Annotated in this window: 62 protein-coding genes and 1 tRNA gene (2 of these 63 running past the window's edge); 28 read left to right on the top strand and 35 right to left on the bottom strand. The window is 65.7% G+C overall.

Annotated features, from left to right (window positions below):
- The 7 genes in view from P9A17_RS13055 to P9A17_RS13025 are tightly spaced (at most 51 nt apart) and all read right to left on the bottom strand, a layout consistent with a single transcriptional unit that may run on beyond the window.
- Window positions 1-76 carry the start of a hypothetical protein gene (locus P9A17_RS13055; RefSeq protein ID WP_278039067.1) on the bottom strand. Its footprint begins 1,235 nt before the window's first position, so the window shows 76 of its 1,311 coding nt (coding positions 1-76); it begins with the start codon at window positions 74-76; its stop codon lies off the left edge, out of view.
- Window positions 77-83: 7 nt separating this feature from the next.
- On the bottom strand, window positions 84-758 hold the full coding sequence (locus P9A17_RS13050; RefSeq protein ID WP_278039066.1) for a hypothetical protein: 675 nt from the start codon (window positions 756-758) through the stop codon (window positions 84-86).
- A 50-nt stretch (window positions 759-808) separates the two neighbouring features.
- Window positions 809-2,104 (bottom strand): hypothetical protein, encoded by a 1,296-nt coding sequence (locus tag P9A17_RS13045; RefSeq protein WP_278039065.1) that lies wholly within the window; start codon window positions 2,102-2,104, stop codon window positions 809-811.
- A gap of 48 nt (window positions 2,105-2,152) precedes the next feature.
- Complete coding sequence (locus P9A17_RS13040) at window positions 2,153-2,437, bottom strand: type VII secretion target (protein WP_278039064.1); 285 nt, start codon at window positions 2,435-2,437, stop codon at window positions 2,153-2,155.
- Window positions 2,438-2,488: 51 nt separating this feature from the next.
- The gene (purQ, locus tag P9A17_RS13035) at window positions 2,489-3,163 is read right to left on the bottom strand and encodes a phosphoribosylformylglycinamidine synthase subunit PurQ (protein ID WP_278039063.1); all 675 of its coding nucleotides are present in this window, start codon (window positions 3,161-3,163) and stop codon (window positions 2,489-2,491) included.
- Window positions 3,160-3,399 (bottom strand): phosphoribosylformylglycinamidine synthase subunit PurS, encoded by a 240-nt coding sequence (gene purS, locus P9A17_RS13030; RefSeq protein ID WP_278039062.1) that lies wholly within the window; start codon window positions 3,397-3,399, stop codon window positions 3,160-3,162. Before purS ends, purQ begins: the two co-directional genes overlap by 4 nt.
- Window positions 3,400-3,409: 10 nt before the next feature.
- The gene (locus P9A17_RS13025; RefSeq protein WP_347403840.1) at window positions 3,410-4,084 is read right to left on the bottom strand and encodes an ATPase; all 675 of its coding nucleotides are present in this window, start codon (window positions 4,082-4,084) and stop codon (window positions 3,410-3,412) included.
- 39 nt (window positions 4,085-4,123) lie between these two features.
- On the opposite strand from P9A17_RS13025, the gene P9A17_RS13020 reads away from it, so the two are divergent.
- On the top strand, window positions 4,124-4,777 hold the full coding sequence (locus P9A17_RS13020; RefSeq protein WP_278039061.1) for an MBL fold metallo-hydrolase: 654 nt from the start codon (window positions 4,124-4,126) through the stop codon (window positions 4,775-4,777).
- Entirely contained in the window at window positions 4,778-5,380 is a 603-nt protein-coding gene (locus P9A17_RS13015; protein ID WP_278039060.1) for a hypothetical protein, read from the top strand.
- Here the strand turns inward: P9A17_RS13015 and P9A17_RS13010 are convergent.
- From P9A17_RS13010 to P9A17_RS12985, 6 genes are all read right to left on the bottom strand, one after another.
- Entirely contained in the window at window positions 5,377-7,014 is a 1,638-nt protein-coding gene (locus tag P9A17_RS13010; RefSeq protein WP_278039059.1) for an FAD-binding dehydrogenase, read from the bottom strand. The genes P9A17_RS13015 and P9A17_RS13010 overlap by 4 nt on opposite strands.
- 26 nt (window positions 7,015-7,040) lie before the next feature.
- Entirely contained in the window at window positions 7,041-7,745 is a 705-nt protein-coding gene (locus P9A17_RS13005) for a DUF2334 domain-containing protein (RefSeq protein WP_278039058.1), read from the bottom strand.
- Window positions 7,746-7,812: 67 nt separating this feature from the next.
- Window positions 7,813-8,304: a glutathione peroxidase gene (locus tag P9A17_RS13000; RefSeq protein WP_278039056.1), complete on the bottom strand. Its 492-nt coding sequence runs from the start codon at window positions 8,302-8,304 to the stop codon at window positions 7,813-7,815.
- Between the two features lie 22 nt (window positions 8,305-8,326).
- A complete protein-coding gene (locus tag P9A17_RS12995; protein WP_278039055.1) occupies window positions 8,327-8,881 on the bottom strand; it encodes a TetR/AcrR family transcriptional regulator in 555 nt (184 codons plus the stop codon).
- A gap of 16 nt (window positions 8,882-8,897) precedes the next feature.
- Window positions 8,898-11,018: a S9 family peptidase gene (locus tag P9A17_RS12990; protein WP_278039054.1), complete on the bottom strand. Its 2,121-nt coding sequence runs from the start codon at window positions 11,016-11,018 to the stop codon at window positions 8,898-8,900.
- Complete coding sequence (locus tag P9A17_RS12985) at window positions 11,015-11,908, bottom strand: phosphoribosylaminoimidazolesuccinocarboxamide synthase (protein WP_278039053.1); 894 nt, start codon at window positions 11,906-11,908, stop codon at window positions 11,015-11,017. The genes P9A17_RS12990 and P9A17_RS12985 overlap by 4 nt, the downstream gene beginning before the upstream one ends.
- A gap of 71 nt (window positions 11,909-11,979) precedes the next feature.
- Here P9A17_RS12985 and P9A17_RS12980 point away from each other — a divergent pair, with 71 nt between their 5' ends.
- A complete protein-coding gene (locus P9A17_RS12980; protein ID WP_278039052.1) occupies window positions 11,980-12,615 on the top strand; it encodes a hypothetical protein in 636 nt (211 codons plus the stop codon).
- A gap of 73 nt (window positions 12,616-12,688) precedes the next feature.
- On the opposite strand, the gene P9A17_RS12975 is transcribed toward P9A17_RS12980, so the two are convergent.
- Entirely contained in the window at window positions 12,689-13,264 is a 576-nt protein-coding gene (locus P9A17_RS12975) for a DUF1707 domain-containing protein (protein ID WP_278039051.1), read from the bottom strand.
- 81 nt (window positions 13,265-13,345) lie between these two features.
- On the bottom strand, window positions 13,346-14,764 hold the full coding sequence (gene purB, locus P9A17_RS12970; RefSeq protein ID WP_278039050.1) for an adenylosuccinate lyase: 1,419 nt from the start codon (window positions 14,762-14,764) through the stop codon (window positions 13,346-13,348).
- 33 nt (window positions 14,765-14,797) lie between these two features.
- Here purB and relZ point away from each other — a divergent pair, with 33 nt between their 5' ends.
- Both relZ and P9A17_RS12960 read left to right on the top strand, forming a co-directional pair.
- Complete coding sequence (relZ, locus tag P9A17_RS12965) at window positions 14,798-16,522, top strand: bifunctional ribonuclease/(p)ppGpp synthase (protein WP_278039049.1); 1,725 nt, start codon at window positions 14,798-14,800, stop codon at window positions 16,520-16,522.
- Between the two features lie 153 nt (window positions 16,523-16,675).
- The gene (locus P9A17_RS12960) at window positions 16,676-18,088 is read left to right on the top strand and encodes a carotenoid oxygenase family protein (protein ID WP_278039048.1); all 1,413 of its coding nucleotides are present in this window, start codon (window positions 16,676-16,678) and stop codon (window positions 18,086-18,088) included.
- Here the strand turns inward: P9A17_RS12960 and P9A17_RS12955 are convergent.
- Together P9A17_RS12955 and P9A17_RS12950 are read right to left on the bottom strand one after the other, a co-directional pair.
- The gene (locus P9A17_RS12955) at window positions 18,077-19,036 is read right to left on the bottom strand and encodes a LysR family transcriptional regulator (protein ID WP_278039047.1); all 960 of its coding nucleotides are present in this window, start codon (window positions 19,034-19,036) and stop codon (window positions 18,077-18,079) included. The two genes, P9A17_RS12960 and P9A17_RS12955, sit on opposite strands and share 12 nt — an antisense overlap.
- A gap of 88 nt (window positions 19,037-19,124) precedes the next feature.
- Window positions 19,125-19,928: an alpha/beta hydrolase gene (locus P9A17_RS12950; protein ID WP_278039046.1), complete on the bottom strand. Its 804-nt coding sequence runs from the start codon at window positions 19,926-19,928 to the stop codon at window positions 19,125-19,127.
- A gap of 411 nt (window positions 19,929-20,339) precedes the next feature.
- Between P9A17_RS12950 and P9A17_RS12945 the strand changes: the two genes are divergently transcribed.
- The gene (locus tag P9A17_RS12945; protein WP_278039045.1) at window positions 20,340-20,861 is read left to right on the top strand and encodes a cupin domain-containing protein; all 522 of its coding nucleotides are present in this window, start codon (window positions 20,340-20,342) and stop codon (window positions 20,859-20,861) included.
- Between the two features lie 32 nt (window positions 20,862-20,893).
- Here the strand turns inward: P9A17_RS12945 and P9A17_RS12940 are convergent, their stop codons facing one another.
- The 8 genes from P9A17_RS12940 to P9A17_RS12905 form a co-directional block, all read right to left on the bottom strand.
- Entirely contained in the window at window positions 20,894-21,289 is a 396-nt protein-coding gene (locus P9A17_RS12940) for a RidA family protein (RefSeq protein ID WP_278039044.1), read from the bottom strand.
- 29 nt (window positions 21,290-21,318) lie between these two features.
- On the bottom strand, window positions 21,319-21,936 hold the full coding sequence (locus P9A17_RS12935) for a nitroreductase family protein (protein ID WP_278039043.1): 618 nt from the start codon (window positions 21,934-21,936) through the stop codon (window positions 21,319-21,321).
- 33 nt (window positions 21,937-21,969) lie between these two features.
- Window positions 21,970-22,755 carry an SDR family oxidoreductase gene (locus P9A17_RS12930; protein ID WP_278039042.1) on the bottom strand — a complete coding sequence of 262 codons (786 nt, stop codon included), beginning with the start codon at window positions 22,753-22,755 and terminating at the stop codon, window positions 21,970-21,972.
- A gap of 405 nt (window positions 22,756-23,160) precedes the next feature.
- On the bottom strand, window positions 23,161-23,334 hold the full coding sequence (locus P9A17_RS12925; RefSeq protein WP_278039041.1) for a hypothetical protein: 174 nt from the start codon (window positions 23,332-23,334) through the stop codon (window positions 23,161-23,163).
- A gap of 99 nt (window positions 23,335-23,433) precedes the next feature.
- Window positions 23,434-24,027, bottom strand: coding sequence for a PadR family transcriptional regulator (locus tag P9A17_RS12920; RefSeq protein WP_278039040.1), 594 nt, complete (start codon window positions 24,025-24,027; stop codon window positions 23,434-23,436).
- Window positions 24,028-24,143: 116 nt separating this feature from the next.
- Window positions 24,144-25,583, bottom strand: a complete 1,440-nt coding sequence (locus tag P9A17_RS12915; protein ID WP_278039039.1) for an APC family permease — start codon at window positions 25,581-25,583, stop codon at window positions 24,144-24,146.
- A gap of 64 nt (window positions 25,584-25,647) precedes the next feature.
- The gene (locus P9A17_RS12910) at window positions 25,648-26,637 is read right to left on the bottom strand and encodes an SDR family NAD(P)-dependent oxidoreductase (protein ID WP_278039038.1); all 990 of its coding nucleotides are present in this window, start codon (window positions 26,635-26,637) and stop codon (window positions 25,648-25,650) included.
- A gap of 54 nt (window positions 26,638-26,691) precedes the next feature.
- Window positions 26,692-27,300 (bottom strand): TetR family transcriptional regulator, encoded by a 609-nt coding sequence (locus P9A17_RS12905; RefSeq protein ID WP_278039037.1) that lies wholly within the window; start codon window positions 27,298-27,300, stop codon window positions 26,692-26,694.
- Window positions 27,301-27,397: 97 nt separating this feature from the next.
- On the opposite strand from P9A17_RS12905, the gene P9A17_RS12900 reads away from it, so the two are divergent.
- Window positions 27,398-28,246 carry an alpha/beta hydrolase gene (locus tag P9A17_RS12900; protein WP_278039036.1) on the top strand — a complete coding sequence of 283 codons (849 nt, stop codon included), beginning with the start codon at window positions 27,398-27,400 and terminating at the stop codon, window positions 28,244-28,246.
- A 3-nt stretch (window positions 28,247-28,249) separates the two neighbouring features.
- On the opposite strand, the gene purD is transcribed toward P9A17_RS12900, so the two are convergent.
- A complete protein-coding gene (gene purD / locus P9A17_RS12895; RefSeq protein WP_278039035.1) occupies window positions 28,250-29,518 on the bottom strand; it encodes a phosphoribosylamine--glycine ligase in 1,269 nt (422 codons plus the stop codon).
- Window positions 29,519-29,633: 115 nt separating this feature from the next.
- On the opposite strand from purD, the gene P9A17_RS12890 reads away from it, so the two are divergent.
- The 4 genes from P9A17_RS12890 to P9A17_RS12875 are packed head-to-tail and all read left to right on the top strand — an operon-like array spanning window position 29,634 to window position 33,154.
- Window positions 29,634-30,866, top strand: a complete 1,233-nt coding sequence (locus P9A17_RS12890; RefSeq protein ID WP_278039034.1) for a cytochrome P450 — start codon at window positions 29,634-29,636, stop codon at window positions 30,864-30,866.
- Between the two features lie 29 nt (window positions 30,867-30,895).
- Window positions 30,896-31,489 (top strand): TetR/AcrR family transcriptional regulator, encoded by a 594-nt coding sequence (locus P9A17_RS12885; protein ID WP_278039033.1) that lies wholly within the window; start codon window positions 30,896-30,898, stop codon window positions 31,487-31,489.
- A 43-nt stretch (window positions 31,490-31,532) separates the two neighbouring features.
- Window positions 31,533-32,726: an EspA/EspE family type VII secretion system effector gene (locus P9A17_RS12880; RefSeq protein ID WP_278039032.1), complete on the top strand. Its 1,194-nt coding sequence runs from the start codon at window positions 31,533-31,535 to the stop codon at window positions 32,724-32,726.
- 2 nt (window positions 32,727-32,728) lie between these two features.
- A complete protein-coding gene (locus P9A17_RS12875) occupies window positions 32,729-33,154 on the top strand; it encodes a hypothetical protein (protein ID WP_278039031.1) in 426 nt (141 codons plus the stop codon).
- Between the two features lie 78 nt (window positions 33,155-33,232).
- Here the strand turns inward: P9A17_RS12875 and P9A17_RS12870 are convergent, their stop codons facing one another.
- The 5 genes from P9A17_RS12870 to P9A17_RS12850 are packed head-to-tail and all read right to left on the bottom strand — an operon-like array spanning window position 33,233 to window position 38,029.
- Window positions 33,233-34,459, bottom strand: coding sequence for a hypothetical protein (locus tag P9A17_RS12870; protein WP_278039030.1), 1,227 nt, complete (start codon window positions 34,457-34,459; stop codon window positions 33,233-33,235).
- The gene (locus P9A17_RS12865) at window positions 34,456-34,890 is read right to left on the bottom strand and encodes a carboxymuconolactone decarboxylase family protein (RefSeq protein WP_278039029.1); all 435 of its coding nucleotides are present in this window, start codon (window positions 34,888-34,890) and stop codon (window positions 34,456-34,458) included. Before P9A17_RS12865 ends, P9A17_RS12870 begins: the two co-directional genes overlap by 4 nt.
- 5 nt (window positions 34,891-34,895) lie before the next feature.
- A complete protein-coding gene (locus P9A17_RS12860) occupies window positions 34,896-35,759 on the bottom strand; it encodes an NAD(P)-dependent oxidoreductase (RefSeq protein WP_278039028.1) in 864 nt (287 codons plus the stop codon).
- Window positions 35,760-35,787: 28 nt separating this feature from the next.
- Window positions 35,788-36,549, bottom strand: coding sequence for an SDR family oxidoreductase (locus P9A17_RS12855; RefSeq protein ID WP_278039027.1), 762 nt, complete (start codon window positions 36,547-36,549; stop codon window positions 35,788-35,790).
- A gap of 10 nt (window positions 36,550-36,559) precedes the next feature.
- Window positions 36,560-38,029 carry an aldehyde dehydrogenase gene (locus P9A17_RS12850; protein WP_278039026.1) on the bottom strand — a complete coding sequence of 490 codons (1,470 nt, stop codon included), beginning with the start codon at window positions 38,027-38,029 and terminating at the stop codon, window positions 36,560-36,562.
- 173 nt (window positions 38,030-38,202) lie between these two features.
- On the opposite strand from P9A17_RS12850, the gene P9A17_RS12845 reads away from it, so the two are divergent.
- From P9A17_RS12845 to P9A17_RS12805, 9 genes are all read left to right on the top strand, one after another.
- On the top strand, window positions 38,203-38,799 hold the full coding sequence (locus P9A17_RS12845; protein WP_278039025.1) for a TetR/AcrR family transcriptional regulator: 597 nt from the start codon (window positions 38,203-38,205) through the stop codon (window positions 38,797-38,799).
- Window positions 38,796-40,001, top strand: coding sequence for a cytochrome P450 (locus tag P9A17_RS12840; protein WP_278039024.1), 1,206 nt, complete (start codon window positions 38,796-38,798; stop codon window positions 39,999-40,001). Before P9A17_RS12845 ends, P9A17_RS12840 begins: the two co-directional genes overlap by 4 nt.
- 10 nt (window positions 40,002-40,011) lie before the next feature.
- A complete protein-coding gene (locus tag P9A17_RS12835) occupies window positions 40,012-40,836 on the top strand; it encodes an SDR family oxidoreductase (protein ID WP_278039023.1) in 825 nt (274 codons plus the stop codon).
- Window positions 40,833-42,191 carry a cytochrome P450 gene (locus P9A17_RS12830; RefSeq protein WP_278039022.1) on the top strand — a complete coding sequence of 453 codons (1,359 nt, stop codon included), beginning with the start codon at window positions 40,833-40,835 and terminating at the stop codon, window positions 42,189-42,191. Before P9A17_RS12835 ends, P9A17_RS12830 begins: the two co-directional genes overlap by 4 nt.
- Window positions 42,192-42,196: 5 nt before the next feature.
- Entirely contained in the window at window positions 42,197-42,400 is a 204-nt protein-coding gene (locus P9A17_RS12825; protein ID WP_278039021.1) for a ferredoxin, read from the top strand.
- A 9-nt stretch (window positions 42,401-42,409) separates the two neighbouring features.
- On the top strand, window positions 42,410-42,949 hold the full coding sequence (locus P9A17_RS12820) for a nuclear transport factor 2 family protein (protein WP_278039020.1): 540 nt from the start codon (window positions 42,410-42,412) through the stop codon (window positions 42,947-42,949).
- Between the two features lie 93 nt (window positions 42,950-43,042).
- Window positions 43,043-44,176: an NDMA-dependent alcohol dehydrogenase gene (locus tag P9A17_RS12815; RefSeq protein ID WP_278039019.1), complete on the top strand. Its 1,134-nt coding sequence runs from the start codon at window positions 43,043-43,045 to the stop codon at window positions 44,174-44,176.
- Window positions 44,177-44,611, top strand: coding sequence for a nuclear transport factor 2 family protein (locus P9A17_RS12810; RefSeq protein ID WP_278039836.1), 435 nt, complete (start codon window positions 44,177-44,179; stop codon window positions 44,609-44,611).
- A complete protein-coding gene (locus P9A17_RS12805) occupies window positions 44,607-45,461 on the top strand; it encodes an SDR family oxidoreductase (protein WP_278039835.1) in 855 nt (284 codons plus the stop codon). Before P9A17_RS12810 ends, P9A17_RS12805 begins: the two co-directional genes overlap by 5 nt.
- On the opposite strand, the gene P9A17_RS12800 is transcribed toward P9A17_RS12805, so the two are convergent.
- Window positions 45,454-47,100, bottom strand: coding sequence for a long-chain-fatty-acid--CoA ligase (locus P9A17_RS12800; RefSeq protein WP_278039018.1), 1,647 nt, complete (start codon window positions 47,098-47,100; stop codon window positions 45,454-45,456). The genes P9A17_RS12805 and P9A17_RS12800 overlap by 8 nt on opposite strands.
- A 40-nt stretch (window positions 47,101-47,140) precedes the next feature.
- Between P9A17_RS12800 and P9A17_RS12795 the strand changes: the two genes are divergently transcribed.
- Together P9A17_RS12795 and P9A17_RS12790 are read left to right on the top strand one after the other, a co-directional pair.
- Window positions 47,141-47,440 carry a hypothetical protein gene (locus P9A17_RS12795; protein ID WP_278039017.1) on the top strand — a complete coding sequence of 100 codons (300 nt, stop codon included), beginning with the start codon at window positions 47,141-47,143 and terminating at the stop codon, window positions 47,438-47,440.
- A gap of 13 nt (window positions 47,441-47,453) precedes the next feature.
- Window positions 47,454-47,858 (top strand): HIT family protein, encoded by a 405-nt coding sequence (locus P9A17_RS12790; protein WP_278039016.1) that lies wholly within the window; start codon window positions 47,454-47,456, stop codon window positions 47,856-47,858.
- On the opposite strand, the gene P9A17_RS12785 is transcribed toward P9A17_RS12790, so the two are convergent.
- Both P9A17_RS12785 and P9A17_RS12780 read right to left on the bottom strand, forming a co-directional pair.
- Window positions 47,830-49,395, bottom strand: coding sequence for a HAMP domain-containing sensor histidine kinase (locus P9A17_RS12785; RefSeq protein ID WP_278039015.1), 1,566 nt, complete (start codon window positions 49,393-49,395; stop codon window positions 47,830-47,832). The two genes, P9A17_RS12790 and P9A17_RS12785, sit on opposite strands and share 29 nt — an antisense overlap.
- Window positions 49,373-50,089 (bottom strand): response regulator transcription factor, encoded by a 717-nt coding sequence (locus P9A17_RS12780; protein WP_278039014.1) that lies wholly within the window; start codon window positions 50,087-50,089, stop codon window positions 49,373-49,375. The genes P9A17_RS12785 and P9A17_RS12780 overlap by 23 nt, the downstream gene beginning before the upstream one ends.
- 95 nt (window positions 50,090-50,184) lie before the next feature.
- Between P9A17_RS12780 and P9A17_RS12775 the strand changes: the two genes are divergently transcribed.
- Window positions 50,185-50,919 carry a hypothetical protein gene (locus P9A17_RS12775; protein WP_278039013.1) on the top strand — a complete coding sequence of 245 codons (735 nt, stop codon included), beginning with the start codon at window positions 50,185-50,187 and terminating at the stop codon, window positions 50,917-50,919.
- Here P9A17_RS12775 and P9A17_RS12770 read toward each other — a convergent pair.
- Window positions 50,916-51,326, bottom strand: coding sequence for an HNH endonuclease (locus P9A17_RS12770; RefSeq protein ID WP_278039834.1), 411 nt, complete (start codon window positions 51,324-51,326; stop codon window positions 50,916-50,918). The genes P9A17_RS12775 and P9A17_RS12770 overlap by 4 nt on opposite strands.
- A 77-nt stretch (window positions 51,327-51,403) precedes the next feature.
- On the opposite strand from P9A17_RS12770, the gene P9A17_RS12765 reads away from it, so the two are divergent.
- The 5 genes from P9A17_RS12765 to P9A17_RS12745 form a co-directional block, all read left to right on the top strand.
- Window positions 51,404-51,478 (top strand) — tRNA-Thr (locus tag P9A17_RS12765).
- Window positions 51,479-51,728: 250 nt separating this feature from the next.
- Complete coding sequence (gene treS / locus P9A17_RS12760) at window positions 51,729-53,990, top strand: maltose alpha-D-glucosyltransferase (protein ID WP_278039012.1); 2,262 nt, start codon at window positions 51,729-51,731, stop codon at window positions 53,988-53,990.
- A gap of 130 nt (window positions 53,991-54,120) precedes the next feature.
- Complete coding sequence (locus tag P9A17_RS12755; RefSeq protein WP_278039011.1) at window positions 54,121-55,329, top strand: Ig-like domain-containing protein; 1,209 nt, start codon at window positions 54,121-54,123, stop codon at window positions 55,327-55,329.
- A 13-nt stretch (window positions 55,330-55,342) separates the two neighbouring features.
- Window positions 55,343-55,750, top strand: a complete 408-nt coding sequence (locus P9A17_RS12750; RefSeq protein WP_278039010.1) for a BlaI/MecI/CopY family transcriptional regulator — start codon at window positions 55,343-55,345, stop codon at window positions 55,748-55,750.
- Window positions 55,747-56,306, top strand: partial view of a M56 family metallopeptidase gene (locus tag P9A17_RS12745; RefSeq protein WP_278039009.1) — the 5' portion only. It continues 358 nt past the right edge of the window; the window shows 560 of its 918 coding nt (coding positions 1-560); the start codon lies at window positions 55,747-55,749; its stop codon lies beyond the right edge, outside the window. Before P9A17_RS12750 ends, P9A17_RS12745 begins: the two co-directional genes overlap by 4 nt.

The raw sequence follows: 56,306 nt of genomic DNA, 5'->3' as shown, positions 1-56,306 counted from the left end.
CCCCTTCGGTGCGACAACCGACGGCGACGAGGAAGACAGCAGCTAACACGATGTGCAACAACGATTTTTGCATCATGTGCCCCTCAAAGTAAGTTGCCGAGCCGCGCGACGGTCCGCCTGTCGGTGAGTTCATCCCGATTCTCGGGATGCTGCCAGTAGAAGCGGAGCAGTTTGCGCAGTTCACTCCCGCCGGGCGTGTACCAGTCAGAAGGTAATGTGCGCGTACGTCCACTGAGCATGGTGAGATACGTCGTGCCGGTACTGATCGGCCGCGCCCGACCGGTCGGAGTGTCGGACACGTCGGCGAGTTCGCCCCATGCGTATGCCGTCGACCCAACTGTGCTTCCCAGTTCAAAGCCTTTGGGCGACAACAGGACATAGCTCATCCCGCGCTTGACGAAGATTTGTTTGAGACTGGGCAGTCCGATCAATACTCCCGCAACGGCGATCCACACGGAGAACGCGCGATCCCCGTATGGCAGCGAAACTTCAACCAAACCCAGCGGAGCGCAGATCGCGTAGAGCGCCATCGCTCCCCACAATCCTGCCGTGGCAAGCATCAGGCTGACATCGACCCTGCGATCGGGCCGGAGCATTACGCCGTCCCTGACGTTGACCCGTATCGACACCCTTTTGGCCGCGACCCGAAGCAGAAGCGACACCATTCCGAAACTGAACACTGCACCGCCCGCGACGACTGCGGCGGTCAGGATTTCGCCACGACTGACCGAGACGACCAGCCACACGACCGACAGCACTCCAGCAGACCCCAGCACCAGGCAGAGGAAGGTGACCGCGACGGTGCCCCTCACGGCGGACACATGATGTTGCCGACCAACTTGCCGACGTAGCCGAAGACGAAACCGCCCGCGACGTTGGCGCCCATCGCGGCGAAGGGGCCAACTCCGGGGACGGCTGCCACAGCGACCGACGTGGCCAGCCCGCCGACGAAGCCTGTCCCGCCCGACCAGGCGGCGATGCACCGCTCTCGCATGGTGTCCGCCGAGACAAGGTCATAGACCATCGTCGCGACGCCAAGTGCGGGCCCACCAAACTTCGCACCGATCCTTACCTTGTCCAGTTCCGCCGCGCTCACACCGAACATTCCCCGCTCGGCTCCCGTCTCGATACCGGAGTACAGGCCGCCGGCCAGGGTCGGGATCGGGTCGTTGAAAAACGAGTCCGGCAGGATCGCCTCGTCACCGCTCGCAGTAATACAGCTACCGGTACGCACGCCGTCGGCTGTCTCGGAGATCGTCATTTTCGTCCCGTCGGCCCAGGAGATGTCAGTCTTCATCCCGCCACCCTCCTGCGGCGTGCTCATCGTGTCCGACACCCACCTGCCGTTCTTGTCGGTGTGCAGCACCCGCGTGGTGCCCGCCGGATACACCTGCTGGCTCGGCAGACCCTGGTCTACGTACTCAGTCACCTCATGCGTACTGCCATCGAGCATCGTGTAGGTGGTGATTCGGTCACCGTTGTGGTCGGTGTGCTCCTCGATGTCGCGAACCGTCGACGCCATGTCCTGGGCTCGTGCGATCTCCTGAAACTGCCTGCCTTGCTCCGCCCCTGGACTCGGCACCTCGTCGCCCGGCGGCCGCGTCAACGGGATAGGTGGACTGCCAGGAAGTTTCGTAGATATCCCTTCCGTAGCCTGAGTTGCGAGCAGACTGGTCGCCGTGGTCGAGTCGGCTTCGTCCAAGGAGATCAACAGCGGATTCAGCTCCGCCTGAGCTGCTTTCGCCTTAGCCTCGAGCTCGGCTGCCCTCTCCGCAGACATCCCTGCCGGATCGATGAACACGACCCATTGATCGGAAACATTCAGCGGACCCGCATCGATCTCGGCGGCCTTCGACTGCAGCTGATTTCGGTAGTGGGCGATCGAGGAGCCGCCCCGCTGCAGATTGGACGCAACTCGTTCGGTGTAGTCCTTGAACGCGGATGCCCTGTCGGTAGCCCTGGAGAACATGCCGTTGGCCGCATTGTGTGCGGCTCCCCGCCACGTCTGAGCCTCGTCCATCCGGTCGATTCCGTCATGCAGTTCGCGAACAGTCTGATAGAACTCGGCACCGGAAGACCGGATCGACGATGCGGCCGTGGCCACGGACTCTGGGTTCCAGCTTTGCAGCCTCGAACGAGTAGGAAGCACGATCTAGAAGAGCTTGGTGAAGTTGCCCGCCAGCGCTTCGTCGGTGACTTCGTAGCTGTCGCCCATACCCCGGACTGCTTCTCCCATAGCGGCGATATCGTTGGCGATATCTTCGGCGATCAGTCGCAGATGCACACCGACCTGGCGCGCGGCCCACTGGGTCTCAGACCCGGGAAGCCCGTCTCCCGCCGTCTCTGCGGTCGTTCCGATGTTCGTCGCAGCGATCGCTGAGGCCGCCGTATTTACCTGCTCCGCGAACGCGCGCAACAAGCTCGGATTTACCAGCACCTTGCCCCCAAATCGGTTCCGAACTTGAACCTAGCACCGGCTCAGAAGGGGTCAGGACACCAAAACCGCATCCAGCGCGGAGTAGAACAGGCCGAGACCGTCGTCGGAGGGGCCGGTCAGCGCCTCGGTGGCGTGCTCGGGGTGCGGCATCAGGCCGACGACGCGGCCGTTGGCCGAGCTGATGCCCGCGATACCGCGCATCGAGCCGTTGAGGTTCTCGCGGTACCGGAACACGACGCGGCCTTCGCCTTCGAGCTCATCGAGCACCTCTTCACTCGCGACGTAGCGACCCTCACCGGATTTGAGCGGCACCAGCAGGTCGGCGCCCTGCTCGTAGCGGGTCGTCCACGCCGTCGCATTCGAGGCGACTTCCAGCCATACGTCGCGGCAGATGAAGTGCAGTCCGGCGTTACGGGTCAGCGCGCCGGGCAGCAGGCCCGCCTCGCACAGGACCTGAAAGCCGTTGCAGATCCCCAGAACTGGCATGCCGCGACCCGCAGCGTCGACGACGGAGCCCATGACCGGGGCGAACCGCGCGATGGCACCGCACCGCAGGTAGTCCCCGTAAGAGAACCCGCCGGGGACGACGACGGCGTCGACGCCTTTGAGGTCGGCGTCGGCGTGCCACAGGCTTACGGGCTCGGCACCCGCGAGCCGCACGGCGCGGGCCGCGTCGATGTCGTCGAGCGTCCCGGGGAACGTGATGACTCCGACCCGGGCGGTCATGCCTGCTCCCGGCTGATCGTCCAGTCCTCGATCACGGTGTTGGCGAGCAGGGATTCGGCGATCTCGGCGAGCTTCTCGTCGTCGATGTCGCCATCGACGTCCAGTTCGAATCGCTTGCCCTGCCGCACATCTGCGATTCCGTCGAAGCCCAGCCGGCCGAGAGCTCCGACGATGGCCTGGCCCTGAGGGTCCAGGATCTCGGTCTTCGGCATGACGTTCACCACCACTTTTGCCACGGCGATCACTTTACCTGCGACATGACCCCAGGTATGCCTCGCACAGCGGGAACGCCATCGCTTCGAAGACTTGTGCGTCGGGCGCGACCCCGCGCCACTCGACAGCGGGCGGCACCGTCGTCCACAGTGCCATCTCGACGAGCGAGCTGCTGGCGGGGTCCACGACCAGGTAGGAGTGCATGACGCGGCGGCCGCCGTCGCTGATCACGGCCGCGAGGTCCATCGCCGTGCTGGTCGTCACGGACGGTGACACCTCGGCTGCCGTCATCTGGCACGACGCCAGCGCCATCCGGGCCCACTCCAGCGTCTCCAGCGCGTCGCGGCCGCCTGTGACGGTGTCGCCGCGCCAGTGCACGACCTGGACGTGCAGGTTCCACTGCCCAGGCGGGTTGGCGACGTCGGCGTGGGCTGCGACGGCGAAGTCCCTGGGGTCGCCTTCGCGCTCGGGGCTGGCACACCACGACTCGAACTCGAACCGCGGCGTGCTCACCGGGATCGCGATGCTTCCCAAACTGGGCCACCGGTAGGCGGACGACAACGGGACCGAGCCGGACTCGATCCAGGCCGACTCGGGGATGGTGTCGCACATCGGCGGGCAGACCCCCGGCGCTGCCAGCGCCCCAACCGGTGTGATCGCTACCCCGGACACCGCCATGGCCAGCACGAACAACAGACGGATGAACACCTAGCCCCCTACATGCCCCGTGCCCGTAACAATATAGGGATGCAGCTCACACATTTCGGCCATTCATGCCTCATGGCGAGCTTCGACAACGGCTCGGGCGACGCGACGACGGTGCTCTTCGATCCGGGCACGTTCTCGCACGGATTCGAAGGCATCACGGGTCTCTCCGCGATCCTGATCACCCATCAGCACCCCGATCATGCCGACACCGCGCGGCTTCCCGCCCTCGTCGAGGCCAACCCCCAAGCCGCACTGTATGCGGATCCGCAGACCGCCGCTCAACTCGGCGGGGGGTGGCAGGCGGTCAACGTCGGCGACGAGTTCTCCGTCGGGCATCTGAGTGTGCGTGGCGCGGGCGGCACCCACGCGGTCATTCATCCGGAAATCCCGGTGATCGACAACATTTCGTATCTGGTCGGCGACGGCGAGCATGCGGCGAAGCTGATGCATCCCGGTGATGCTCTGTTCGTCCCCGGCGAGCCGGTGGACGTTCTCGCTACGCCCGCGGCCGCCCCGTGGATGAAGATCGCCGAGGCCGTGGACTATCTGCGCGCGGTGGCTCCGACCCACGCGGTACCGATCCATCAGGGGATCATCTCCGACGCGGGAAGGCCTATTTTCTACGGCCGCCTGACGGAGATGACGGATACCGATTTCCAGGTGCTCGAGCAGGAGAGCTCGCGGGGGTTCTAGATGTCCCGCATGGTCTTCATGGGCCGCATCGCGGGGTTCGGTACCGGGGCCGGTATCCGGATGGCCGTCGGCTCGTGGCAGGACTCGCCCTTCGGCGGCTTTGCCGACGTCATGGTCGAGGACATCGACGGCCTGCGCACGTTGCTGGCACCCACCGCCGAGATCGCCGAATTCGTCTCGCAGACATACTCTTTCGACCGTATCCAGATCGGCCCGGTCTCTGTCGACCATAGCCGCGACGCCTTCACTGTGACAGCGCCCGGACTCGAGGTGACCGGCGAACTGGGCGGGCCGGCACCGTTCGACTGGCTGCTGAGGATGGTACCGACGCCGCTTTCGCGTGCTCCCTGGTGGTTGCGTGCGATCAACCCTGTCGCGTCGCGGCTCGTTGCGGGTGTGCAGACCGCGGGCAGCGCCGGCAACGGCCGGCGGGAGTATTACGGCGTGCGCCGCACGCGGCGCATCGCCGCTCTGCGGGGCACGTTCAACGACGTCGACCTCGCAGGGGTGGCCGACCTCGATCCGCCTGTGCGGTTCGGCTTCTCGTCGGCCCCGCCGACACCCCAGCAGGTCGAGGTGACGACGACGATCGATCTTCCTTAGCCGACGGCCCCGGCTGCGTGACGGCCCGCGGCACGGCCCGAGAACACGCAGCCGCCGAGGAACGTCCCCTCCAGCGATCGGTAGCCGTGCACTCCGCCGCCGCCGAATCCGGCGGCCTCGCCGGCGGCATACAGCCCCGGCAGCACCGTGCCGTCGCCACGGAGGGCGCGCGCGTCGAGGTCGGTTTCCAAGCCGCCCAATGACTTTCGCGTCAAAATGTGTAGCTTCACCGCGATCATCGGACCAGCTTTGGGGTCGGTCAGCCGGTGCGGCGCGACGACCCGGCTGAACCGGTCGCCCAGATATTCGCGCGCCGCCCTGATGGCGGTGACCTGCCCGTCCTTGGTGAACTTGTTGGCGACTTCGCGGTCGCGCGCCGTCACTTCGTTCTCGACGACGTCGAAGTCCAGCGGTTCGACGCCGGGGACAGCGTTCATCTTGGTCACGAGTTCGCGCAGCGTGGTCGCGCTGACGAAGTCGACGCCCTTGTCGACGAAGGCGTGCACGGGCGCGGGTCCTTTCCTGCCGCGCTCGATGACGGCCTTGATGCTGCGTCCCGTCAGGTCGGGGTTCTGTTCCTGGCCGGACAGCCCGAACTCCTTGGCGACGATGCGGGAGTTCAACACGAACCACGTGTAGTCCTGGCCGGTCCGCGTGATGTATTCCAGTGTGCCGAGCGTGTCGAAACCCGGATAGAGCGGCACCGGCAGTCGCTTGCCGTGTGCGTCGAGCCATAGCGACGACGGACCGGGCAGGATCCGGATGCCGTGGCGCGCCCAGATGGGGTCGTAGTTGGTGATGCCCTCGGTGTAGTGCCACATGCGGTCGCGGTTGATGAGGCTGGCACCGGCTACTTCCGAGATCTCCAGCATGCGGCCGTCCACGTGTTCGGGCACCCCGCTGAGCATCTGTTCGGGCACCCGGCCCATACGCTGGGGCCAATATTTGCGGACGAGGTCGTGGTTGCCGCCGATGCCGCCGCTGGCGACGATGACCGCCTGGGCGCGGAATTCGAAATCTCCCACCACATTTCGTGACGAAGCCGCACCGCGGTCTGCGACCGACGGCTCCAACACGGCGCCGCGCACACCGGTCACGGCACCGTCTTCGACGATCAGTTCGTCGACGCGATGGCGGTGCGCGAACCGTACCCGCGCGTTGCCGACCAGGCGACGCGCGAAGATGTCGACGAGGGCGGGTCCGGTCCCCCAGGTGATGTGGAAGCGGGGCACCGAGTTGCCGTGCCCGTTGGCGTCGTAACCGCCGCGTTCGGCCCAGCCGACGAGCGCGAAGGTCTGCAGGCCGCGGTCGCGCAGCCAGCTGCGCTTCTCCCCCGCGGCGAAATCGACGTAGGCGTGCGCCCACTGACGCGGCCAGTGGTCCTCGGGCCGGTCGAAGCCGGCCGACCCCAGCCAGTCCTGCAGGGCGAGTTCGTGGCTGTCGCGGATGCCGAATCGGCGCTGCTCGGGACTGTCGACGAAGAACAGCCCGCCGAACGACCAGAACGCCTGGCCACCGATGTTGGCTTCGTTCTCCTGGTCGACGATCAGGACGCGGCGGCCGCGTTCGACGAGCTCGCACGCCGCGACCAAACCCGCCAGTCCAGCACCCACCACGACAACATCAGCGTCCATCACGCCAATGTAGCGAGACGAACCCGCTATGCAGCGTCAGTCAGCGCGGGAGGCGGCGACCACTCGTACACGGTCGGCACGCAGGAGTGCATCAGCGCGAGGTCCACCGCGTCGAGAATCGCCTGGCGCGGACCCGGCCGCCGCAGATGCCGCGCGGATACGGCCACCCGGACGATGCCGTCGCGCCGGGCGGTGCGTTCGGCCGACAGCACCAGCGTGCGGCACCACCAGGGCTCGGACAGGAATCCCTCGCCGATACCGAGGACGCGGGCCCGCACCGTCTCCTGGCGGACGAGGTCGGTGATGCCGGTGAGACCTGCCACGAGCCGAAAGCCGTTGCGGGGCAGCGCTGTGAGGGTGCCCTGCGAGACGTTCCAGCCGGGCGCGGCGAAAAGCCTGGTGCGCAGGCCCAGGTGTTCGAGGGTGCGGTCGGCCGCCATCAGCCGCAGGTTGGCCTCGTGGGCGGGCAGAGTCGCGAACTCGCCGCGGCGCGTCTTCGTGGCGGCCTCGTCGAACCCGTGCAGCACGATGGCGTCACCGTCGACACGCTGGTCGACGAGCCAGCCGATGGTCTGAGCGTCGCTTTCGAGCCGGTACCCGTCCTTGAGCCGCGGTGCGACCAGGAACGATGCGGGAACACCGCGGTCCTCCAGTCGGGTGCGGAACGCGACGACATCGGCGAGCGTGCGGTCGCTGATCCCGGAAATGGAGACGATCAGTTGTCCTGCCACGTCCGCAGTGTTGCAACGTCAGGTGTCCTGACGGTGGATGACACTCCGCGGGCAGGTGTCTTTTCGGCTATCGCGGCAAGACGGCCTCGATCGCCGAGATCACTTCGGGCGCGTCGGGCTCGGTGCGCGGCCGGAACCGTTTGACGACGGTCCCACCGGGTTCGAGCAGGAATTTCTCGAAGTTCCACTGCACGTCGCCCGCCTCACCGGCGTCGTCGGCGGTCTTCGTCAGCTCGGCGTAGAGCGGGTGTCTGTCCGAGCCGTTGACGTCGGTCTTCTCCAGCAGCGGGAACGTGATGCCGTAGGTGGCCGAACAGAACGTCTGGATCTCCTCGGCGCTGCCCGGTTCCTGTCCCATGAACTGGTTGCAGGGCACGCCGACCACGGTCAGACCGCGGGCCGCGTAGTTCTGCGCGAGTTGTTCGAGGGCGGCGTACTGCGGGGTCAGGCCACATTTGGACGCGACGTTGACGACGAGCACGGCGCCGTCGGTGAGTTCGGCGAGCGTGGTGGCCTTGCCGTCCAGTGTGGTGACGGGGATTCCGGTGAGTTCCGACATGGATCCGAAAGTACCCAGCACATCACTTCGTGAAAAGCATCCGGGCCACTCGCTGCGCAGTGGCGACCGCGTCGGTGTCGGTGTCGATCGCCTCGTTGAGCCACAGCATCGCGAACCCGTGTACCAGCGACCATGCGGCGAGCCCGGCGGCCTGCGGATCCTCCTTCGCGCGGGCGTCGCTGAGCGTGCCGACACCTGATGCCAGTTCGGCCCCGGCTTCGTCCCGCGCCGCGGCGAGGTCTGGATCGTCAGGGTTGACCAGGGACCGGTCGAACATGACCTCGTAGTGCCCGGGGTTTCCGACCGCGAACTCCACGTAAGCCAGTGCGGCGTCGAGGAATTCGGGCCGCGCCTGCGCCAGCGATGCGGCGAGCATCCGCCACCCCTGCGCGGCGAGCGCGGTGAACAGTCCGCGACGGTCGGTGAAATGGTGCGCCGGAGCAGCATGGGAAACCCCCGCGGCACGGGCCAATTCGCGCAGCGACACCCCGTCGGCGCCGCGTTCGGCCACCAGGGTGGCCGCCTGCGCCAGGATGACGGCCTTGAGGTCGCCGTGGTGGTATGAGCCCCTGGTCATCCGATGTTCCTGTGGCTCAGCCGGAGTGGTCGACCTTCGCGGTGTCGAGAAGCCACGCGTATTGGAACGCGGTCTCTTTCCACCGCTCGTAGCGCCCGCTGATGCCGCCGTGCCCTGCGTTCATCTCGGTCTTCAGGAGCACCTTCGCCGAGTCGGCGGCCGGGTCTGGTTGGGCGTAGCGCAGTGCGGCAACCCATTTCGCCGGCTCGACGTAGTAGACCCTGGTGTCGTTGAGCGATGTCATCGCCAGGATGGCCGGGTAGTTCTTGGTTTCGACGTTCTCGTAGGGCGAGTACGACTTCATGTAGCGGTAGACCTCGGGATCCTCCAGCGGGTTGCCCCATTCGTCCCATTCGGTGACGGTCAGCGGCAGCGACGGATCCAGGATCGTGGTCAGCGGGTCGACGAACGGCACCGCCGCCAGGATTCCGGCGAACAGGTCGGGCGCCATGTTGGCCACTGCGCCCATCAGCAGCCCGCCCGCACTTCCGCCGTAGGCCACCAGGTTCTCCGGCTTCGTGACGTCGGTGCCGACGAGATGGGCGCCTGCGGCGATGAAGTCGGTGAACGTGTTGCGCTTCTCCAGCATCTTGCCGTGCTCGTACCACGGCCGGCCGAGCTCCCCACCGCCCCGCACGTGCGCGACGGCGAAGACCATCCCGCGGTCGAGCAGCGACAGTCGAGCAATGGAGAAGCGGGGGTCTTCGCAGGACTCGTACGCCCCGTAGCCGTACAGCAGAACCGGCGCCGGATATTGCAGTCCTACCCGATGGATGACCGAGATCGGTACCCGCGCACCGTCGGACGCGACGGCCCAGTCGCGGCGCTCGACGTAGTCCTCAGGGCGGTAGTCGCCCAACACCGGCTGTTCACGCAGCAACGTGCGCTCTCCGGTGGTCAGGTCGAGATCGTAGATGCGGACCGGGGTGACGAACGACGTCGCGCCGATCCGCATCTTCGGCGCGCTCCAGTTCGGATTGGCGGACAGCCCGACCGACATCAGCTCCGAATCGAACGTGATGTCTTGCGCCACACCGTATCCGGTGTCGTCCAGCGGCCACAGCTGGATCTTGGGCAGCGCGTCCTTGCGATAGCTGAGGACGAGGTGGCCGTCGAATGCGTCGACGGCGTCGAGCCGGACGTCCTCGCGGTGTTCGATCAGGGTACGGGTGTTCGTCGGATCGCTGACTGGCGCCTCGACGAGGGTGAAGTTCTCGGCCCCGTCGTTGTGCAGGATGAGGAACCGGTCCTCACCTTCCACGACCGCGTGCTCGATCGAGTACTCGACGGAATCGCGGCGCGGCCAGACGACCACGAATTCGGTCTGGCCGTCGGAGGCGTCGCCGTAGCGCAGTTCAGATGTCACCGCGCTTCCGGCGGCGATGACGATGTACTTGTTGCTGCGAGTGCGGCCGACGCCGATCCAATACCGTTCGTCGGCTTCGTGATACACGCGCTCGGCAGGCTGCCCGGACCCGAGGCGATGCCGCCAGACCGTGTCCGGCCGCCAGGCGTCATCGACGGTGACGTAGTAGACGGTGTGATTGTCGGCGGCCCACGTGGCTCCCGCCCCGATACCGACGATCTCGTCGTCGTAGCGCTCTCCGGTCCGCAAGTCCTTGAACCGCAACGTGTACCGCTCGTCGCCCTTGACGTCGACCGAGTAGGCCAGGATGTTCCCGTCGACGCTGACGCTCGCCGCGCCCAGGGAGAAGAAGTCGTGGCCCTCGGCTTCGACGTTCTCGTCGAGCAGCACCTGCTCGCCGGGGATCTCCGTGTTCTCGTCGAGCTGCGGCGGTGTCCAGTCGTCGGGATCGGCAACGGGACAACGGCATTGGACGCCGTACTGCTTACCCTGGAAGCTGCGGCCGTAGTACCACCAGTCGCCGCGGCGGGTGGGAACCGACAGGTCGGTCTCCTTGGTGCGGGCCTTGATCTCGTCGAAGATCTTCTGCCGCAACGGCCCCAGACCTTCGGTCACGTGCTCGGTGAAGCTGTTCTCCGCCTCGAGATAGTCGACGACGTCCTTGCTCTCCTTGTCGCGGAGCCACTCGTAGGGGTCGACGAAGACATCGCCGTGGTGTTCACGACGGGTGTCGACCCGCTTCGCGATGGGTGCCAACACGTCGCCGCTCACGCGGTTCCTCCGATCCAGTCGGCGAATTTCAATCCTGAAATCCGTTCGTATGCCTCGATGTAGCGCGCCCGGGTGGCGGTGACGATCTCGTCGGGCAGCGGGGGTGGTGCCTGGTCGCCGTGCCGGTCCCAACCGGATTCGGGCCCGGTCAGCCAGTTGCGGACGAACTGCTTGTCGAAGCTGTTCTGCACCTGGCCCTCGACGTAGTCGTCGGCGTTCCAGTAGCGCGACGAGTCGGGCGTGAACACTTCGTCGGCGAGGGTGAGTTCGCCGTCGGCGTCGACTCCGAACTCGAATTTGGTGTCGGCGACGATGATGCCTTTGGTCAGCGCGTGGTCGGCGCCCTGGGCGTAGGTCGCCAGGGTGCGGTCCCGCAGCTGGGCTGCGCGTTGCGGCCCGATCAGCTCGACGACGTCGTCGAAGCTGATGTTGACGTCGTGCTCGCCGAGGTCGGCCTTGGTCGCCGGCGTGAACAGCGGCTCGTCGAACTTGCTGGCCTCCACCAGGCCGGACGGCAGCGCGATCCCGCACACCGCGCCGGTCTTCTGGTAGTCGATCAGACCGGATCCGGTGAGGTAGCCGCGAGCGACCGCCTCGACGGGCAGCATCTCCAGCTGCTTCACGACCAGGGCCCGGCCCAGCACGTCTTCGGGAATCCGCGCGTCGTCCGGGGGGCCCGCCAGATGGTTCGGCGCGTCGAGGTGACCGAAATAGAAGACACTCATCGCCGTCAGCACGCGACCCTTGTCGGGGATCAGCGAATCCAGGATGTAGTCGTAGGCCGAGATGCGGTCCGACGCGACGAACAGCAGGTGCCCGTCGTCGATGCGGTAGAGCTCTCGAACCTTGCCGCTGGCCAGATGCTGGTAGTCGGACAGAGCGGGACGCATCGGGCCAGCCTATCGGTCCTCCGACACGCACCCGTGTACAAGGGGCGAGGCGAGATGTTGTGATCGATCGCATGAAATCTCGGTGGATCCCGTACGCCTCGACGCCTGCGCGGCTGCTGTGGCAACTGGTCAGCGACATCGTGGTGGTCACCTGGACGGCGATCTGGATCTGGATCGGCACCGCGGTGTATGCGGCGGTGGCCACGATCGCGGAGTTCGGCTATCAGGTGGAAAGCGGCGCGAACGGCGTCGCGGGCAACCTCGACAACGCCGGACAGAGCGCCGATGACGTTCCGTTGATCGGCGATACGCTTGCCGGACCGCTGCGGGGTGCCGGTGATGCGGCCCGCGAGATCGCGGGAGCCGGACAGTCGCTGGGCGTGACGGCGGGATGGCTCGCGTGGCTGCTGGCGTTGGCCGTCGCGGCGCCGCCGATCCTGGCGCTGATGATGCCGTGGCTGTTTCTCCGGATTCGCTTCTTCCGGCGTAAGTGGACCGCCGTGACGCTGGCCTCGACGGTGGCTGGGGAGCAACTGCTCGCGCTACGGGCGTTGGCCAATCGACCGCTGCCGAAGCTCGCCGCGATCAGCGCAGATCCGGTGGGCGCGTGGCGCGATCAAGATCTGGTCGCGATCCGCGGGCTGGCCGCACTGGAACTGCGGGCGTCGGGAATTCGCGCGGCGAACCTCAAACGCTCACCTCACTAGCGCCGAAACGGAATCCTCGCAGGTCCTCTCTCGCACTTTCCCTGCCCATATTCAGTTTCGGCAACCGCGTCGGTCATTTGAGCAGCCGCCGCAGCGCCGTGCCGAACGGGTGTCGCACCGTCAGCGAGCCGAACCGCACCTTGCCGGTGACGACGACGTGCAGGGTGCGCGACGGCGGGGTGGTCGTCGCCTTCATCGTCGTCGACGACCCGACATTGGTGACACCGTTGACGTCGGCGGTGGCGCCGTCGGGCAGGATCAGATCAGTGGAGCTGCAGTAGTCGTCGATGTCGATGTGGACGACGGGGCTTCGCAGCGCCGCCGACGTGAAATCCAAGGTGGTCGAACACATTCGGGTGACGACCCGGAGTCGCTCCGGGACCGTCCACGGCCCCTTGCGGGAAATGCTGGACATCCAGCTGCTCAGGATCTCCGGTGCAGTGGGGGCGGGTTGCCGCCGCACGTGGGGAAGGTCGGCGATGACGGTGTCGAGTTCGCGGCGGGTGCGTGCGGCGATGACGACGTCGACCCGCTCGGTGTACTCGTCGAGGGTCAGCATCCCCTGCCCTACCGCGTGCTCGAGAATCTGCGTCACGGCAGCGCGATCGGCGTCCGATGCCCTGAAGTCTGGATATCCGGAGGGGTCCACCGAATCCAGCTTATGCGGATGCGTTGATCTCGGCCATCGGGTGTCGAAAACCGTTGTCCCGCAGACCTTTCCTTGCAATCATCACAGAATCGACCCCGAGGTGTACTTTGCTGCTTCCGGGTAGCGGCTGACCAGTTCGTCGACCGCACCGACCACCCGGTCGACCTGGTCGCCCGCCGCACCGCTGAACACCTGCTTGTCGGCGAGCGCCGAGTCGAGGGCCACGCGATCCAACGGCAGGCGCGGGTCGGCGGCCAGGCGGTCCAGCAGATCCGGCTCGGCGCCCTTCTCGCGCATCGCCAGCGCGACTGCGACCGCGTGCTCCTTGATGACCTCGTGGGCGGTCTCCCGTCCGACGCCGGCGCGCACCGCGGCGATCAGCATGCGTGTCGTCGCCAGGAACGGCAGGTAGCGGTCGAGCTCGCGCTGGATCACCGCCGGGTACGCGCCGAACTCGTCGAGCACGGTCAGGAACGTCTCGGTCTGTCCGTCGAGGGCGAAGAACGCATCCGGCAGCGCGACGCGGCGCACCACCGAGCAGAACACGTCGCCCTCGTTCCATTGCGCTCCGGCGAGTTCGGCGGCCATCGAGCCGTAGCCGCGCAGGATCACCTGCAGGCCGTTGACGCGCTCGCACGACCGGGTGTTCATCTTGTGCGGCATCGCCGACGATCCGACCTGTCCGGGCGCGAAGCCTTCGGTCACGAGTTCGTGGCCCGCCATCAGCCGGATCGTGTGCGCCAGCGATGACGGGCCGGCACCGAGTTGCACCAGCGCCGAGACGACGTCGTGGTCCAGAGATCGCGGATAGACCTGACCGACGCTGGTCAACACCTCGGTGAAGCCGAGAAACTGGGCGACGCGCGTCTCCAGCGAAGCCAGCCGCTCGGTGTCGCCGTCGAACAGGTCGAGCATGTCCTGCGCGGTGCCCATCGGGCCTTTGATCCCGCGCAACGGGTAGCGCGTGATGAGCTGCTCGACCCGCGCCAGCGCGACGAGCATCTCCTCGGCAGCGGAGGCGAAACGCTTGCCGAGGGTGGTGGCCTGCGCGGCGACGTTGTGGGAACGGCCGGCCATCACCAGGTCGCGGTAGAGCGCCGCGCGCTCGGCCAGCCGGGCGACGACGGCGACGCCGTGCGCGTGGACGAGTTCCAGCGATCGTCTGATCTGCAGTTGCTCGACGTTCTCGGTCAGGTCACGACTCGTCATGCCCTTGTGGACGTGCTCGTGGCCGGCCAGCGCATTGAACTCCTCGATGCGCGCCTTCACGTCGTGGCGCAGCACGCGTTCGCGCGCGGCGATCGAGGCGAGGTCGACGTTGTCCAGCACCCGCTCGTAGTCGGCGACGACGCCGTCGGGAACCTCGACTCCCAGCTCTGATTGGGCCCGCAGCACCGCGAGCCACAGCCGCCGCTCGGCGACGATCTTCGCTTCCGGTGACCAGATCGCCACCATGTCCTCGCTGGCGTACCGATTGGCCAACACGTTCGGGATACTCACGGAAACACAGCGTAATCGTGGACAGTGGAGGCCATGCATTTCGTCGGGCTGGACCTCGCGTGGGGAGAGAAGAACCAGACGGGCGTCGCGGTCGTCGACTCCGACGGCCGGCTCCTCCACGTCGGCGCCGCCACCGACGACGACAGCATCGCGGCGGCGGTCGAGCCGTTCACCAAGGACGAATGCCTGGTGGCGATCGATGCACCGTTGATCGTCAAGAACGAGACCGGGCACCGGCCCGCGGAGACCCGGTTCAACCGGGACTTCCAGCGCTTCGAGGCGGGTGCCCGGCCGGCGTTTCGCGAGCGTCCCGAGTTCAAGCACCCGCGGGCGGCGCGGATCGCCGAACGGCTCGGCCTCGACATGGATCCGGCGTCGAGTTCGCCGCGCCGCGCGATCGAGGTGTATCCGCACCCGGCGACGGTCGTCCTGTTCGAGCTGGACAGGACGCTGAAATACAAGCGTGGGCCGTTCGAGGAACGTCAGCGTGAGCTGCTGCGGTTGATGACGTTCATCGAGGGACTCGACGATGCGACGCCGCGATTGCGGGCCAACCGCAGTGTCGGATGGGTCGAGTTGCGCAAACGCGTGGAGGCGGCGACGAAGCCGAGCCATCTGGACCGCGACGAGGATCCGGTGGACGCCGTCATCTGCGCCTACATCGGCCTGTACTGGTACCACCGTCCCGAGGACGTGACGATCTACGGGGATTTCGCGACCGGCTACATCGTCACGCCGTCGCTACCCGAGGGGCGGCGCGCGAAAGAGCCGCGGCCGATCAAGGCGCCGCCGCCGCCCGCGGCTCCGTCGGCCGCCGTCGCCGAGTACGCGGAACGCCGCCCTGCCCTGGTGACGGCGACCGATCACTACCTCGAGCTCGTCACTGGACTTCTCGACGATGCGGGCATCAACTATCTGTCCGTCACGGCGCGCACCAAGACCGTCGAGTCGTTCGCCGCGAAGACGGCTCGGCGCGCGCCCGACGGAACGCCGCTCTACAGCGAACCGCTCGTGGAGATCACCGACCTCATCGGTCTGCGCGTCATCACTTATCTGCGCGAAGACGTCGTCACCGTCGCGAATCTACTCACCGAGGAGTTGAAGCTGCTCGACGATCGGGATATGGGCCAAGAGACGGCCCGTGAGGGACGGTGGGGCTACGCCAGCAGGCACCTGCTCGTCGGGGTGGAAGGTGTGCAGCAGCCGGCGTCGATCCAGGTGCGCACCGTGCTGCAGCATGCGTGGGCCGAGTTCGAGCACGAAATCCGTTACAAGGGTTCGATTCCCGCCGCACACGCTCCCGACCTGGACCGGCGTTTCACGCTGGCCGCCGGCCTGCTCGAGCTCGCCGACCGGGAGTTCTCCGCGGTCCGGGAGCGGCTGCGCACCTCGACCCCCGACACCAGCACCACCGAGATCACCAGCGACCCAAGGATTCCGACGGCGGTGCTGGCCACCTATCTCGGCAATCGGTTCCCCGACGCGGGCTGGTCACGCACCGACCATTACGCGTGGATCGCGGGTCTGCTGCTCGAGTTGGGTATCGACTCCATCGACGAGGTCGACGACGTGCTCGACGACGTCGACACCGACGCCGTCAACGCCGCGATGGACTACCGCTATCCGGCGGGCGCCGTGCGCAGGCTCGACGATGCCCTGCTGGCGGTTTTCGGCCACCGTTATCTTGACCTGCAAGGGAATTCGCACCGCATCAAGTTGCTGGAGACCAGACTCGCCCGCCTGCAGCCGAATTCGTAGCGGTCGGACTCAACCGACGCACGCGATCGTGCCCAAGGCCGCGGGCAGCCTCGCCTGGGCCTGCGGTGACAGAGCAGTACCGCGATCGCACCGTCGCGCTGATCGCACATGTCAGTATTGACATGTCACTATTGGACTATTAACTTGGTTGGCATGCTGAACAGCAAAGATCACGCCATCCCGCTCCACGTTCAAGGCCATTTGGCCCCTGTCCCCGACGAGATCGATGCCTTTGATCTCGCCGTGGAGGGTTCATTGCCGCCGGAACTGACCGGCAGGTTGTTACGTAACGGCCCCAATCCGCTTCCGGGCGAACCGTCGGGGCATTGGTTCGACGGCCATGGCATGGTGCATGGCATCCGCCTCGACCGTGGGCGCGCGAGGTGGTATCGCAACCGCTGGGTGCGCACCAAGGCGCTGGCCGGGCAGTCGCCTTTCCTACCGGAGGGATCGATGGATCTGAGCGTGGAGAAGGCCAACACTCACGTCATCGCCCACGGCGGCAAGATCTTGGCGCTTGTCGAGAGCGGCTTTCCACACGTGCTCACCCCGGAGTTGGAGACGATCGGAACCACCGATTTCGCCGGCCGGCTGACGACCGCAATGACCGCACATCCCAAGACCGACCCGGTCACCGGAGAGCTGCACTTCTTCGGATACGGAGTGACGCCGCCGTTCGTCACCTACCACAAGCTCTCTGCCGCAGGGGAATTGGTCACCAGTGCTCCCATCGAGGTGCCCGGCCCCACCATGATGCATGATTTTGCCATCACCGATCAGCACGCGGTCTTCCTCGACCTGCCGCTGACGTTTTCCCCCGAGCGCGTCGCGGACAGCCCGCTGCCCTTCGATTGGGACGACGATTATGGTGCCCGAATCGGCATCATGGCACTTGATGCGCCCGGCCAGGTTCGGTGGTTCGACGTCGACCCTGCCTATGTGTTCCATGTCGGCAACGCCTACACCGATGGCAGAGGCCGAGTGGTGCTGGACGCGGCCCGCTATGCCGGTGTCGACGCGGCCTGGGCGTGGCAGAACTTGGGAAATCCTTTGGCCTCCACTGGCATTCCTGCTCGCGGTGACGTGGCCGGGTCGGCGGCTGTTCATGGTTCCGGGCTGGCGCGTCTGCACCGCTGGGTGTTCGACCTCTCATCAGGGATAGTCGAGGAGACCACGCTCGACGAGCGTGGAATCGAGTTTCCGACCGTCGATGATGCGCGTGTCGGTCGGGAGTCCCGCTACCGGTACGCGGTGTCCGGCGGCGGGCCCGACGTTGCGGCCATCGTCAAGTTCGACACCGCCTCAGGCGTGGTGGCTGAACACCCGCTGGGCTCGGAGGTGGTGGCTGGTGAGGCCGTGTTCGTCGCCAGCGAGGCGCCCAACCGCTCCGAGGATGACGGGTGGCTACTCAGCGTCGCCAGCCGCCGCGACGGTGGCGGATCGAAGCTGCTCATCCTCGACGCCACCGATGTCGGTGGCCCACCGGTGGCCACGGTGACCCTGCCACGGCGGGTCCCCGCCGGTTTCCACGGATCGTGGATCACCGACGACGAGCTAAACCTGTGACGACCTGGGCTTAACGCCAACTTCGAGATCATGCGCGGTGGCCGCCGCGGCCTCACGGACTCGGGCCCGCAACCACCGGTATTCAGGGTCAGTATGGCTGCGGTGATGCCAAGCCTGCTCGATGACCAGCTCGGGCAAGACCGCCGGAGTCGGCCAGGTCGCCAGTAGCCCGCCCCGCATCGGGCCGGTCAATCGCAGTGGTGCCAAGCAGACGTAGTCGCTGCGCCGGACCAGCGCGAACGCCGCAGCGAATCCCGGGGTGGTGGCAACGACACGCCGCGTGAGCCCAGCCGCAGCGAGCTGCCTGTCTAAGACGTCGTGCCACACGGAGCGCGGCGAACGGTTCACGTGCGGCAGATCGGCCAGTTCATCGAGGGTTGGCGCCCGATCACCACACCGCCGAGCCAATTCTCCGTCGCGGCGGGCGACCACGACCACGACATCGGTGACCAGGATTTCCCTGTGGAGCGTCTCGTTCCCGGCATCGATCGGCGGTCCGCCGACGACGAGATCGACCGATCCGTCACGCAGAGCTGCCACGGGGTCGTCGCAATCACCGCTGAACTCGATGCGCACTCCCGGTGCGCGCTGCTGTATGAGCTCGACCAGGGCGGGCCCGAAGCCACTGGCATTGTCGGGGCCGGCGCGAACCGTGAATTCGCGGACCAATCCGGCCTCGAGTTCCTCATCAGGCGGGTCTCCTGCCGCCTTGAGAACCTCATAGACGCCTGCCAGCACGTCGTGGACGGGGTCACGGAGACGCTGCGCCACGGGGGTGGGAACCAGGTGCCGACCGGCCCGAACCAGCAAGGGATCGCCGATCTGGTGACGCAGACGATTCAAACTGCGGCTGACGGCGGGTGCAGTGAGATTGAGGCGTCGCGCGGCGCCGGTAACACTTTCCTCCTGCAGCAGGGCATCCAGCACCCGTACCAGGTTCAAGTCCACCGATTGCACGACAAACAATAGCAAGTCCGTCTGCCTTAACGCTGAATAAAGTCCCCCGCTCACGTCACCAAGCGGGGTGAGGCGAGCGTCAGATGTGGAGGCGTCCCTCAGTTAGCGCCAGAATCGGGGCGATGAGGTCAGCACCTGGCTCGGTCAGTGCCAGTAGTTCGTCGTAGTGATTGCGGTCGCGGCGTTTCCAGGCAGCAGACGGCAAACCGGCGCCCTCCCAGGCGGCGTGGAAGTCGACCGATTGGCGGATGAACTCGTCCGTTTGGAGTGTTCCGTAGGTGATCAGTAGCGGCGGTGCGGCGCCGGGCGGCATCAAGAGGGGGCTGTTGGCGAGCACCGTGTCGGCGGTGAGCCGCAGCTGGGTCTGCACGCTGGTGTAGACCAGCGGCCGCAGATCGAACAACCCGCTGATCGCGCAGACGCCTTTGATGACGTCGGCGGGCAGTGCGTAGTTATGCGCCCATCGGGTGAGCAGCATCATCGCCGCGCCATGCCCGCCAGCAGAATGCCCGACGACGGCGATGCGGCGGCGGTCCCCACCGAAAGACGCGATGTGGTGGTAGGTCCAGGCGATGGCGGCACGATGTTGGCGGACGATCTCGTCGATCGTCACGGTCGGGCACAACGCATAGTTGGTGATGACGACGGTGGCCCCGGCAGCGGTCAATCCTGTTGCGACACAGCTGAAGTCTTCGGCAGCCAGCGATCGCCAGTATCCTCCGTGCACGAACACCACGACCGGCCCGCCAGGCTCTCCGGGGAAGACGTCGAGACGTTCATGGACGGTGGGCCCGTATTTGAGTCCGAAGGAAGCTTGCAGCGTCGTGCGGGCCCGCTGGGTGCGAGCGGCGAACTCTCCGAGAAGGGTGACCAGATCGGGCACCGAAGCGTCGATGTCGTACTGCTGCTCAAGATCGTCGACGGCGGTGAACCTGGCACCTGAGGGGGCCCGGTAAAGGGTCTCCCCAGTCCAGTCAGCGCCCCCAGCGCCGGGCTCGTGTTTGGGACTCGCTCAGCCATCGCCTTCGACCCTAGGTACCACCGGATGCGTTGCACCAGTGCCTTGTTGGCATCTCAGGGTTGCGTCCGGTGCAATCGTGCGGCCCGCACTGAGTGGGGTGCGCGCTCGTGGGCCAGCGGTCGCGGCGGGGCCGTTCAGGCAGGGAAGCGGAGGTCGTTGCCCGATTGCGCCGCGCGCACGCCTGAGTTGCCTAAACGGCATTGGCGCGGCCTGCTCGTCGTCAATAGCGTGGCAGCATAAGGCAGTTCGTAAGCGTAGAGATCGGAGAAAAAGATGTCGTTCATCTCATCGGATGTGTCGTCGGAGTACGGCGCCTACAAGTACTTTGGCGATGAGGGTCGGATCGACTACAAGTTCCGTGCCGCCAGCCAGCCGCCGGACTCAGTGAACCCCATGACATCGTTGACACACTTTGTCACCGGCCGCGACACCGGCGGGGCGTACGGCTTGTTTCGGTGTGACTTCGGCGCCGGCAGAGGTGGCACCGGCAACCACTTCCACCGAACATTTCAGGAAGACATCTTGGTGTTGAGCGGATCCATGGCGCTCTACGACGGCGAGAAATGGACCGACGCCGGCCCCCAGGACTTCTTGCATATTCCCCCGGGTGGCTTGCACGCCTTCGAGAACCGTTCCGGTGAGCCGGCCTCGATGTTGATGATCTTCTCCCCCGGTGGCCCGCGGGAACGCTACTTCGAAGAACTTGGGCAGATCGGTGATCTCAGCGACGAGCAGCGCCGCGCGTTTCTTCTCAGCCACGACAACTGGTTCGTCGACGAGGGCCCCAACATGTGAGCGGGATGTTCATCGGCGCTGCGGCTGCCCAGTTAGTGTCGCGACGCAATGATGTCGACCTCGACCAGGAAGCCGGGGATAGCCAGTGCTGCCACACCGACGATGGTCTGCGCCGGCGGCGGCCACGTTGCATCTCCCCGCAGCGCACCGGCGACGGCTTCGACGCTTTCCGGGGTGCAATCGACGATATAGATCGTCTCCCGAACGACGTGGCGGCGGTGCGTTTCCGCCGCCGCCAAGGCGATGTCGATGTTGTGCGAGATTTTTGCCGCCTGCGCGGCGTAGTCGCCCGCCCCGACGAGTTGCCCTTCAGTGTCCCAGGCGATTTGGCCGGACAGGTACACCAGACCAGCACCCTCGACGACGACAGCGTGGCTGAGGATCGGCACCGAGGGAAGCTGGTCGTGGTTGAGATGACGAACCGTCACCGTCGAGTCCTATCCCTTTGCATCGTTTTTCAGACCAGCTCGGTAATCTCTGCGACGGGGCGCCGCGGCTTTTGTGGCCAGTTGCCGTCGGCAGGCAACCCGACCGACAGCAGCAGCACTGGTATCTCGTTGACCGCCAACCCGAACTCTCTACTCACGGGTTCGTCATCGAAGCCAATCATGGGACCCGCGCCAAGACCCTTCGCATGTGCGGCGAGGATGAGGAACCCGGCTGCGAACGTCGCCGATCGCACTGCTTCGTCTCGGGCACGCCACTGCTGCTCGAAGTACAACCTCTTGGCCGCGCCCTGCCACCCTTCGGCGATCTGCGCGCTCATGATGCCGTACTGCACGGCAGGGGTGAGACGGGCCGGCATCGTCTCATGGTCGGCGAGCACACCCACGACGATGAACGTCACCGCCGCGGCGGTGATTTTTTCCTGGTCCCAGGCGATCGGACGCAGCCGCGCCTTCGCCTCGGGACTTCGCACGGCGATGAACCGCCAGTTCTGCAGATTGAACGACGACGGGGCACGGGTCGCCAGTTCCACCAACTCGCGGATGTCGCCGTCGGACATTTCGTGGTCGCTGCGGAAGTGGGTTACGGTGCGACGCTCTTTGATCGCGGCAAGGATCGAGTCAGACATTTTCATCCTCAGAATGGTTGTGGCAGTTGGCTTCTATGCAATGGTGTCGACGACACCGCCGTCGACGCGTAGCGCTGCACCGGTGGTCGCCGATGCCTGTTCGGAGGCGACGTAGACGATCATGTTCGCCACCTCCTCCACCGTCGCGGGACGACGGAGGATCGACGAACTTCGGTTCTCGGCGACGAAGTCCGCCACGATGTCATCGACATTGCGTCCGGTGCGCTCGACATCATCAGCGAACATTGCCTTGACACCCTCGGACAGGGTGGGGCCGGGCAGGACGGCGTTGACCGTGACACCCGTTCCCGCTAGACGCTTCGCCAGTCCACGCGAGATCGACAGCTGAGCGGTCTTGGTGAAGCCGTAGTGGATCATGTCGGACGGAATGTTGAGCGCCGATTCCGATGACACGAAAATGACACGGCCCCAACCTCGTTCGACCATCCCCGGGACGTAGGATCGTGCCAGCCGCACGCCAGACATCACGTTTGTCTGGAAGAAGCGATCCCACTCGGCATCGGCAACGTCGAAGAAGTCTTGGGGTCCGAACACCCCGACGTTGTTGACCAAGACGTCGACAGCGGGGTGCTGGGCGGCCAACGCTTCGCAGGCCGCGCCCTCGGCGAGGTCGCCGACAAACCCCTCCACCCGTTGGGACTCGCCCAGCTCGTCGATCGCCTTGTCTACTGACTGCTCGCTGCGTCCGTTGACGATCGCCTCCGCCCCCGCTGCCAGGAAGCCACGCGCCGCGGCGAGGCCGATCCCGCTCGTCGAGCCCGTCACCAACACCCGGCGTCCACCGAAGTCAATCCGCATCTCCTACTCCTTTATCTACCCACCGTGTCACCGCCAGCGCCACAAACGACGTCGGCGCAGCGACGGAACACACAAGACCTCACGGACGATCGACATCTCGTCGATCACCCTGCTGCACAGTCATTTCAGCCGCCCGGCGTACTGCGGCGATCGCAACGGCCCGCGCAGGTCACCCAACACACGGACATTCAGGCATTCCAGCGATGCCCCATCGGCGACGGCGATGCCCATCGCGGGTTACCCACATCAGGCTAGACATGGCGCGTGGTTCCGGAAAGTGATTGTTGGGCAACGCAGGATTGCGCGCAGCGCAAGCCGTTGCGAGTGTGTACAGGGGTTCGGCCTTCGTGGACGGGACCCGTGCACGGCCCGCGGAAACCCGGTCGGCGTCTCGGCGCCAGGCGCCTACGATCCTGACGTGCATCGCGACGCGCCGGTGTGTTTGAAGTCTGATTGATGCTTGGCGACCATCGGAAAGGTGTTCCAGTTGCCGATGTCGTGAGACACCAGATCGATCTGACCCGACGGACTCTGTGACTTCGCGAACTTGTACAGCAGTTCCGCGACATTGTCCGACATAGGATTTCGGCGGATCTGACTGGCCGAGAAGCCTGACCTCGACCAGCTAGGAATTCGAACGGCGGCGAAAGCTTGGTCTCAATGGTGTACGCGCAGCTGTCAATCGATTGCAGTCGCTCTCGAAGGTTGGCCCTGCCGGTGACCGTGCTCTGACGAGGCAGGCACCGAAACCTTCGCGCGCTCATCGATTTGGGCGATGAGCCAACGCGCCCACTCCTCCGCCATCGCTGCATCTCGTAATCCGAATTCGAGCGCGGCCCGGCCGTAGAAGTCTGGATCGTCGGCATCCCATTGCAGCGAATCGCGCAGGCCTTGCAGTCGTTGAAGTTCCGACGCAGCGTTTTCGGCGAAACCCATCGCGTAGTCGCGTGCCGCGGCGGGAGGAAGCTGACCGAGCAGAAAGACCCGTAGCAGGTCAGGCCGACGAAGCGGCGGGTCGCCCGAGGGATCTGTGACCCAGCGCGCCAGTTCGGCCCGCCCTGCCTCCGTAATTCGGTACTCCTTGCGGCCTCGCGGCCCCGCGTCGCTGGCCTCGATCAGCGCGGCATCAGACAACCGGCTCAACTCTCCGTACAGCTGACTCTGGGTGGCGGGCCACACATTTGCCATTGACAGCGCAAACCGTTGCAGGAGGTCGTAACCGCTGCCCGGATTCTGGGCCAGCAACCCCAGCGTGGCGTATCGAAGGCTCACCCGAGGCACGATACTACAGCGACATGTCACCTGTGACTGGTGACATGTCGACCCGCTTGGCGAGGGTACGCAGGACTGCACAACGTTTGGACACCAACAACATTAAGAGAGAAGCTCTAGTCGGGTGACGATCCCAGGTGCGTCGGATCGGTGATGTGGCCGTCCTTGATGCCGAGCTGTTTGTTGATCATCTGCGTGACGAAGAACAGCACGATGCCGATGACGACCAGCGCCCCTGCCACGATGTACTGCTGAGCGGGCCTGCCGGAGAACGGCAGAACGAGGTAAAGCGATGTCACGAAGCCGATCACCGGCAGCGCGGTCGGTGTCTTGAAGTGTCCGCCCGTCTCCCGCACGTCCCGGCGCAGCACCAGCACGGCGACGTTGACGACCGCGAACACCGTCAGCAGCAACAGGCTTGTGGTGCCGCCGAGGATGGAGATGGCGTTGCTGCTGGCCGCCGTCGATACGTATGTGATGAGTCCGAACGCGAGCAGCGTGGTGAAGACGATGGCGACCCACGGTGAACGCCGGGTCGGGTGCACCGTCCCCAGCACCGGCGGGAGCACGTGCTGCTTGGCCATGCCGTAGATCAGTCGGCTGGCCATCAGCATGTTGATCAGCGCTGTGTTCGACACGGCGAACATCGTCATGAAGGGCAGGATGTCGTCGATGGGCAGGCCGGGAGCACCGGCCTTGACGACCTCGACGAGCGGGGTGTCGCTGGCTTCGAGGTCACCGACCGGAACGAGGGCGACGGCCACGATGGACACGAGGATGTAGACGATGCCTGCGATGGAGAGACCGGTCAGCAGGATCTTGGGGAACGTCTTGACCGGGTCTTTGGTCTCCTCGGCCATGTTCACCGAGTCCTCGAAGCCGACCATGGCGAAGAACGCCAGCGATGTCGCCGCTGTGACGGCAAGGAAGGTGTTCTTGTCCTCCGCGGTCTCGAACGCGACCACTCGGCTGAAGTCGACATCACCGCCACCGGTGAAGGCCCACAGGCCGACGAGGATCACGATGACGAGGCCGGTGATCTCGACGATGGTCAAGACGACGTTGAGCTTGACGCTCTCCCCGACGCCACGGAAGTTGATCGCCGCCAGGGCCGCCATGAACACCAGCGCCAGCAGCAGCACTCCGGCCTTGGGTGCGTCCTCGACGCCCACGCCGGTGAAGAAGTTGGCCGCAAATGCCCTCGAAGCTGTTGAGGCGGAGGTGATTCCAGAGCACATCACGATGAAGGCGACGAGGAACGTGACGAAGTGGATACCAAAGGCCTTGTGTGCGTACAACGCAGCACCTGCGGCCTGTGGATACTTGGTGACCAGCTCCAGGTAGCTGAAGGCGGTGATGGTCGCGACGACGAACGCGACGAGGAACGGAAGCCACGCCGCGCCACCCACTTCGGCGGCGACGTCGCCGACGAGGGCGTAGACACCGGTACCTAGGATGTCGCCGACGACGAACAACAGCAGGAGGCCGGGGCCCATCACCCGCTTGAGCTCTGGCTGCTTTTCGACGCTGCCCGGACTGGCCGCGGTTTCTGACATCACGCCCTCCTCACTGGTTCGTTCGGATCACTCATCATCGACCCGCCAGTCGAGATGTGCAGTATCAACGGGACAATCCGACCCAATTCCGTGCTGTTCCCGTGATATCGGAGATCTCGTCGAGGAACGCGGACACCGCCTGTGGGTCCTCGTGCCGTTGCCAGCCGAACGTCGTCGGCCGCTGCGCCCTGTCGTGCCAGAAGTTTCCTTGCGACGATTCGGGACGGGCAGCCACCAGCCACACGGCGGTGTCGGCCCCGTCCGCAGCGTCGCGCAGCAGCGGTCCGGTGAGCCGACGGAATCCGGGCAACGCATCGGCGACTCCGGGGGTTTCGACCCAACCCGGGTGAGTGGAGTAGACGTGCACTCCGCCGCCCGTGAGTCGCTGGGCCCACGCGTCGGCAAGCACGACCTGCATTCTCTTGGTGCGGGCGTAGACCCTGATACCGCTGTAATCACCGTCGCGCGACTCCAATTCGTCTGCGCTCCAACGCTTCAGCGGTGCGCTGTACATTCCGCCGGACGACATGAACACCACGGCGGAGTCGCCGGCATTGCGCAACAACGCGAGGAGATTCTCGGTCATCAGGTGCGGCCCCAGCACGTGGGTGGCGAGCTGAATCTCGTGCCCCTGCTTGGTTTCCGAACGCTCCTTCGGCATCACCCCGGCGTTGTGCACGACACCGTGCAGCGCGTCGATCCGACTACCCAGATCGTCGGTCCAGGCGCGAACGGCGTCGAGGTCGGAGACATCGCAGATCTCGTCGATGACCTGTGCCCCGGACACCGCCCGTCGAATCTCGCCGGCACAACGCCGAACCTTGATCTCGTCACGTCCGAGCAGATGGACCGTGGCACCCAGCCCGGCGAAGGACTGCGCAATGGCTGTCCCGATGCCTGCGGTGGCACCGGTGACCACGACCCGCTTGCCTGCGAGCGACGACGGTGACGGATCGGACGGCCACCACACCCTGCGAATCCGCGAGCCGAGTTTTGTGTAGCCCAGCACCACCGAGCGATCGAGGGCAGCATCCAAGGCCCCGGCGAATTTCACGCAGACGGTTTAACCAGACGCGGCTGATTGCAAACGCATCGTTGAGCTGGCGGATCAGTTGAACGGAGCCAGGACGTCGATCACATCGATGAGCGTCGCCCGGGCCGTCGCGCGCGGCCCGTCGCCGTCACCGACGAGGGCAGCGACCACCGCGCCGTCGACCGCACACACCAGCGCGGTGACCAGTTCGGCGCGCACGGACCGTCCGGAGCGTTCGACGACCTCGACGACGGCATCGCTGCGCTGGCGCAGGATGCGCCGCTGGATGTCGCGGAGCCCCGGCTGCCGCGCGCACGCGATGTAGCGCTCGTAGCGCGAGATCATCTGCTCGGTCACCCGTTCAGGGTTGTCACCGACAAGGAGGTCGACGAGGATGTCGGCGGTGGATTCGGCGCCGCGCCGCCGGCGTGAGAGCGCTTCGACGCGGTCGTGGAGCTGTTCGCTCTCGCGGCTGCCCACGTGCTCGACCGCCTTGGCGATCAGGTCATCCAGCGAAGAAAAGTAGTAGGTCGTCGACGCGAGCGGCAGTCCGGCTCGGCGCGCGACGGCTCGATGCCGGACCGCGTCGAAGCCTCCTTCGCACAGCAGGTCGGCGGCCGCGCTGACCAGCGCGGACCTCCGACGTTCTCCCTTGGGAGTGACCGCTGCCGTCACGCCTTGCATGCTGCCAGCCACGGGGTTTCGGCATCGGGCTTTCGGCGAATCACCAGGCTTTGTTCAGCCCGGTGCGGGCGGCACGCCCCCAGGATTCGATGCGATGATGACGCGCATGCCGACGCTCAACCGTAGGGAGATCTTGTCGCTCGGTCTGCGTGCGGGGCTCGCGACGGCGGCCGGAGCCGCCGGTGTATCCGCGTTGACCGCCGCACAGGCCTCAGCGGAACCACCCGCACCGCTGGCATCGACATACGAGTCCGGAGCGTTCGCCTCGGCGGCCCGCGCGGGTGCGGTGACCAACTGGGCGCTGGCGCGTCCGCCGGGCCAGACCACGCCGTTGCGCGCAGTGATCCTGCTGCACGGCAAGGACTCGTCGGCGAACACCGTCATGTCGATGGGTGTCGAGCAGTTTCTGGCCGACGCCGTCGGCGCCGGGCTGCCGCCGTTCGCGATCGCCGCGGTGGACGGCGGCAACGGCTACTGGCACCGTCGCGCGTCCGGTGACGATTCGGGCGCGATGGTGCTCGACGAGTTCCTTCCGCTGCTCGCCCAGCACAACATCGACACGTCGCGGGTGGCGTTTCTGGGCTGGTCGATGGGCGGTTACGGCGCCATGTTGCTCGGATCCCGTCTGGGCGCGGCCCGCACGGCGGCGATCTGTGCCGTCAGCCCCGCGCTGTGGACGTCACCGGGCGCCGCGGCTCCCGGCGCGTTCGACGGCGCAGAGGATTACGAGGCCAACAGCGTGTGGGGGCTGGCGGGGCTCAACGGCATTCCATTGCGCATCGACTGCGGGTTCGACGATCCCTTCGCCTCGGCCACCGAACAGTTCATCGCGCAGCTCCCGGCACCGCCTGCGGGCGGCTTCTCACCCGGCGGACACAACGCGTCGTACTGGTCGTCGCAACTGAGCTCGGAGCTGAGCTGGATGGCCCCGATCCTGACGACTTAACCGTCAGAGCGAGATCCGCCCCTCCGCTGCCGCCTGCCCGATGTCATGACGAAAGTGACTGCCGGGCAACCGGATCGAGCCCATGATGGCGTACGCGTCCTCGCGTGCGGCAGCGAGATCATCGCCGACACCGACGACGGACAGCACCCGGCCACCGGACGAGACGACGCTTCCGTCGTCGCGGCGGGTGGTGCCGGCGTGCAGGACGTTCGCGGCGTCGGCGCCGTGGATGACGTCGCCGACGCGTGGCCGGCCGGGATAGTTCTCGGCCGCCAGCACGACCGTGACGGCGGAGCCGTCGCGCCACTGCAGCGCGGGCTGGGCGGCGAGCTCTCCAGTGGCGGCGGCGCGGAGTAGCTGGCCCAGCGGCGACTCCAGGAGCGCGAGCACCGCCTGGGTCTCGGGATCGCCGAAGCGGCAGTTGAATTCGACGACGGCCGGGCCGTTGGAGGTGATCGCCAGGCCCGCATACAGCAGACCGGAGAAGGAGCTGCCGCGTCGGACGAGTTCGGCGGCAACGGGTTTCACGACCTCGTCGACGATGCGCTGCGTCACCGCATGGGACAGCCACGGCAGCGGCGTGTAGGCGCCCATGCCGCCGGTGTTCGGCCCGGTGTCGCCGTCGCCGACCCGCTTGAAGTCCTGCGCCGGCAGCAACGGCACGACGGTCTCGCCGTCGACGACGCAGAACAGTGACACCTCGGGCCCGTCGAGGAACGACTCGAGCAGAACGGGGTGGCCCGCGTCGAGCAGGCCGGCTGCGTGAGCGCGGGCGGTGTCGCGGTCGGTGGTGACGACGACGCCTTTGCCTGCGGCCAGGCCGTCGTCCTTGACCACCCACGCAGCTTGGTCGGCGGGTGGGCCGAAGCGGTCCAGAGCGGCGTCGAGGTGAGCGGGGTTGTCGACGATCTCGCTGCCCGCGGTGCGGACGCCGGCCTCGGTCATGACGTCTTTGGCGAACGATTTGGAGCCCTCGATGCGGGCCGCGTCCTTGGTGGGGCCGAAGCAGTCGATGCCCGCGGCGCGCACGGCGTCGGCGACGCCGAGTACGAGCGGAACCTCGGGTCCGATGACGACGAGGTCGGCACCGAGTCGTTTCGCCAGCGCGACGACGGCGTCACCGGAGGTCACGTCGACGTCGTATTGGTCGGCGACCGAGGATGTGCCTGCGTTGCCGGGCGCCACGGACAGCGCGTCGACCTCCGGGTCTCGGCGCAGCGCGAGCAGCAGCGCGTGTTCACGGGCTCCGGATCCAACTACCAGGACGTGCACAGGCGTCAACCCTAGTGGGTGCACCATGCACGGCCACACTTTGTCGGCCATACATCTTGACGCACACGTGTATGGTCAGTGAGGAGTGCCGTACGTCACAGAGGAGGGAATCTCGATGACCCAGACCGCCGCCTGTCCGTTTCTTCCCGAGGGTTATGACTTCACCGACCCCGACGTGCTGCTCAAAGGCATCCCTGTCACCGAGTTCGCCGAACTGCGCAAGACGGCGCCGGTGTGGTGGAACGCGCAGGAGGAGTCGATCTTCAGCGACGGCGGCTACTGGGTGATCTCCCGGCACGAGGACATCAAATCGATCTCCCGCAACAACGCACTGTGGTCCACCAACGCCAAGGGCGCGGTGATGCGACTGCCCGACGGCGTCACGGCCGAGCAGTTGGACTTGACCAAGGCGCTGCTGATCAACCACGACGCCCCCGAACACACCCGCCTGCGCAAGATCGTGTCGCGACTGTTCACCCCGCGCGCCATCGGCGGCATGGAGGACAAGCTCGCCACGGCCGCGCGTGAGATCGTGCGCACCGCCGCCGAGAAGGACAGCGGCAACTTCGTGGACGACGTCGCGATGACGCTGCCGCTGCTGGCCATCGCCGATCTGATCGGCGTGCCGGAGGACGACCGGGAAAAGCTCTTTCACTGGACCAACGCCATCATGAACACCGACGACCCGGACTTCGACTCCGATCCGACGACGGCGAACGCGGAGCTGATGGGTTACGCCTACACCATGGCCGAGGACCGGCGCCGCTGTCCGGCCGACGACATCGTCACCAAGCTCATCCAGGCGGACATCGACGGAGAAGCGATGGGCGAGGTCGAGTTCGCGTTCTTCGTGATCCTGCTCGCGGTGGCCGGCAACGAGACCACCCGCAACGCGATGACCCACGGCATGAACGCGTTCTTCGAGAACCCCGACCAATGGGAGCTGTTCAAGCGGGAACGCCCCGAGACCGCGATCGACGAGATCATCCGGTGGGCCACGCCGGTGCACTGCTTCCAGCGCACGGCCCTGGAGGACGTCGAGGTCGGCGGGGTGACGGTGCGGAAGGGCCAGCGCGTCGGCTTGTTCTACAGTTCGGCGAACTTCGACGAGGACGTCTTCGACGACCCGTTCACCTTCGACATCCTGCGAAACCCCAATCCACACTTGGCTTTCGGCGGCAACGGCGCGCACTTCTGCATCGGCGCAAACCTGGCCCGCATGGAGATCAAGTTGATGTTCAACGAGATCGCCGACCAGATCCCCGACATCTCGAAGCTCGCCGAACCGCAGCGGCTCCGATCGGGCTGGATCAACGGCGTGAAAGACCTGCAGGTCTCCTACAAGTAGCCCCGGCCTGGGTGGCCTATGGTTCCTTCGTGCGCACCCACGGTTGGTCCGGGGCCAAACCGGCCTCCGACGAGGAGGCTGTCGCTCGCATCCTCGAGGCTGCGGGCAAGGCCATCGAGGAACGCGGCGCCGACTTCAGCATTTCCGACGTGGCGCGAACGGTGGGCGTCACCCGTCAGACGGTGTACCGGTACTTCTCCAGCACCGAGGCTCTACTGGTCGCGGCGGCGGTGCACGCCGTGGATGGTTTTCTCGAGCGGCTCACCGCACGCATGGCGGGCATCACCGACCCCACGGACGCGGTGACCGAGGCGGTCGCCACCGCGCTGGAGTGGCTACCCCGTGAGAAGTACATCGGCCTGATCATGGTCCCCGGCGGGTCGACGCACGTGCAGTCGGTGACATCGGACATCGCGCTGCGCTTCGCGCGGGACATGGTGGGCCGCCTCGATGTCGACTGGGCGGCAATCGGGTTCGACGACGCCGATCTCGCGCAGCTCTCCGAGCATCTTCTGCGCACCATCCAGTCATTCGTGATCGATCCCGGCCGTCCGCCGCGGCACGGCCCCGCGTTGCGTGAGTATCTGCGCCGATGGGTCGGTAACGCGGTTCTGCCGCGCTGAATTGCCGCGCAGGGGTCCACCCGCCCGGATTTAAGCTGGACGAGTGAGTGCACTGGGGGGATTCCTGTCGACGTGGTCGCAGGCCCGCACCACATTCGGGGAGGGCATACCCGAGTCGGGGTCGGCGTTCGACAACAGTTCTGCGCTACGCCAACTGGAGGCTGACACGCGGTCCGCGGCCGCCGGGCAACTGTGGAGTGGCGCCGCGGCGGACGCCTACGGCGACAAAAATGCGCGGCATGCACGCAGTCTCGGCCAGCTGGCTGAGCTCGACGTACGCATCGGTGTGGAAGTGGATCGTTCTGCCGCCGTGGTCGCCCAGGGGCGCCGCCAGCTCGATTCGGTAAAGGATTGGGTGGTGGCCGCCGCTGCCTCGGTACCGGATTGCACTGGCCGAGAACAGATGTTGCTGCCGATAGTCGCGAAGGGCAGCATTGAGGTCGCCGACATCGTGACCTCGTCCAATGGTGAACTCGCCACGATCGCGGAGCGCATTCGCACGCTCGGCACCGAGTACTCCGCGCTGGGCGGGGCAGGCGAACCGATGCAGGGCAATCCGCCGCCCGTGGACCCGCTCGACGAGATACTGCGCAAGTACCAGGTTTCTGAAGACCCTGACGGGACCCGCGAGTGGGAACCGCCCTGGCCGTTCAACATGATGACCGACCCCAAACACGTCACCGCCGCCGAGGCCCGCATCCTCGACGACCTCTCTCCGCTGGAGATGCGGGACATGGACCAGATCAAGGAAGCCGCCGAGGTCGAGGCGAAGGTGCGGTTCCCACCACAGAACGGTGCCGACGACACCGCCGACAATCACACCGACGCATTTCGCCACACCTACTGGAATGCGTTGATGACGCAGCGATTCGGCGAGCAGTGGACACGGGAGTTCGCGACGGCCCACGAGCGGCTGCCGAAGAATCCGGCCACCGCGGAGGCGATGGATCTCTACAACAACGAGCTAGGCCGCCAGATCGCGGTGAACAATCCCGACTCCACCCCAGCAGAACTCGCCGATCTCGTCGAGCAATCGGTCAACGAAGGCGACACGGTCGTCATCGCACCCGGCGGTGAGCGGCTCGCCTGGAGCGACACCATCGCCCTCGGCGATGCCGGAACAACCACGGCTGCAACGGTTCCGGGGCTCGCGCCGATGCCGGCGGGCGCAGGTCCGGGCGGGATCTACGATCCCGGCCAGCCGGGTGGCTACGGCACGTCGGCGGGAGGCTACTGAACATGGCTCGGCACCTACTCTGCGTGCTACTGATCATTCTTGCTGTGACGGGCTGCTCGATGCTGAGGGGATCGATGGACATCGACTACAACGACCAGCGCCTCAACGCAGGACTGGAGCGCGTGCTCAGCACGGGTGAGCCGGCCCGGCTGCGCGACCTGACGTCTTGGGAATGGGACGAGGTACACCTGTTTCACGAGTTCAGCGACCGGGAGTTCATCGAAGAAACCGTCGGCGCGCCCGTCATCAAAGCCGACATCTACAACTCGAAGGCCAGCCTGCTCGTCTTCGAGAAGGACGGATCTCCGGTCAAGGCCGCGGGCATCAGCGGTGACTACCTGCGTGGGGCCGGCCACGAAGTCACGTGGAATGCCGAGGTCGTCGCCCGACCCCTGGGCAAGGGGTTCGTGGAGCTCTCGCCCGCATAGTAAGAAGACCCCGCGAGTGCACGAATTCTGATAGGAATCAGCAGATTTCCATCAGAAACCGTGCATTCGCGATCAAACTCAAACCACGGTCAGCGGCAGTGACTTCCTATCCTCGAACACCCAGGATGCGCCGCCGCTGAACTCCGTCACCTCGACCTCCGAGAGCTTCTTCGCGGCGGTGTCGGTCTCGATGAACCGCACAGTCCAATCCGTTTCCGTGCCCGAGACTTCCGCACGCAGATGCGGATCCACTGCCTGCGCGATGGCCTGCAGCGGTGCGTCCGAGACCGGGGAGATCAGTGAGATCCACGACTCGTCCTCGTAGGCCGGTGACCGGCGAACATGCACGAATCCAGGATCGACATCGGCGAAGACATACGCCGCCGGATTCAGCAGCGGGTGCAATTCGAGGACCCGCAGCGCACCCTTGGTGTCGCTCGACAGCTTGAGCGCCTTGTGAATTCGCCCGGCAGCGACGCCCGCGATACCGATCAGCTGCTTGGTCCGGATGGACCGGGCCAGCGCGGCATCGTCCTTGGCCCGCTTCTCGACAGCGATCTGGAACGACTTGACCAGCAGATGCATCTGCAGGCAGACCTCGTCCGCGATCCGGACGAGCGCCGAATGCGAGAAGGCGCCGAAGTCGACGTCGGCGAGCAGGTCACCCGAATAGTCGGCATTGCCTTCGTCATTGGGATCGATTGGGTCGAGCTCGCACGAGTGGGCGTGGGTGGCTGCGACGATGTCCATCTCCGGGATGAAGGGGACCTCTGGGTAGGACTCGTCGATGATCACCGTCCACCGGCAGTGCGGATGCTGATCGGACGGCGTCCTCGGTGGCCGGTGCACGGGCCGGACCTGCGCCTTGCGGTTGGTGGCCAACGCTGTCGCGTCGAATGTCGGGTCCTCGATGTCGTGGCACATGCCCTTGACGTAGTCCTCGCCCATCGGCTCCACGTCCAGGAGGGCGCCACAGTGGTCGAGATAGAACTCGCCGTGCCAGCGGTCGTGCACGATGTAGCGGAAGTCCATGAACTGCGGCGGGGCGCCGATGTCGAGCTGCAGACCCTTGAAGAGGGTGAAGATGTCGACGCCTTCGTACTTGAGCGCCTTCTGCATGCGCTTCGTGTAGAGCGGGCTCGACGCGGCCCATTCCTCGATCGCGATCTGCAGCATCTCTTCGCGGCCGAACGACGAGATACACCAGGCCATCCCGGACCGGTCGATCAACTGACCAATGAGCAATAGCTCGGGCACCAGCGTGGCCAGTTCCTCACGCGACAGCGCGGCGTACCTGCTCATCACGACTTGTCCCCGGAGTGCATCTGAACCGCCGCATCGACGTTGGCCTTCTTGTCCTCATCCTCGCCGCGCTCGGCCGCCTTCTTGCGCTTCTTGATCACCTTGCTGACCGCCCCGTCGAACTTGGAGCCGAGCGGGAAGCCCAGGTACTGCGTCAGGAAGACCGCCATCTCCTTGAGTTCGTCGCCGGTGATCTCCGCGTTGTGCATCGCAGCATTGGCCTGGATTTCCGCGAGGGCGTCGTTGCCCAGTGCCGCAACGGCGGTCAGCGTCATGATGCGCTTGTCCCGCATCGACAATCCCGGCCTGTTCCAGATCGTTCCGAAGAGGTGGTCGACGGTGAGGTCGAAGTACGGGTCGCCCTCGATGTTGGGCATCTCCCAGCCGTAGACCTCGTTCATCTTGTCAAGGCCTTTGCGGCGCAGCTCATCCATGCTGGTTACTCCTTCGTCGACGAAGACGTGTGTGGCACACCGAGTCCGGCGGCCAGATCTCGCAACGCTATCTGCGCCAAGGGCAGTTCGACCCCGGCCGCCTCACCCATCGCGAGCGCCAGTCCGAGGTCCTTTTCGGCCAGTCCGCGGGTGTGGACGAACATGTCGTGCAGGAAGTGATCCTTCGCGAGTGGCTTGGTGTCATCGCGATACATGATCGCGCCGGGTCCGCCGCTCTGGGCGTCGCTGTGACGGACTACACGTCCGAGCTTCTGCAGGTCGATGCCCGCGGCCTCGGCCAGCCGCTGAGCCTCGCAGGCCGCGGTGAACCCGATGTACGTCAGCATGTTGCGGGCAATCTTCATCCTGGTCCCGGCACCCGGCTCACCGGCGCGCACCACCATCGACGCCCACTTCTTGAACACCGGCTTGACGAGTTCATAGGCCTCGTCGTCGGCCCCGACCATCACGGCCAGCTCGCCCTTGTCCGCGGCTCCCGCTCCCCCGCTGACTGGCGCGTCGACGATCCGAACACCCTTAGGCCGCAGTTGCTCTGCTAGTTCGGGAGCGGTTCCCGGCTCGATCGTCGAGTGGATCGCGATGACGGTGCCCGGCTTGGAGTGCTCGCCGAGCTCGGTGACGACGTCACGGACCTGCGCATCGTTGAGGACGGTGACGCTGATGACATCGGCCGCGGCAACGTCAGCGACACTGTCCGCCAGACTCGCCCCCAGCTCCGCAAGCGGCGTCATGGCTTCGGTGCGCACGTCGAAGACGACGAGCCCGCCCGGCCAGTCGGCGAGACGCTTTGCCATCGGCGCGCCCTGGTTGCCCAGGCCGATGTACCCCAGCTTCAGCTCTGTACTCACGGCACTCTCTTCTTCGCGCAAGCGCTCATCAGCGGATGATCTGTCCGCCGTCGACATTGAAGACCTGCCCGGTCACCCACTTCGCCTGATCGGACAGCAGGAACAGGCACATGCCGGTCAGATCGTCCACTTCGCCCATGCGCGACAACGGGATTCCCTTGACGATGTCGGCCACCATCTCCTGCGGCGTCGTCGTCCGGTTGGCCTCGGTGTCGATCGGCCCCGGCGCGATCGCATTGACGCGGATGTTCTGGCCGCCGAGTTCGGTGGCCAGCTGCTGGGTCAGGCTGTTGACGCCCGCCTTGGCCAGTCCGTAGAAGTTCGAGTACAGCCACGCCGCCGTCGACGACTGGTTGACGATCGCGCCGCCGCCGCGCTTGGCCATCTTGCGATACACCGCGCGGGTGCAGACGAGCGCGCCATCGAGGTTCACGCTCATGAACTTCTTGTAGTAGTCCCAGTCGACCGTGATCAGGAAGTCCAGCTTCATCCCGCCGAAGATCGCAGCGTTGTTGACCAGGTAGTCGATGCCGCCGAACTCCGAAAGTGCCTGCGCGGCCATCTCCTTGGCCGAGTCGATGTCGGACACGTCGACACGGACGGCGAGCGCGTCGCCGCCCTCACCTTTGATGCCGTCGGCGACCTTCTGCGCTCCCTCGAGATTGATGTCGGCGACGACGACGGCCGCGCCCTCCCGTGCCAGCGATTCGGCATACGCCTGGCCGATGCCACCGCCGGCACCGGTGACGATGGCCACCTTCTCCTTGAACTGATCGCCGTAGAGGCTCACTGATGTCTCCTTAACCTGCCGCTGTCGCAATGGCTTTGATCTCGAGGTACTCCTCGAAACCCGCGAGCCCCATCTCCCGGCCGATGCCGGATTGCTTGTAACCGCCGAACGGCATGTCCGCCGAGTACCAGACACCGCCGTTGATGTTCACGGTGCCGACGCGCAACCGGGCGGCAACCGCGTTGGCACGGTCGAGGTCCGGCGAGAACACGGTGCCGGACAGCCCGTACGGCGAGTCGTTGGCGATGCGCACCGCGTCGTCGTCCCCGTCGTGGGCGATGACCGTCAGAACGGGACCGAAAATCTCCTCGCGCGCCACCTTGGCGTTGTTGTCCAGGCCTGCGATGACCGTTGGCTCGATGAAGAACCCGGTGTCGCGGTCGGCGGGACGTCCACCGCCGCAGGCGAATGTGCCACCCTCGGCGATCGCCGAGTCCAGGTAGTCCTGGATCCGATCACGTTGCCGCGCCGAAATGACCGGTCCGCAGATGGTGCCCGGCTTGGTCGGGTCGCCGGGCTTGAGGCCGCCCATCGTGGCTGCGGCCGCTTCGACGGCGGCGTCGTAGCTCGCCCGCGGCACCACGAGCCGCGTGGTGATCGCGCAACCCTGCCCGGCGTGCATCGACGCGGTGAAGGCCGCCATCGAGCACGCACCGGCGAGGTCGGCGTCGTCGAGCACCAGGAAGGCCGACTTGCCGCCGAGTTCCAGGAACACCTTCTTCAGCGTGGCCGAACCGTCGGCCATCACGGCGCGGCCGGTATTCGTCGAGCCGGTGAACGAAACCATGTCCACCCGAGGGTCTTTCGACAACATCGCGCCCACACCATGGTCACTGGAGGTGATGATGTTGACGACGCCGGCCGGGAAGTCGGTGTGCTCGGTGATCAGCTCACCGAGGACGGCCGCCGCCCACGGGGTGTCGGGAGCGGGCTTGAGCACCAACGTGTTTCCGGCCGCCAGTGCGGGGCCGACCTTGGCGAGGTTGATCTGGTGCGGGAAGTTCCACGGTGTGATCGCGCCGACGACGCCGATGGCCTCGCGGGCGACGGTGCGCTGGGTCTTGATCCCCATCGGCGACGCGATCCCGAGATCGCGACTCCACTGGTAGGACTCGGCGGTGTCGGCACAGAAGCTCAGATCCTCGACGGGCCCTTCGAGCTGCGCGGCCGACGTCAGCATCCGCGGCGCACCGACCTCGGAAATGGTCAGCTCACGCAGATCCTCGACGTTGCTGCGCATCGCCTCCTGCAGCTGACGGATGCAGCGCACCCGCAGTTCCGCGTTGGTCGACCAGTCCGTCTCGTCGAAGCTGCGCCGGGCCGCGTCGATCGCCGCGCTCATGTCGTCGGCGCTCGCGTCCGCGGCGACACCGAGCGTCTCTTCGGTGGCGGGATTGATGGTGGGAAACGTGCCCGAGCTTCCGGTCACGAGCTTGCCGTCGATGAGCAACTTGCTCTCGCGATCGGCCAGTAAAGACATCCGACCTCCTGTGTCTGAGTTCTGGACAACTGTCCGACGATTCCTTCGAACCATAGCCTCACACATCGCCGCCAGGCAAGGATGGTATCGAATGCTCGCGCCATAACTGCAGTTGAAATGCATCTTTTCTTCGATGCTTGCTTGCAGGGTGCACCGTCCGATAACTTGGACATGTGTCCAGTGATGCTGTTGCCGCGCTCACGCCCGAGTCGGAGCAACCGCCGCGTAACCGCCGGCAGGAAGAGACGTTCCGCAAGGTTCTCGCCGCCGGTCTGGAAATGCTGCGCGAGTCGTCATACGCCGATCTGACCGTGCGCGCGGTCGCCGCGAGGGCCAAGGTCGCCCCCGCCACCGCCTACACCTATTTCTCGTCGAAGAACCATCTGATCGCCGAGATCTACCTGAACCTGATGCAGCAGGTCGACTACTTCACCGACGTCAACGACAGCACGGCCACCCGGGTCGAGCAGACCCTGCGCAGCATGGCGCTGATGGTCGCCGACGAGCCGGAGGTCGCTGCCGCCTGCACGACAGCCCTGTTGTCGGGCAACGACCCGGCGGTGCGTTCCGTCCGCGAGCGCATCGGCAGCGAGATCCACAAGCGCATCCGCGCGGCCGTCGGCCCCGATCCGGATCCGCGCACGCTGGCCGCACTCGAGATGACGTTCTTCGGCGCGCTGGTCAACGCAGGCAGCGGCGCTTTCACGTACCACCAGATCGCCGACCGACTCTCCTATGTGGTCGGACTCATCGTCGGGGAGGACCGATGACCATCAGCGAAGTAGGGCTCGATCCCTACAACTACGACTTCCACGAAGACCCGTATCCGTATTACAAGCGGCTGCGTGACGAGGCCCCGCTGTACCGCAACGACGAGCTCGGGTTCTGGGCGCTGTCGCGTCACCGCGACGTGCTCCAGGGTTTCCGCAACAGCACCACGCTGTCCAACAAGTTCGGCGTCTCGCTCGACCCCGCCTCGCGCGGCCCGCACGCATCGAAGACGATGTCTTTCCTCGCCATGGACGACCCCGACCACCTGCGGCTGCGCACGCTGGTCTCGAAAGGGTTCACGCCCAGGCGTATTCGCGAGCTGGAGCCCAGGGTGACCGAGATCGCGGTCCAGCATCTCGACACGATGCTGGAGATGGCGAAAGACGGCTCGGTCGACTATGTCGACGAGTTCGCGGGCAAGCTGCCGATGGATGTCATCTCCGAACTGATGGGTGTGCCCGAAGTCGACCGTGTGCAGGTGCGCGCCTGGGCCGATGCGGTGATGCACCGCGAGGAGGGCGTCACCGACGTTCCGGATACGGCGATCGAGGCCTCGCTGAACCTGATTGTCTACTACCAAGAGATGGTCAAGGAACGCCGTAAGGCACTCACCGACGATCTGACCTCGGCGCTATTGGAAGCCGAGATCGACGGGGACCGTCTCACCGATGACGAGATCATCGGCTTCATGTTCCTGATGGTGATCGCCGGCAACGAGACGACCACCAAACTGCTTGCCAACGCCGCGTTCTGGGGTCATCGCAACCCCGACCAGCTGGCCCCGGTGTACGACGATCTCGACCGCATTCCGCTGTGGGTCGAGGAAACGCTCCGCTACGACACGTCGAGCCAGATCCTGGCCCGCACGGTCGCAGGCGAGTTGGAGCTCTACGACACCGTCATCCCCGACGGCGACGTACTGCTGCTGCTCCCGGGATCGGCCCACCGCGACGAGCGGGCCTTCGAGAATCCCGACGACTTCGTCATCGGCCGGGAAATCGGTTCTAAGCTCCAAAGTTTCGGCAGCGGCGCCCACTTCTGCCTCGGCGCGCACCTCGCACGCATGGAGGCCCGGGTCGCGCTGGCCGAGTTGTTCAAGCGAATCCGCGGATACGAGGTCGACGAGGACAGCGCCGTCCGCGTCCACTCCAGCAATGTCCGCGGATTCGCTCACCTTCCGATTTCCGTCCAGGTCCGCTGAAAGGCCAGGAATGCCACGCTTTGCACCTCTACCCGACCGCCGTCCCGCCCTGGTCGCAGGCGCCTCCTCCGGTATCGGTGAGGCGACCGCGATCAGGTTGGCCCGCAACGGTTTCCCTGTTGCGCTCGGCGCTCGCCGGGTCGAGAAGCTCAACGAGATCGTCGACAAGATCCGCGCCGACGGTGGCGAGGCCATCCCGGTGCATCTCGACGTCACCGACCCCGATTCGGTGAAAGCCGCCGTCGAACAGACCACCGCCGAACTCGGCGACATCGAAGTTCTGGTCGCCGGCGCCGGCGACACCTACTTCGGCAAGCTCGACGCGATCAGCACCGAGCAGTTCGAATCGCAGGTGCAGATCCACCTGATCGGCGCCAACCGCGTCGCCTCGGCCGTCCTGCCCGGCATGATCGAGCGCCAGCGCGGCGACCTGATCTTCGTGGGATCCGATGTGTCACTGCGGCAACGGCCGCACATGGGCGCCTACGGGGCGGCCAAGGCGGCGCTCGTCGCGATGGTCAACAACTATCAGATGGAACTCGAAGGCACCGGCGTGCGCGCATCGATCGTGCATCCCGGGCCGACGAAGACGTCGATGGGGTGGAGCCTGCCCGCCGATCTGATCGGTCCCGCCCTTGAGGACTGGGCCAAGTGGGGTCAGGCCCGCCATGACTACTTCCTCCGCGCAGACGATCTCGCCCGCGCCATCACGTTCGTCGCCGAAACCCCCCGCGGGGGTTTCATCGCCAACATGGAACTCCAGCCCGAGGCTCCGTTGGCGACGACCAAAGAACGCCAACAGCTCAAGGTCGATGAGGAGGCCCTCAACCAATGACGACTGCCATAGTCCCCCGCGTCTCCGGTGGCGAAGAAGAGGAACACGGCCACCTCGAAGAGTTCCGCACCGACCCGATCGGCCTGATGAAGCGTGTCCGCGAGGAGTGCGGGGACGTCGGCTGGTTCCAGCTGGCCGACAAGCAGGTCGTGATGCTCTACGGCGCCGAGGCCAACGAGTTCTTCTTCCGCTCCAACGACAGCGAGCTCAATCAGGCCGAGGCCTACCCCTTCATGACGCCGATCTTCGGTGAGGGCGTGGTCTTCGATGCCGACCCGGAGCGCCGGGCCGAGATGCTGCACAACACCGCGCTGCGCGGCGAACAGATGAAGGGCCACGCCTCGACCATCGAGAACGAGGTCAAGAAGATCATCGCCGACTGGGGCGACGAGGGCGAGATCGAACTGCTCGAGTTCTTCTCCGAGTTGACCATCTACACATCGACGGCGTGCCTGATCGGGCTGAAGTTCCGCGAACAGCTCGACAACCGGTTCGCGCACTACTACCACCAGTTGGAGCGCGGAACCGACCCGCTCTGCTACGTCGACCCGTACCTCGACATCGAGAGCTTCCGGATCCGCGACGAGTCGCGCGTGAAACTCGTTGCGCTGGTTCAGGAGATCATGGACGGGCGGATAGCCAACCCGCCCAAGGGCAAAGAGGATCGCGACCTGCTCGACGTGTTGGTGTCGATCAAGGACGACGAAGGCAATCCCCGCTTCTCGGCCAACGAGGTCACCGGCATGTTCATCTCGCTGATGTTCGCCGGCCACCACACCAGCTCAGGCACGTCGGCGTGGACGCTCATCGAGCTGATCCGTCACGCCGACACCTACGCCGCGGTGCGGAACGAGCTCGACGAGCTCTACGCCGATGGCCAGGAGGTGAGTTTCCATGCGCTGCGCCAGATTCCGAAGCTCGACAATGTCGTCAAGGAAACGCTGCGCCTGCACCCGCCGCTGATCATCCTGATGCGCGTCGCCCAGGATGAGTTCGAGGTGAAGGGTCTGCCGATCCACAAGGGCGACTTCGTCGCCGCCTCGCCGGCGATCTCCAACCGGATCCCCGAGGACTTCCCCGACCCGGACGCGTTCAACCCGGACCGGTACAACAAGCCCGAGCAGGCCGACATCGCCAACCGGTGGACGTGGATTCCGTTCGGCGCGGGCAAGCACCGCTGCGTCGGAGCCGCGTTCGCGCAGATGCAGATCAAGGCCATCTTCTCGGTTCTGTTGCGCGAGTACGAGTTCGAGATGGCTCAGCCGCCGGAGAGCTACCACAACGATCACTCCAAGATGGTCGTGCAGCTGGCCCAGCCGGCGAAGGTCAAGTACCGCAAGCGAGTTCAGGCGTAACGCCTATGGGCTGCTACCGCGTCGAGCTTGACGAAGACCTGTGCCAGGGGCACGCGATGTGCGAGCTGGAGGCGCCCGACGTCTTCAAGGTGCCCAAGCGCGGCGTCGTCGAGATCCTCGACGCCGAACCACCCGACGAGCTCCGCGACGCCGTGGAGATGGCTGTCGACATGTGTCCCACCCGAGCACTTTCCATCACCGAGAAATAAGGAGTGACAATGGCGTCAAGAGAAGCACTTGAAGACTGGGTCGAGCGCTGGCTCAAGGCCAACCGGGACGCCGAAGAAGCCGGCGACTGGAAGCCGATGGCGGAGTTCTACACCGAAGACGCCACCTACGGCTGGAACATCGGCCCCAAGGAAGACGTCATGTGCGTCAACAGGGACGAGATCCGCGACGTCGCGCTGGGCCTTGAGATGGAAGGCCTGGAAAACTGGGTCTACGAATATCAGAAGACGTTGATCGACGAGAAGCAGAACGAGATCGTCGGCTTCTGGAAGCAGATCGCCAACAAGAGCGACGGCAGCCGCGACGAGATCTACGGCATCGGCGGCAGCTGGTTCCGTTTGAACGACGACCTGCTGATCGAGTGGCAGCGCGACTTCTTCGACTTCGGCCACGTGCAGAAGGCGTTCATGAAATTGATCGAATCCGGGGACCTGACCCCGACCATGCAGAAGCGCATCGAGCGGTCGCTGGCGGGCGAGAAATTGCCCGGTTACTACCCGCTCGGCGAGGCTCCCGTTCCCATTTGGTAATCGCACCACCAAGCAGTTGCTTGGGGAGGCTGTGATGTGGCTAACTAGAGCCTCTAGTCTTACAACTAGAGGCTCTAGTCGAAAGCAGGAGAAATGAAGACCAAAGGCGCCCTGATCTGGGAATTCAACCAGCCGTGGTCGATCGAGGAGATCGAGATCGGCGACCCCGTCAAGGACGAGGTCAAGATCCAGATGGAAGCGTCGGGCATGTGCCATTCCGACCACCACCTGGTCACCGGCGACATCCCGATGGCTGGTTTCCCGGTGCTGGGCGGCCACGAGGGCGCCGGCGTCGTCACCGAGGTCGGCCCCGGCGTGGAAGGTATCGAGCCGGGCGACCACGTCGTCCTGTCGTTCATCCCATCGTGTGGCGCGTGCCCGTCCTGTCAGGCCGGCCTGCGCAACCTCTGCGACCTCGGAGCGATGCTGCTCCAGGGCACCGCGGTTTCTGACAACACCCACCGCATCCACGCGTCCAAGGACGGCACACCGGTCATCCCGATGACGCTGCTGGGCACCTTCAGCCCGTACATGGTCGTGCACAAGAGCTCGGTCGTGAAGATCGACCCGTCCATCCCGTTCGAGGTCGCCTGCCTCGTCGGCTGCGGCGTCACCACCGGCTACGGCTCCGCGGTGCGCAGCGCCGACGTCCGCCCGGGTGATGATGTCGTCATCGCCGGCATCGGCGGCGTCGGCATGGGCGCCCTGCAGGGCGCTCTGAATGCCGGTGCCCGCAACATCTTCGCCATCGACCCGGTGGAGTGGAAGCGCGATCAGGCCCTCAAGTTCGGCGCCACCCACGCCTACCCCGACATCTTCTCCGCCATGGGCGGCGTCGCCGAGGTCACGCAGGGCCGGATGGCCGCCAAGACCATCATCACCACCGGCGAGCTGCACGGCGAAGAGATCGACAACTACCTCAACATCACCGCCAAGGGCGGCACCTGCGTCGTGACCGCGGTCGCGAACATGGCCAGCGCGGATGTGAAGCTGAACCTGTCGATGCTGACGCTGCTGCAGAAGAACCTGCAGGGCACCATCTTCGGTGGCGGCAACCCGCATCACGACATCCCGCAGCTGCTGTCGATGTACAAGGCCGGCCGCCTCAATCTCGACGACATGGTCACCCGGCAGTACAAGCTGGAGCAGATCAACGACGGCTACAAGGACATGTTGGAAGGCCGCAACATCCGCGGCGTCATCCGCTACACCGACGCCGATCGGTAGATCGTGACCACGGCAGAGGACTTGTCGCCGGTCGTTGCGGCATCGCGGAACTCGTGGGCCTGCGTGCAGGCCGGTGACCGGGAGGGCTGGCTGGCCCTGATGGCCGACGACGTCCTCGTCGAGGACCCGATCGGGGAGGCCGTCACCAACCCCGACGGCACAGGCGTGCGCGGAAAAGAGGCCTTGGGCGCCTTTTTCGACACCAACATCGGACCGAACCAGCTCCGCATCACCTGTGAAGAGACGTTTCCGTCGAGCAGTCCGACGGAGATCGCCTACATCCTGATCCTGGAGACCACGTTCCCGAACGGGTTCGTCGCGACGGTGCGCGGTGTGTTCACCTACCGCGTCGACGACGCCGGGCTGATCACGAACCTGCGTGGCTTCTGGAACATGGACGCGATGAAGTTCTCCGAGGTGGAGAAGAAGGATTAGCTCGTCTCTCGCCGGCCGCGCGGCTGTCGTCGTCGGCGGCACCCGCGGGGTCGGCTTGGAGGTTGCCCGGTTGCTGAGCTCGCTCGGCGCCGGTGTCATCGTCAACGGTCGGGACGAGGTGGCGGCCAACCAAGCTGCACAAGAGATCCCGGGAGCGATCGCGTTCCCCGGCTCACCAGCCGATCCCGCGGTGGCCGACGCGCTGATCGACCGCTGCGTCGGTGAGTTCGGCCGCATCGACATCCTGGTCAACTGCGCAGGCACCGCCGAGCCGGTCGGATCGTCGATCCTCAATGTGACCAGTGCGCAGTTTCGTGGCCTGCTCGACGCGCACCTGCTGACTGCGTTCGAGACGTGCCGAGCTGTCGCACCGCGGATGGTCGCACAGGGCGGCGGTGCGATCGTCAACACCAGTTCGTTTGCGTTCCTTGGCGATTACGGCGGGACGGGCTACCCGGCGGGCAAGGGCGGCGTCAACAGCCTGACGCTGGCGATCGCGGCCGAACTGAAGGAACACGGGGTTCGCGCGAACGTGGTGTGCCCGGGCGCGAAGACGCGGTTGTCGACGGGTGCGGACTACGAGAACCACATCACCGAGCTCAACAAGCGCGGCCTGCTCGACGATGTCAGCTTCCAGGGAGCCCTGGATGCCGCTCCCCCGCACTACGTCGCACCCACCTACGCGTACCTCGCCAGCGACCTGGCAAACGACGTCACCGGCCAGATCTTCATCGCGGCAGGCGGATTCGTCGGCCGGTTCGATCGCCAGTCACCGTCCATCGTCGCCTATCGCGGCCACGACGACGAGCCACCGTGGACCATCGACGAGATCGCGGCGCAGGTCAGGTAGTCGGCAGCTGGTGATCGCGGTACTGCTCGCGCAGTTTCAGCTTGAGCACCTTGCCCGTCGCGGTGTGCGGGAGTTCGTCGACGAACACCACGTCGTCGGGTAGCCACCACTTGACGACTTCACCGGAGAGGTATTCCAGTACGTCTTCACGACTTACGTTGTGTCCCTGGCGCGCAACGGCGAGGAGCAGAGGGCGCTCCTGCCACTTCGGATGCGGCACCCCGATGACAGCGGCTTCGGCGATCGCGGGGTGACCCATCGCAGCATTCTCCAGGTCGATCGAACTCACCCACTCGCCACCTGATTTGATGACGTCCTTGGCCCGATCCACCAGCTGGAGGTAGCCGTCTGGGTCGATCGTCGCGACGTCACCGGTCGGGAAGAAGCCCTCGGCATCGAGCTTGTCGCCACCCTCACCCTTGAAGTATCCGCTGGCGATCCACGGGCCACGCACCCAAACTTCCCCGAAAGCCTTACCGTCCCAAGGGAGGCGGTGCCCGTCGTCGTCGACGATCTTGAGCTCGACGCCCCAGACACCACGGCCCTGTTTCAACCTGATGAGGTGCTTCTGCGCGTTGTCCAAGCCTTCGTGCTTGGGCAGGGTCCGGCCGAGCACGCACAGTGGGCTGGTCTCTGTCATCCCCCAGCCCTGGATCGCGTCGGCGCCGAAGTCTCGCTCGAATCGCTGAATCATCGACAGCGGCAACGCCGATCCGCCGGTCCCTGCGAACTCCAGACCCAATTCGTGCGGGTCGATCTCGGGGTGCTCGTCGAGGTAGGCGAACAACATCATCCACACCGTCGGCACGCCCTGCGTCTGGTTGACCCGCTCGGATTTCATCAACGCGTACACGGATTCACCGTCGAGATGAGGGCCGGGCATCACCAGAGTCGCACCGACCATCGCGGCCGAGTACGGCGTCCCCCACGCGTTGGCGTGGAACATCGGCACCACGAGCAGAATCCTTGAGCCGCTGTGGATGTCGTTCTTGTCGCGCGCCGCGGCCATCAAAGTGTGCAACATCGTCGAACGATGGGAGTACAACACACCTTTGGGATTGCCAGTGGTGCCCGAGGTGTAGCACAGCGACGACGCGCTGCGTTCGTCGAACTCGGGCCAGTCGTAGTGGGTGGACTGCTTCCCGATCAGTTCGTCCCAGCACATCAACCGGTCGGCGGGGACACCGGGGACCTCGGGCATGTGCGCACGGTCGGTCATGACGACGAACGTCTCGACCGTCTCCAACTCCGCCGCCAGCTGGCTGACCAACGGCGCAAAGGTGATGTCCAAGAACAACACCCGGTCCTCGGCATGATTGACGATGTATGTGATCTGCTCGGGAAACAGCCGCGGATTGACGGTGTGCATGATCGCCCCGGAACCCGAGACCCCGAAGTACAGCGCGAGGTGCCGGTCACTGTTCCAGGCAAGGGTCGCGATCCGGTCACCCGGTTCGACACCGAGTTCGGCGAGCGCATTGGCCACCTGTCTCGATCGATCGCGGACTTCGCGCCACGTGGTGCGGCGGGTCGACCCCTCAGGCAGCCGCGACACGAGTTCGGTGTCTCCGTGGAATGCCGCCGCGTGCTCGATCAGCGAGGAGATCATCAGCGGGCGGTCCTGCATCAATCCCAGCATCTCGCCAGGCTAACCACGCCGACCGCGGTAGCGTCGATGAATGCCGACCACGAAGCGTCCTGTCGCCGCACTGATGGCCGCTGCGTTGCTGCCGGCAGCGCTGCTCACCGCAGCACCGCCAGCCTCCGCCGGCTGCCTCTATGGCGGGCCCGTTCTCGGCAAATGCGACGGACCGATCCAGCCCGACGGATTATGGGAACGGTGCGTGACGCACGCCCAGTACGTCCCTTCCGGCCTTGGTTCGCACCTGATTCCGGTCAAGAACTGCATGTTCATCGGACCCGCGAACCTTCCGGCCGATCCGAACTTCGCGGACCCTCCGGTTCATATCGCCCCCTAGTAGCCTGTCCGGCATGGCGACCATCTTCACGAAGATCATCAATGGCGAGATCCCCGGACGGTTCGTCTACGAGGACGACGACATCGTCGCGTTCCTGACGATCGCGCCGATGACGCAGGGCCACACCCTGGTCGTGCCGCGCGCCGAGATCGACAACTGGCAGGACATCGAGCCCGCGGTGTTCGCCCGCGTCATGGAGGTCTCGCAGCTGATCGGCAAGGCGGTGTGCAAGGCGTTCAACACCGAACGCTCCGGCGTCATCATCGCCGGGCTTGAGGTGCCGCACCTGCACGTGCACGTCTTCCCTGCGCGCGATCTGTCCGACTTCGGGTTCGCGAACGTCGACCAGAATCCGTCGCCGGAATCACTCGACGAAGCCCAGTCGAAGATTAAGGACGCGCTGGCGCAGCTGCGCTGACGGGGATCGCGGCCGGCTCCTCGGATGAGCGCTCCTCGGCTGCATCCGCAAAGCGCGGCAGTCTCACCGTGAACCGGCACCCGCAGCCGGGCGCCGTCGTCACGCTGACCTTTCCGCCGTGCGCGTAGACCAGCGAGTCGACGATCGACAGTCCCAGACCCGTGCCGCCGGTGTCCCGGGCACGGGAGGTGTCTGCGCGGTAGAACCTTTCGAACACACGCTGGGCATCCTCGGCGGTCATGCCTGGCCCTTCGTCGCACACCTCGACCACAGTGTTGTCGTCGTCGGTGCCGACGCGGACGGTGACGCCGGCGGACTCGGGGGTGTGCTGCAGCGCGTTGGCGACCAGGTTGGACAGCACCTGCCGCAACCGTGCCTCGTCACCGAGAACTTCTGGGGTTCCGGGTCCGTCGAAGACCTCCATCCGGATCCGCCGCTTGGGCGCGACGGACTGCGCGTCATGGACGGTGTCGCTGGCGAGCGCCAGCAAGTCGACGCGATGGTGCTCCAAAGGACGCTGTGCGTCGAGACGGGCGAGCAGGAGCAGGTCCTCGACGAGCAGACCCATTCGGCGCGACTCACTTTCGATCCGCCCCATCAGCATCTCGACATCCCGTGCGGCACCCTGCCGGTAGAGCTCGGCGAATCCGCGGATCGTCGTCAGCGGAGTGCGGAGTTCGTGGCTGGCGTCGGTGATGAAGCGCCGCATGCGGTCCTCGGAGCTGCGGGCCTGTTCGGCCGACGACTCCGACGACGCCATCGCGCGCTGGATCTGGGCGAGCATTCCGTTGAGCGCCAACGAGAGTCGGCCGACCTCGGTGCGCGGGTCGCGTTCGGGGACGCGGCGATCCAACTGACCGGAGGCGATCGCGGCGGCGGTCTGCTCGACTTCGGAGAGCGGACGCAGGCTGCGGTGCACGACCGCGTAGCCGACGATGCCCAGCACCAGAAGCACGGCCGCACCGATGCCGAGCTGCGTGTAGACCAGGGAGCGCATCGTCGACTTCACATCGGACAGGTCGATCGCGACCGTCGTGAGTTCGCCCCGCAGGCCGCGCACCGTCATGGCGCGCCACTGCTCGTCGGGGTGGGTCACCGAGCCGACGGTGACGGGCACCGGACCCACATCGTTGTCGGCGGGCAGCGCCGGTTCGTGTTCGCGGTCGTTGACGGCCATCCACACGTGGCCGTCGGGGTCGATGCCACGGACGTAGAAATCAGACGGCGGTCTGGCCGGGTTGGGACCTTCGACTGGGGCGGAGGGCAGACGGCGCGGCACCTGGGCCCAGCCGCGTGATGCATCGAGGAGGGTGTCGTCGACTCGATTCATGAGGCTGTGCTGCATGATCGTCGTCACGGCGATGCCGGACGCCAGCAATCCGCACGCCACCAACAGCAGCGTGGCCGCGACGAGACCCACCCGGAGCGGGATGCCCCGTCTCAGACTCCTCGTGTCTCGTGCCACGCCACCATTGTTGCGCTCAGCCCCCGTACTCGGCTCTTCGCGCAAGCGCTCATCGGGGCTCACGAAGGACATAACCGACGCCCCTCAGGGTGTGCAGCAGTCGCTTGTCGCCGGTATCGATCTTGCGCCGCAGGTAAGACACGTAGGACTCGACGACGTTGACGTCGCCGCCGAAGTCGTAGCGCCACACGTGGTCGAGGATCTTCGGCTTCGACAGCACAGTGCCCGCGTTGATGATGAAGTACCGCAGCAGCGTGAACTCGGTGGGCGACAGCGAGACCGGCTCGCCCGCCTTCCACACCTCGTGCGTGTCCTCGTCGAGCTCGATGTCGGCGAACGTCAGCCGTGACGTGCGGGGCTCCTGCACACCTCCGCCGGAGCGGCGCAGGATCACGCGCAGCCGCGCGACGACTTCTTCCAGGCTGAACGGCTTGGTCACGTAATCGTCGCCGCCAAGCGTCAGACCTGCGATCTTGTCCTGCAGCGAGTCGCGCGCCGTCAAGAACAGGGCGGGTGCCTCGATGCCGTCGGCACGCAGCCGGCGCAGCAGCCCGAAGCCGTCCATGCCGGGCATCATTACGTCGAGAATGATCGCGTCCGGGCGCACTTCGCGGGCTTTGTCGAGGGCGGCGGGGCCGTTGGACGCGGTGTGGACTTCGAACCCTTGGAACTTGAGACTCACGGACAGCAGCTCGACGATGTTCGTCTCGTCGTCAACCACCAGCACTCGTGCCTCGGGAACGCTTTCCTGTACGGGCATGGCCATAGACCCTCATGTTTCTCCGTTCAGTTGGAAATGGGCTGCCCACTAGCTGTGCACTTCCTGTGAGTTTGTGGTTGCGCGGTCCATAGACTGAGCGGATGGACCTGGGCAAATCCCTGACCGAACTCGCATTCGCGCCGGTACGGGTGGGTTTGGCGGTCGCCGACGCCGGCCTCGGCGCTGCCAAGACCGGCCTGAACATCGCCCAGCGTGCGGTGGGCGATGGGCCGGAGGCGGCGCGGCAGACCCCGACCTCCTTCGCCTCCATGCTGGGAGTTCAAGACGCGGTCGAACGCGCGAACCGGCTGGCCAAGCTCATGGACGAGGACCAGCCGCTAGGGCGGGCGCTGGCCCCCGGCGGCCCCATCGACCGGTTGCTTCAGCCCGGCGGCGTCATCGACAGACTGACCGCGCCCGGGGGCGCACTCGACCGCATGACGCAGGACGACGGCGGGCTCATGCGAGCGATCGAGCCCGGCGGCCTCGTCGACCAGCTGCTTGCCGAGGAAGGGCTGATCGATCGGCTGCTGGCCGAGGACGGCGTCGCCGACCGGCTGTTCGCCGAGGGCGGCGTCGTCGACACCCTGACAGCGCGCCACGGCCCGCTCGAACAACTGGCCACCGTCGCGGACACCCTGAACCGGCTCGCACCCGGCCTGGAGGCGCTAGAGCCGACGATCGAGGCCTTGCGTGAGGCCGTCATCGTGCTCAGCCAGGTGGTCAATCCGCTCAGCTCCATCGCCGACCGGATCCCGCTGCCGGGCCGTCGTCCCCGCAGCCGCCCGACGTCGCGTCCGGTGACCTCACAGCGGGTCGTCGACGCCGAGGACTAGTAGGACTGACCGTCGGCATAGCGTTGCCGCCGGTAGAACCGGCCCTTGCCGCGATTCTTCGCCTTGTAGGTCGGCAGCTGACTGTCACAGTTGGGACAGACCAGCCGCAAGTTCTCACGACGGTCGTTGGTCGCATCCCCATCGATGTGGTCGATGATCAGCCCCAGCGTCAGGCCATTCCACGAGTTCTTGAGGCCACAGACTGCGCAGCAACCGCTTTGTTGCTCATAAAGGTAGTCGCGGATGTAATGCCCCTGACGCGACATCCCCGGAGCGCAGACGCCAGTCTGAAGCCACGCTTGCAACAGCAGACGACGCTGATAGGTCTGCTGACATGCGTTGCCGCAGAACACTTTCTGATGACGCTTTTGGAGTTGAACACCACAACCGAGACAAGTCCTCGCCACGTTGCCGACGCTAGCTCTGAGCACCGACAACACCCCCGATAGGCCAGACGATAGGATTTGACCGTCCGTACGGACACGCCTCCTTAGCTCAGTGGTAGAGCGTTCGCCTTGTAAGCGGAATGTCATCGGTTCAATCCCGATAGGAGGCTCCATTTTCCGCTATGAATGGCCTTTCACCGTAAATTTTCCGGATGCGAGATGGGTCGGAGCAACCGCGCTGAAGCACGGCGCAGTCAGAACACCTTCTGCAGCAAGACATGTCGGCCGGGCTGTGGCGCGAGGCCGGCACACCACGTTGACCCTCCTGGACAGTCGTTCTGACCACGTCCAGTTTCAACACTGCCCGGACGCGGCAATACTCGATACCGGTCGATACGAAACAACCTTGTGAAGGGCGGAACCTTGTCTCAAGCCGCGGAGTCGGAACCTGAAGACCAGGGCAACGAGGCGCCTGAGATCACGTTCGATGAACACCTCCACCCTGCGCGACCTCGGTCGTTGCGTTTCCGGCCGCGTGTGCGGACCCCGTTCACCCGCCGCTCGCTGGCCCGGGACGGCTCACCGACAGGCGATAATCCGGCGTACGTGTCGTGGCTGATCAGCCAGTCGATGCTGGCCGACGCCAACCAGATCAGCCAGCAGTTCTCCGGCCAGGGCTCGATGTGGCAGAACCCCTATGCCACGCCGAGCGCCCGGCATGCAGTCGAGACCGCCGCGGTGTGGTTCACGGCATATCCGCTGTCACTGATCACCCGCTCCGATGAGTCGTTCCTGAAGTCGATGTCCGACGCGGAGATGTGGAAGGCGTTCTCCGAAATCGGCATCGAAGCCGTGCACACCGGGCCCGTCAAACGAGCGGGCGGCATCTCGGGTTGGGATCTGACGCCGAGCGTGGACGGGCACTTCGACCGCATCAGCACCGAGATCGACCCCGCGTTCGGCACCGAAGAGGAATTCCGTCAGATGTGCGGCACCGCCAACTGGTACGGCGGCACCATCATCGACGACATCGTCCCCGGTCACACCGGCAAGGGCGCCGACTTCCGGCTCGCGGAGATGAAGTACGCCGACTACCCCGGCATCTATCACATGGTCGAGGTCGACCCGCGCGACTGGGAGAACCTGCCCGACGTGCCGTCGGGCGCGGACTCGGTCAACATCGACGCCGCGACGGAGGAATGGCTCGACAAGGCCGGTTACATCATCGGTGCGCTGCAGCGCGTCATCTTCTACGCCGAAGGCATCAAGGAGACGAACTGGAGCGTCACCCGGCCCGTCGTCGGCATCGACGGCGTCGAACGGCGCTGGGTGTACCTGCACTACTTCAAGGACGGTCAGCCGTCCATCAACTGGCTCGACCCGTCCTTCGCAGGGATGCGCCTGGTCATCGGTGACGCGCTGCATTCACTGACCGACCTTGGCACCGGCGGGTTGCGCCTGGACGCCAACGGGTTCCTTGGGGCTGAGAAGACCGCCGCCGAGGACAGCGCGGCCTGGTCGGAGGGCCATCCCCTGTCGGAGGCCGCCAACCACCTCATCGCGAGCATGGTGCGCAAGGTCGGCGGGTTCACGTTCCAGGAGCTCAACCTCACGATCGACGACATCCGTCAGATCGGCGAGGCCGGCGCGGACCTGTCCTACGACTTCATCACCCGCCCTGCGGTACAGCACGCACTGGCGACCGCCGACACGGAGTTCCTGCGGCTGACGCTGCGAACGACCCTTGAGCTCGGCGTGGACCCGGCGTCGTTGGTGCACGCTCTCCAGAACCACGACGAGTTGACCTATGAGCTGGTGCACTGGTCCAACGGGCACCGCGACGACGTGTTCACCTACAAGGGCGAGGAGGTCACCGGCGAGGTCCTCGGCGAGATCGTCCGCACCGACCTGCGCGATAAGTTGTCCGGCGAGAATGCCCCGTACAACCTCGTCTTCACGACGAACGGCATCGCCTGCACCAGCGCCACGATCATCGCCGCGACGCTGGGCATCTCGCAGCTCGACGACATCGACGGAGACGACGCCGAACAGATCGACCGGATTCGCCGGGCGCATCTGCTGCTGGCGATGTTCAACGCGTTGCAGCCGGGAGTTTTCGCCCTGTCGGGCTGGGACGTCTGCGGCATGCTGACGCTGCCCGCGACCGAGATTCCCGAGCTGCTCCGCGAAGGCGACACCCGCTGGATCCACCGCGCCGCGCACGATCTGATGGGCGTCAACCCGAACGCGACCCAGTCTCCTGCTGGAATGCCAAGGGGCAGAAGTCTTTACGGCTCCATCCCGGATCAGCTCGCCGACGACACCAGCTTTCTGCGACAACTGCAGGCCATCCTGAAGGTCCGCTCGCACTACGGGATCGCGACCAGCCGTCAGATCGACATTCCCGAGGTCTCCCAGCGCGGCATGCTGGTGCTCGTCCACCAGCTCGACGAGGTGAACCAGTACCAGCTGACGGTTTTGAACTTCGCCAACGAAGATGTCACGGGCACAGTGCGATCCAAGAAGCTGCCTCCGGGAAGCGAAGTGTCGGACATGTTCTCCGGCAAGGTCCTGGCAACTGTGGACGACCTGCACAGTTTCAGTGTCGAGCTCGCCGCGCACCACGGCCTGTCGCTGCTCGTCGAAGCTCCCGCCACGGACAGCGACGGCGCCGAGGAGTCCTGACCTCGCGACAGAGCTCCGGGCTCTTCCCGTCATCTACTATGGAGATACGTAGATTCCACCCTCGACGACCCAGCTGGGAGTAGCCCTGACCACGCCCCGCCGCAGCCGGCTCGCGATCCTGCTCGCCATCATGTCGGTCAGCCTGTTCGTCGCGACGCAGAGCGGTGCGCCCGTCGAGCAGCAGCAGGCCATGACGACCGCCGCCGACGCGGAGTCCCTGGCCGAACCACCGGCGCCGGCGAAACTGATCATCCGTTCCGAGGGCGACGAACACGGAATCCGCCCCGTCGATTCCGTGCGGGTGACCGCGACGTCAGGCACCATCACCGACGTCGAGATGACGAACGAGCAAGGCAGGCGGGTCAAGGGCGCGATAGACGCCGACGGCCGCGAGTGGACGCCGGCCGAGCCGCTCGGCTACGGCCGCACCTACACCGTGAAGGCCACCGGACTTGGCACGGATTCAACTGTTGCCAAAGAGATTTCACGCTTCTCGACGGTCGCACCCGCCAAGCAGACTTCCGTCTCGTTGCACGGCACGTCCGGCGCGAAGCTCGTTGACGGCGCGACCTACGGCGTCGGCATGGTGGTGGTCGCGCGTTTCGATGCCGACATCTCCGATCGCGCAGCAGCCGAGCGTCAACTCAAGGTCACCACCACACCCCGCGTCGAAGGCTCTTGGTACTGGGTCAACGACCGCAAGGCGCACTGGCGTCCGCGTGAGTACTACCCCCCGGGCACTCAGGTCACCGTCGACGCCGGCATCTACGGCACCGATCTCGGCGGCGGCGTTTACGGCCAGGAGGACAGCAAGGTCGGCTTCCGCATCGGGGATGCGCGCGTTTCCGTCGCCGACGACGCGACCAAGCAGGTCAGCGTCTTTCAGAACGGCAAGCTGGTCCGGACGATGCCGACGTCGATGGGCCGCGGCGGCACCGAGACGGTCGGCGGCACCACGATCCACTTCTGGACGCAGGCGGGCACCTACACGGTGATGGAGAAGGACAGTTCGGTGGTCATGGACTCGTCGACCTACGGCCTGCCGGTCGGTTCTTCGTCGGGCTATCGCCTGAACGTGTCGAACGCCGTCCGCATCAGTCCAGACGGCATCTACCTCCACGAGCTCGCGGATACTGTCTGGGCGCAGGGCAATACCAACGTGTCGGCGGGATGCCTCAACCTCAGCCCCGAGAACGCCGAGTGGTTCTTCGAATTCGCGCAGGAAGGCGATGTCGTCGAGGTGCGCAACACCGGTGGAGAGCCACTGGAGCAGTGGCAGAACGGCGACTGGTCGCTGCCCTGGGATCAGTGGAGTCAGGGCAGTGCGCTGCGCAGTTAGTTATGGTCGGACTGTGCAGCAGCGAGGTTTCGGCGATCTGGAGGCCGTGGTCATGGACCGCGTGTGGGCCAGTTGGGGCGAGCGAAGCGACGGGGGAAATCCCTCGCACGAGGTCACGGTCCGCGAAGTCTTCGACGAACTGACCGGTGAACGCGAAATCGCCTACACGACAGTCATGTCCACGATGGACAACCTCCACCGCAAGGGTTGGCTGGAGCGCCGGCGCGTCGGCAAGGCCTACAGCTACTGGCCCACGATGACACGGGAAGAGCGTTCCGCGATCCTGATGCGTGACGCGTTCCACTCCGGTGGCGACGCCGATCTGGTCCTGAACTTCTTCTTGGAACAGATGAACGACGACGAGTCCGCGCGCCTGCGCGCGGCCCTGCGCAAGGTCACGCGCCGCTCCCCCGCGTCATGAACGCCGCGATCTGCCTGCTGGTCTACGCTGCGACGCTCGGCTGGCTGGCCCCCGCCGTCCTGCGTCGCGTCACCGGCACCGGGGGCAGCCCAAGGCTCGCCGTGACGGTGTGGCTGACGGCGATCGGCGTGGCGATCGCCGCCTGGATCGCCGGATCCACCGGCATCGTGCGCGAGCTTCTCGGGCCCCATTCGGTCGATCCGGTGCGCTATTGCACCGAGATCATCCTGGCTCTGCACCATCTCGGCTGGGGCGGCGATGTCGCGCTCGGCGCCGCAGGCTTCACCGCCATCGCGGCATCACTCCTGTCAGCCAGACGCATCACCACTGCGCTGCAACGGTTTTGGCGCCGCAGCCAGGAGCACGCGCGTGAGGCCCGCCTCGTCGGCTCCCCCACGCACCGACCTGGGGTTGTCCTCGTCCACACCGACCATGCCGCCGCGTACTGCGTTGCCGGCAGGCCCGATGCGATCGTCGTGACCAGCGCCGCGGTGAAGAGCCTGACAGAACCGGAACTCGCCGCGGTGCTGGCACATGAGAGGGCCCACCTGAGCGG

It is taken from the genome of Mycobacterium sp. 236(2023) (genome assembly GCF_029623955.1).
GTDB lineage: Bacteria > Actinomycetota > Actinomycetes > Mycobacteriales > Mycobacteriaceae > Mycobacterium.
Note: the sequence above shows the minus strand (reverse complement) of the source record. Positions and strands in the feature narration are given on the sequence as shown.

Bases quoted from the DNA above. Each gene is read 5' to 3' on its own strand.
- purQ (WP_278039063.1), bottom strand. From the start codon at position 3,163: ATGACCGCCCGGGTCGGAGTCATCACGTTCCCCGGGACGCTCGACGAC.
- P9A17_RS13020 (WP_278039061.1), top strand. From the start codon at position 4,124: ATGCAGCTCACACATTTCGGCCATTCATGCCTCATGGCGAGCTTCGAC.
- P9A17_RS13015 (WP_278039060.1), top strand. From the start codon at position 4,778: ATGTCCCGCATGGTCTTCATGGGCCGCATCGCGGGGTTCGGTACCGGG.
- P9A17_RS13010 (WP_278039059.1), bottom strand. From the start codon at position 7,014: ATGGACGCTGATGTTGTCGTGGTGGGTGCTGGACTGGCGGGTTTGGTC.
- P9A17_RS13000 (WP_278039056.1), bottom strand. From the start codon at position 8,304: ATGTCGGAACTCACCGGAATCCCCGTCACCACACTGGACGGCAAGGCC.
- P9A17_RS12995 (WP_278039055.1), bottom strand. From the start codon at position 8,881: ATGACCAGGGGCTCATACCACCACGGCGACCTCAAGGCCGTCATCCTG.
- P9A17_RS12985 (WP_278039053.1), bottom strand. From the start codon at position 11,908: ATGCGTCCCGCTCTGTCCGACTACCAGCATCTGGCCAGCGGCAAGGTT.
- P9A17_RS12980 (WP_278039052.1), top strand. From the start codon at position 11,980: ATGAAATCTCGGTGGATCCCGTACGCCTCGACGCCTGCGCGGCTGCTG.
- relZ (WP_278039049.1), top strand. From the start codon at position 14,798: ATGCATTTCGTCGGGCTGGACCTCGCGTGGGGAGAGAAGAACCAGACG.
- P9A17_RS12960 (WP_278039048.1), top strand. From the start codon at position 16,676: ATGCTGAACAGCAAAGATCACGCCATCCCGCTCCACGTTCAAGGCCAT.
- P9A17_RS12945 (WP_278039045.1), top strand. From the start codon at position 20,340: ATGTCGTTCATCTCATCGGATGTGTCGTCGGAGTACGGCGCCTACAAG.
- P9A17_RS12935 (WP_278039043.1), bottom strand. From the start codon at position 21,936: ATGTCTGACTCGATCCTTGCCGCGATCAAAGAGCGTCGCACCGTAACC.
- P9A17_RS12930 (WP_278039042.1), bottom strand. From the start codon at position 22,755: ATGCGGATTGACTTCGGTGGACGCCGGGTGTTGGTGACGGGCTCGACG.
- P9A17_RS12925 (WP_278039041.1), bottom strand. From the start codon at position 23,334: ATGTCGGACAATGTCGCGGAACTGCTGTACAAGTTCGCGAAGTCACAG.
- P9A17_RS12915 (WP_278039039.1), bottom strand. From the start codon at position 25,583: ATGTCAGAAACCGCGGCCAGTCCGGGCAGCGTCGAAAAGCAGCCAGAG.
- P9A17_RS12905 (WP_278039037.1), bottom strand. From the start codon at position 27,300: ATGCAAGGCGTGACGGCAGCGGTCACTCCCAAGGGAGAACGTCGGAGG.
- P9A17_RS12900 (WP_278039036.1), top strand. From the start codon at position 27,398: ATGACGCGCATGCCGACGCTCAACCGTAGGGAGATCTTGTCGCTCGGT.
- P9A17_RS12890 (WP_278039034.1), top strand. From the start codon at position 29,634: ATGACCCAGACCGCCGCCTGTCCGTTTCTTCCCGAGGGTTATGACTTC.
- P9A17_RS12875 (WP_278039031.1), top strand. From the start codon at position 32,729: ATGGCTCGGCACCTACTCTGCGTGCTACTGATCATTCTTGCTGTGACG.
- P9A17_RS12865 (WP_278039029.1), bottom strand. From the start codon at position 34,890: ATGGATGAGCTGCGCCGCAAAGGCCTTGACAAGATGAACGAGGTCTAC.
- P9A17_RS12850 (WP_278039026.1), bottom strand. From the start codon at position 38,029: ATGTCTTTACTGGCCGATCGCGAGAGCAAGTTGCTCATCGACGGCAAG.
- P9A17_RS12840 (WP_278039024.1), top strand. From the start codon at position 38,796: ATGACCATCAGCGAAGTAGGGCTCGATCCCTACAACTACGACTTCCAC.
- P9A17_RS12835 (WP_278039023.1), top strand. From the start codon at position 40,012: ATGCCACGCTTTGCACCTCTACCCGACCGCCGTCCCGCCCTGGTCGCA.
- P9A17_RS12830 (WP_278039022.1), top strand. From the start codon at position 40,833: ATGACGACTGCCATAGTCCCCCGCGTCTCCGGTGGCGAAGAAGAGGAA.
- P9A17_RS12825 (WP_278039021.1), top strand. From the start codon at position 42,197: ATGGGCTGCTACCGCGTCGAGCTTGACGAAGACCTGTGCCAGGGGCAC.
- P9A17_RS12820 (WP_278039020.1), top strand. From the start codon at position 42,410: ATGGCGTCAAGAGAAGCACTTGAAGACTGGGTCGAGCGCTGGCTCAAG.
- P9A17_RS12815 (WP_278039019.1), top strand. From the start codon at position 43,043: ATGAAGACCAAAGGCGCCCTGATCTGGGAATTCAACCAGCCGTGGTCG.
- P9A17_RS12800 (WP_278039018.1), bottom strand. From the start codon at position 47,100: ATGCTGGGATTGATGCAGGACCGCCCGCTGATGATCTCCTCGCTGATC.
- P9A17_RS12795 (WP_278039017.1), top strand. From the start codon at position 47,141: ATGCCGACCACGAAGCGTCCTGTCGCCGCACTGATGGCCGCTGCGTTG.
- P9A17_RS12790 (WP_278039016.1), top strand. From the start codon at position 47,454: ATGGCGACCATCTTCACGAAGATCATCAATGGCGAGATCCCCGGACGG.
- P9A17_RS12785 (WP_278039015.1), bottom strand. From the start codon at position 49,395: ATGTCCTTCGTGAGCCCCGATGAGCGCTTGCGCGAAGAGCCGAGTACG.
- P9A17_RS12780 (WP_278039014.1), bottom strand. From the start codon at position 50,089: ATGGCCATGCCCGTACAGGAAAGCGTTCCCGAGGCACGAGTGCTGGTG.
- P9A17_RS12775 (WP_278039013.1), top strand. From the start codon at position 50,185: ATGGACCTGGGCAAATCCCTGACCGAACTCGCATTCGCGCCGGTACGG.
- P9A17_RS12755 (WP_278039011.1), top strand. From the start codon at position 54,121: ATGTCGGTCAGCCTGTTCGTCGCGACGCAGAGCGGTGCGCCCGTCGAG.